The 57,671-nt window shown below is 47.9% G+C and carries 43 protein-coding genes (1 of these 43 only partly in view); 29 read left to right on the forward strand and 14 right to left on the reverse strand.

Features of this window, described 5'->3' with window-relative positions; all coding sequences use genetic code 11:
- Window positions 1–140 precede the first annotated feature (140 nt).
- A complete protein-coding gene (gene thrC, locus QUB04_RS09045; RefSeq protein ID WP_333283472.1) occupies window positions 141–1,439 on the reverse strand; it encodes a threonine synthase in 1,299 nt (432 codons plus the stop codon).
- Window positions 1,440–1,926: 487 nt separating this feature from the next.
- On the reverse strand, window positions 1,927–2,187 hold the full coding sequence (locus tag QUB04_RS09050) for a MoaD/ThiS family protein (RefSeq protein ID WP_333283474.1): 261 nt from the start codon (window positions 2,185–2,187) through the stop codon (window positions 1,927–1,929).
- A 494-nt stretch (window positions 2,188–2,681) separates the two neighbouring features.
- Between QUB04_RS09050 and QUB04_RS09055 the strand changes: the two genes are divergently transcribed.
- Complete coding sequence (locus QUB04_RS09055) at window positions 2,682–2,969, forward strand: hypothetical protein (protein WP_333138507.1); 288 nt, start codon at window positions 2,682–2,684, stop codon at window positions 2,967–2,969.
- Window positions 2,970–3,508: 539 nt separating this feature from the next.
- Here QUB04_RS09055 and QUB04_RS09060 read toward each other — a convergent pair.
- Both QUB04_RS09060 and QUB04_RS09065 read right to left on the reverse strand, forming a co-directional pair.
- The gene (locus QUB04_RS09060) at window positions 3,509–4,885 is read right to left on the reverse strand and encodes a cytochrome P450 (RefSeq protein WP_333283624.1); all 1,377 of its coding nucleotides are present in this window, start codon (window positions 4,883–4,885) and stop codon (window positions 3,509–3,511) included.
- Between the two features lie 138 nt (window positions 4,886–5,023).
- The gene (locus tag QUB04_RS09065) at window positions 5,024–5,629 is read right to left on the reverse strand and encodes a hypothetical protein (protein ID WP_333283476.1); all 606 of its coding nucleotides are present in this window, start codon (window positions 5,627–5,629) and stop codon (window positions 5,024–5,026) included.
- A gap of 665 nt (window positions 5,630–6,294) precedes the next feature.
- Between QUB04_RS09065 and QUB04_RS09070 the strand changes: the two genes are divergently transcribed.
- The 5 genes from QUB04_RS09070 to QUB04_RS09090 all read left to right on the forward strand — a co-directional run bounded on the left by QUB04_RS09070 (window position 6,295) and on the right by QUB04_RS09090 (window position 11,843).
- Complete coding sequence (locus tag QUB04_RS09070; protein WP_333283477.1) at window positions 6,295–6,861, forward strand: COP23 domain-containing protein; 567 nt, start codon at window positions 6,295–6,297, stop codon at window positions 6,859–6,861.
- Between the two features lie 53 nt (window positions 6,862–6,914).
- A complete protein-coding gene (locus QUB04_RS09075) occupies window positions 6,915–7,340 on the forward strand; it encodes a hypothetical protein (protein ID WP_333283479.1) in 426 nt (141 codons plus the stop codon).
- A 430-nt stretch (window positions 7,341–7,770) separates the two neighbouring features.
- Window positions 7,771–8,994, forward strand: coding sequence for a COP23 domain-containing protein (locus QUB04_RS09080; RefSeq protein WP_333283481.1), 1,224 nt, complete (start codon window positions 7,771–7,773; stop codon window positions 8,992–8,994).
- A 218-nt stretch (window positions 8,995–9,212) separates the two neighbouring features.
- Complete coding sequence (locus tag QUB04_RS09085; protein ID WP_333283483.1) at window positions 9,213–11,453, forward strand: phosphoketolase; 2,241 nt, start codon at window positions 9,213–9,215, stop codon at window positions 11,451–11,453.
- Between the two features lie 78 nt (window positions 11,454–11,531).
- Window positions 11,532–11,843, forward strand: coding sequence for a hypothetical protein (locus QUB04_RS09090; RefSeq protein ID WP_333283485.1), 312 nt, complete (start codon window positions 11,532–11,534; stop codon window positions 11,841–11,843).
- A 321-nt stretch (window positions 11,844–12,164) separates the two neighbouring features.
- Here QUB04_RS09090 and QUB04_RS09095 read toward each other — a convergent pair whose 3' ends face one another.
- On the reverse strand, window positions 12,165–12,983 hold the full coding sequence (locus QUB04_RS09095) for a class I SAM-dependent methyltransferase (RefSeq protein ID WP_333283487.1): 819 nt from the start codon (window positions 12,981–12,983) through the stop codon (window positions 12,165–12,167).
- 153 nt (window positions 12,984–13,136) lie between these two features.
- Between QUB04_RS09095 and QUB04_RS09100 the strand changes: the two genes are divergently transcribed.
- The 8 genes from QUB04_RS09100 to QUB04_RS09135 all read left to right on the forward strand — a co-directional run bounded on the left by QUB04_RS09100 (window position 13,137) and on the right by QUB04_RS09135 (window position 24,504).
- Window positions 13,137–13,274 carry a hypothetical protein gene (locus QUB04_RS09100; protein ID WP_333283489.1) on the forward strand — a complete coding sequence of 46 codons (138 nt, stop codon included), beginning with the start codon at window positions 13,137–13,139 and terminating at the stop codon, window positions 13,272–13,274.
- A gap of 71 nt (window positions 13,275–13,345) precedes the next feature.
- Window positions 13,346–14,017 carry a response regulator transcription factor gene (locus QUB04_RS09105; protein WP_333283492.1) on the forward strand — a complete coding sequence of 224 codons (672 nt, stop codon included), beginning with the start codon at window positions 13,346–13,348 and terminating at the stop codon, window positions 14,015–14,017.
- A 102-nt stretch (window positions 14,018–14,119) separates the two neighbouring features.
- Window positions 14,120–16,102 carry a CHASE2 domain-containing protein gene (locus tag QUB04_RS09110; RefSeq protein ID WP_333283494.1) on the forward strand — a complete coding sequence of 661 codons (1,983 nt, stop codon included), beginning with the start codon at window positions 14,120–14,122 and terminating at the stop codon, window positions 16,100–16,102.
- A gap of 373 nt (window positions 16,103–16,475) precedes the next feature.
- Window positions 16,476–17,222 carry a DUF928 domain-containing protein gene (locus QUB04_RS09115; protein WP_333283496.1) on the forward strand — a complete coding sequence of 249 codons (747 nt, stop codon included), beginning with the start codon at window positions 16,476–16,478 and terminating at the stop codon, window positions 17,220–17,222.
- Window positions 17,223–17,248: 26 nt separating this feature from the next.
- Window positions 17,249–20,161, forward strand: a complete 2,913-nt coding sequence (locus QUB04_RS09120; RefSeq protein ID WP_333283497.1) for a CHAT domain-containing tetratricopeptide repeat protein — start codon at window positions 17,249–17,251, stop codon at window positions 20,159–20,161.
- A gap of 429 nt (window positions 20,162–20,590) precedes the next feature.
- Window positions 20,591–21,382 (forward strand): hypothetical protein, encoded by a 792-nt coding sequence (locus QUB04_RS09125; protein WP_333283499.1) that lies wholly within the window; start codon window positions 20,591–20,593, stop codon window positions 21,380–21,382.
- 233 nt (window positions 21,383–21,615) lie between these two features.
- The gene (locus QUB04_RS09130; RefSeq protein WP_333283501.1) at window positions 21,616–22,401 is read left to right on the forward strand and encodes a calcium-binding protein; all 786 of its coding nucleotides are present in this window, start codon (window positions 21,616–21,618) and stop codon (window positions 22,399–22,401) included.
- 387 nt (window positions 22,402–22,788) lie between these two features.
- Window positions 22,789–24,504, forward strand: coding sequence for a S8 family serine peptidase (locus tag QUB04_RS09135; protein WP_333283503.1), 1,716 nt, complete (start codon window positions 22,789–22,791; stop codon window positions 24,502–24,504).
- Between the two features lie 168 nt (window positions 24,505–24,672).
- Here the strand turns inward: QUB04_RS09135 and QUB04_RS09140 are convergent, their stop codons facing one another.
- A complete protein-coding gene (locus QUB04_RS09140; protein WP_333283505.1) occupies window positions 24,673–24,810 on the reverse strand; it encodes a hypothetical protein in 138 nt (45 codons plus the stop codon).
- Window positions 24,811–24,822: 12 nt separating this feature from the next.
- On the opposite strand from QUB04_RS09140, the gene QUB04_RS09145 reads away from it, so the two are divergent.
- On the forward strand, window positions 24,823–28,362 hold the full coding sequence (locus QUB04_RS09145; protein WP_333283507.1) for a tetratricopeptide repeat protein: 3,540 nt from the start codon (window positions 24,823–24,825) through the stop codon (window positions 28,360–28,362).
- A 48-nt stretch (window positions 28,363–28,410) separates the two neighbouring features.
- Here the strand turns inward: QUB04_RS09145 and QUB04_RS09150 are convergent, their stop codons facing one another.
- On the reverse strand, window positions 28,411–30,369 hold the full coding sequence (locus tag QUB04_RS09150) for a cation:proton antiporter domain-containing protein (RefSeq protein WP_333283510.1): 1,959 nt from the start codon (window positions 30,367–30,369) through the stop codon (window positions 28,411–28,413).
- On the opposite strand from QUB04_RS09150, the gene QUB04_RS09155 reads away from it, so the two are divergent.
- On the forward strand, window positions 30,332–30,490 hold the full coding sequence (locus QUB04_RS09155) for a hypothetical protein (protein ID WP_333283630.1): 159 nt from the start codon (window positions 30,332–30,334) through the stop codon (window positions 30,488–30,490). The two genes, QUB04_RS09150 and QUB04_RS09155, sit on opposite strands and share 38 nt — an antisense overlap.
- A 424-nt stretch (window positions 30,491–30,914) precedes the next feature.
- Entirely contained in the window at window positions 30,915–31,172 is a 258-nt protein-coding gene (locus QUB04_RS09160) for a hypothetical protein (protein ID WP_333283512.1), read from the forward strand.
- A 129-nt stretch (window positions 31,173–31,301) separates the two neighbouring features.
- On the opposite strand, the gene QUB04_RS09165 is transcribed toward QUB04_RS09160, so the two are convergent.
- Complete coding sequence (locus QUB04_RS09165; RefSeq protein WP_333283514.1) at window positions 31,302–32,594, reverse strand: GH25 family lysozyme; 1,293 nt, start codon at window positions 32,592–32,594, stop codon at window positions 31,302–31,304.
- 114 nt (window positions 32,595–32,708) lie between these two features.
- Between QUB04_RS09165 and QUB04_RS09170 the strand changes: the two genes are divergently transcribed.
- From QUB04_RS09170 to QUB04_RS09180, 3 genes are all read left to right on the forward strand, one after another.
- The gene (locus QUB04_RS09170; protein WP_333283626.1) at window positions 32,709–33,203 is read left to right on the forward strand and encodes a DUF427 domain-containing protein; all 495 of its coding nucleotides are present in this window, start codon (window positions 32,709–32,711) and stop codon (window positions 33,201–33,203) included.
- Between the two features lie 561 nt (window positions 33,204–33,764).
- The gene (locus QUB04_RS09175) at window positions 33,765–34,883 is read left to right on the forward strand and encodes a diguanylate cyclase domain-containing protein (protein ID WP_333283517.1); all 1,119 of its coding nucleotides are present in this window, start codon (window positions 33,765–33,767) and stop codon (window positions 34,881–34,883) included.
- A gap of 29 nt (window positions 34,884–34,912) precedes the next feature.
- Window positions 34,913–35,836 (forward strand): hypothetical protein, encoded by a 924-nt coding sequence (locus tag QUB04_RS09180; RefSeq protein ID WP_333283519.1) that lies wholly within the window; start codon window positions 34,913–34,915, stop codon window positions 35,834–35,836.
- 63 nt (window positions 35,837–35,899) lie between these two features.
- Here the strand turns inward: QUB04_RS09180 and QUB04_RS09185 are convergent, their stop codons facing one another.
- Complete coding sequence (locus tag QUB04_RS09185; RefSeq protein WP_333283520.1) at window positions 35,900–36,916, reverse strand: methyltransferase domain-containing protein; 1,017 nt, start codon at window positions 36,914–36,916, stop codon at window positions 35,900–35,902.
- Between the two features lie 584 nt (window positions 36,917–37,500).
- Between QUB04_RS09185 and trxB the strand changes: the two genes are divergently transcribed.
- The 8 genes from trxB to rpoD all read left to right on the forward strand — a co-directional run bounded on the left by trxB (window position 37,501) and on the right by rpoD (window position 44,870).
- A complete protein-coding gene (gene trxB, locus QUB04_RS09190; RefSeq protein ID WP_333142342.1) occupies window positions 37,501–38,871 on the forward strand; it encodes a thioredoxin-disulfide reductase in 1,371 nt (456 codons plus the stop codon).
- Between the two features lie 264 nt (window positions 38,872–39,135).
- Window positions 39,136–40,020, forward strand: a complete 885-nt coding sequence (locus QUB04_RS09195) for an ABC transporter permease (protein ID WP_333054802.1) — start codon at window positions 39,136–39,138, stop codon at window positions 40,018–40,020.
- A 172-nt stretch (window positions 40,021–40,192) separates the two neighbouring features.
- Entirely contained in the window at window positions 40,193–41,398 is a 1,206-nt protein-coding gene (locus QUB04_RS09200; protein WP_333283521.1) for an AAA family ATPase, read from the forward strand.
- 33 nt (window positions 41,399–41,431) lie between these two features.
- Entirely contained in the window at window positions 41,432–42,055 is a 624-nt protein-coding gene (locus QUB04_RS09205) for a DUF4276 family protein (protein ID WP_333283523.1), read from the forward strand.
- Between the two features lie 342 nt (window positions 42,056–42,397).
- The gene (locus QUB04_RS09210; protein WP_333142346.1) at window positions 42,398–42,652 is read left to right on the forward strand and encodes a hypothetical protein; all 255 of its coding nucleotides are present in this window, start codon (window positions 42,398–42,400) and stop codon (window positions 42,650–42,652) included.
- Between the two features lie 201 nt (window positions 42,653–42,853).
- Window positions 42,854–43,018, forward strand: a complete 165-nt coding sequence (locus tag QUB04_RS09215; RefSeq protein WP_333054806.1) for a hypothetical protein — start codon at window positions 42,854–42,856, stop codon at window positions 43,016–43,018.
- Window positions 43,019–43,134: 116 nt separating this feature from the next.
- The gene (locus QUB04_RS09220; protein WP_333142348.1) at window positions 43,135–43,428 is read left to right on the forward strand and encodes a hypothetical protein; all 294 of its coding nucleotides are present in this window, start codon (window positions 43,135–43,137) and stop codon (window positions 43,426–43,428) included.
- 275 nt (window positions 43,429–43,703) lie between these two features.
- A complete protein-coding gene (gene rpoD / locus QUB04_RS09225) occupies window positions 43,704–44,870 on the forward strand; it encodes an RNA polymerase sigma factor RpoD (RefSeq protein ID WP_333142349.1) in 1,167 nt (388 codons plus the stop codon).
- 210 nt (window positions 44,871–45,080) lie between these two features.
- Here rpoD and QUB04_RS09230 read toward each other — a convergent pair whose 3' ends face one another.
- From QUB04_RS09230 to QUB04_RS09240, 3 genes are all read right to left on the reverse strand, one after another.
- Window positions 45,081–45,233 (reverse strand): chlorophyll A-B binding protein, encoded by a 153-nt coding sequence (locus QUB04_RS09230; RefSeq protein ID WP_190735352.1) that lies wholly within the window; start codon window positions 45,231–45,233, stop codon window positions 45,081–45,083.
- Between the two features lie 125 nt (window positions 45,234–45,358).
- Complete coding sequence (locus tag QUB04_RS09235; RefSeq protein ID WP_333142350.1) at window positions 45,359–46,846, reverse strand: ATP-binding cassette domain-containing protein; 1,488 nt, start codon at window positions 46,844–46,846, stop codon at window positions 45,359–45,361.
- Between the two features lie 187 nt (window positions 46,847–47,033).
- The gene (locus QUB04_RS09240) at window positions 47,034–49,586 is read right to left on the reverse strand and encodes a DNA topoisomerase (ATP-hydrolyzing) (RefSeq protein WP_333283525.1); all 2,553 of its coding nucleotides are present in this window, start codon (window positions 49,584–49,586) and stop codon (window positions 47,034–47,036) included.
- Window positions 49,587–51,487: 1,901 nt separating this feature from the next.
- On the opposite strand from QUB04_RS09240, the gene QUB04_RS09245 reads away from it, so the two are divergent.
- The gene (locus QUB04_RS09245) at window positions 51,488–51,883 is read left to right on the forward strand and encodes a response regulator (protein WP_006632892.1); all 396 of its coding nucleotides are present in this window, start codon (window positions 51,488–51,490) and stop codon (window positions 51,881–51,883) included.
- 314 nt (window positions 51,884–52,197) lie between these two features.
- Here the strand turns inward: QUB04_RS09245 and QUB04_RS09250 are convergent, their stop codons facing one another.
- Both QUB04_RS09250 and QUB04_RS09255 read right to left on the reverse strand, forming a co-directional pair.
- Window positions 52,198–56,328, reverse strand: a complete 4,131-nt coding sequence (locus QUB04_RS09250) for a DNA-directed RNA polymerase subunit beta'' (protein WP_333283527.1) — start codon at window positions 56,326–56,328, stop codon at window positions 52,198–52,200.
- 252 nt (window positions 56,329–56,580) lie between these two features.
- Window positions 56,581–57,671, reverse strand: the 3' portion of a protein-coding gene (locus QUB04_RS09255) for a DNA-directed RNA polymerase subunit gamma (RefSeq protein ID WP_333142354.1). Its footprint extends 784 nt past the window's final position; 1,091 of the gene's 1,875 nt are visible here — the last part of the coding sequence; its start codon lies beyond the right edge, outside the window — the gene reads right to left on this strand; the stop codon is at window positions 56,581–56,583.

Here is a 57,671-nt window from a genome sequence, read left to right on the forward strand (position 1 = left end):
AGTCCTTAGTCAGTAGTCAGCAGCTTAATAACTAATAACTAATGACTAATGACTGATGACTATTAATCAGTAGTCCTCAGTCAGTAGTCAACAGCTTAATAACTAATAACTAATGACTAATGACTGATGACTAATGACTATTAAACCGAAACTTGTTGCCATTCCAAGCGTTCCAGGGTGCGGGCGCGTTCTAGGGCGCGCTCGAACGCTTCTAGTTTCGGTTCGAGGGTGATGGGTTCGCCGATGTAGCCTTGAACTGCTTCTTGCGTTTTCAAACCGTTGCCGGTGATGTAAGCGACGGTGGTTTCATCGGGATTGATTTTACCTGCTTCTACGAGTTTCTTCAAGACTGCGATGGTCGTGCCGCCTGCGGTTTCTGTGAATATGCCTTCAGTTTCTGCTAGCAGTTTCATGCCTTCGATGATTTCGGTGTCGCTGACGGATTCAATGTTGCCGTTGGTTTTGCGAGCGATTTCCAAGGCGTACATACCGTCGGCTGGATTGCCGATCGCGATCGACTTAGCAATTGTATTCGGTTTCACCGGTTTCACGAAATCACGGTTTTCGCGGAAGGCTTGGGCGATGGGGGAACAGCCGTCAGCTTGGGCACCGCTGAATCGGACTTTCTTTTCATCAACTAAACCGACTTCGATGAATTCTTGAAAACCTTTGTAAATTTTTGTGAACAAAGAGCCGGAGGCGAGGGGAGCGACGATGTGATCGGGCAATTGCCAGCCTAGCTGTTCGGCAACTTCGTAGCCGAGGGTTTTTGAGCCTTCGGAATAGTAGGGACGCAAGTTGATATTGACAAATCCCCAGCCATGTGTATTGGCGACTTCGCAACAGAGGCGGTTAACTTGATCGTAGTTGCCGTGAACTGCCATGACAGTTGGATTGTAAATCAGAGTGCCTAGGACTTTGCCTGCTTCTAAGTCGGAGGGGATGAAGACTACGCAGTCGAGTCCGGCGTGGGCGGCGATCGCAGCGGTGGAGTTAGCTAAATTGCCGGTGCTGGCACAGGATACCGTTGTGAAACCCAATTCTCTGGCTCTGCTGAGGGCGACTGACACCACTCTGTCTTTAAAGCTGAGAGTGGGCATATTGACGGCATCGTTTTTAATATAAAGATTTTTTAGACCGAGGCGGCGCGCCAAGCGGTGGGATTTTAATAGAGGAGTCATCCCAGTGCCGACATCGATGACGTTATCTGTAGCGACTGGTAAAAATGCGCGGTAGCGCCAGATCGAGTTGGGGCCGGCTGCGATGGTTTGGCGAGTGACGCTGCGGCGGATGGCGTCGTAGTCGTACTTGACTTCAAGCGGGCCAAAACAGCAATCGCAGACGTGCTTGGCTTGGAGTTCGTACTCTTCGCCGCATTCTTTACATTTGAGGGCTGTGAAGGTTGCTGCTGTGGATTGGGTTCTGGTCGCCTGGGTCATAGCTCAACTCTCTAGTTTTGCGATGTTTGTTAATTCTTTTCGCAGAATACCACGCTCAAATTAGTGCGTCAACCATACCCGATTTTTTTAGTCGGGATTGATTTTTCAATTAAAAAGTGGTGTATTTAACTTTGATATTTGGGGGGGCGGGACGCCCACACCACAAGGATTTGAGTTGTTTTCACGATCGGGCTCTTAATCCAGATTGTCAGGCCCGCACGCCAGCCCGATCGAGCTCAAGGATGATTTGCCGAAGAAATTGTTACAAAACTTAATAAATCTTTTTTGGGCTAAGAATTGGGCAGTCGTGCGATCGAACACAACTACAAAACCTCGAATTTTTGATTAACTGAGATATTGCACCCTTCTCAAGAACAGGCAAGATGCCTGTTCCACAAGAGATGAATTTTCTTGTGGAACAGGCATCTTGCCTGTTCATAAAAAGCTTATTGAGAATGGTGCAACATTTCAGATTAACCAACTTAGCCTACCCGCCGCTGACGGGGGGGATGAGTACAACTTCGTCGCCGTCTTGGAGGATGGTGTCGGGGGAGACGAATTCCAGGTTGAGGCCGAAGCGGGTGCGATCGCGCCATTGTTCTAATTGAGGATGTTGGGCGATCGAGCTTTCGAGCACTTGAGACACTGGGGTTTCGGGAGGAAGTTCTAATGTAAGTTCCGAAACGCCGTAGGCTTCACCGAAGGCGGCGAACAGTTTAACTGTGACGGTAATTGAAGAGTCAGACACGGTAGTTTAGTGCGATCGACGGTTGGGCAATTATCAACTACACCATACAATTAATTAGGAATTAGGCGCGCCGAGGCTTAGAATTGAAAGCGGCAACCTCTAGTTAAGTTTTACCCCATCGGGTAAAGATGATAGTTGATTGCAGCAAAAACTCTTAACAGGATTGTATGCCGATCGCTCTCACCAACCAGGCGTTAGAAGCAGTTGGCCTCCACTTAGATGCAGCTAGCTAAGGTCTAGTTGGCTGCTGTTGAGGCTAATGCGAGAATAATTTTTGAGGATGCGGTATAGATACTTGACGGTAATTGTGGGAGAGTACAAAAAGATCCCACTAAATTTAGCAGGCAACAACGCAGACAAGGCCTTGTCAACCCGCTTTCCCTGACAAAAAATCAGGTTATCAAGTGAGGCTTGGGATGGTCAAACCTTTGCCCTGCTTAGCAAGCTAGCCGTTCTATCTAAGAAGAATACTGAAGTTAACGCGATAGAGATATATGGCAAATAACGAGTTTAAAGTGCTTCAAATTATTGAAGCTAAAGGCTGGTATGCCTTTGGGAGTACGAAGCAAAACCAGCACGTTGAGAGATGGGTAAGACCTGTCGTGTGTTGGGTTTTAATAGAAGATAAAAAAAAGCGACGGGTTGTGACAGCTACCGCTAGCTATCAGATCCAGATTGACGACAAAGAAGTCGAGTTTTTTGCCCACGAAAGCGAAATTCAGGATCTGGATAGTCTCCCGAAGTCTGTCTCGGTATCGGAATTTCTGAAAACAGAAGATTGAGAGAAGGGCAAAAGGAGCTGATTTAACAAGTTATTAATTATTCCTTAGTGATTCCTTAAACTTGCTGTCGGATTCTATGGGAATTAGAGGCAGAAGCTCTAGATTGCGGAGAGGGGCAGAGGGGAACAGGGGGAGAATTTATATTTTTGCCTTCCCTTCTGCATCTTGTACCCAATGCCGGAAGTAGCCCAAAAAATAAAGAGGCCGGAAGATTGCAGGCAATGCCAACGCGCTTCCGACCTTGCTGAATAACAGGGTATGCATATGTTTTTACAGTATGGCAGGGAGGCTTTTGAGATATCAAGAGGACTATTGCAATCACCCACTTTTGCTTTCAGGCTGTGTTTGCGAGGTTCATACTATTTTAGACTGAGAATTTGAAAATTGAGAGGGGGGAGGCTTACAGGTCAAGGATTCTAGCTATTTATCTGTAGCGGGGGCTACAAAAAATGGTGGCATTGGCGGACGATCGCACATTCTCGCTAAATTGTTTGCACTCAAAGCTGAAAGTTCGATCGCCCGCTGCAACTGCTGCGACTTTAAACCCCACTAACAACAGGTTCACGCTTCTGCTGCGACATCCGCCGCCCCAGCAGGGCCATCCGCACGCCGCCGGCAGGCCCTATAGTCACCCCTCGGCGTTTGGCCTGTACGGGCTTTTTCTCGGCCAATACTAGGTCGAAATCCCGCAAAATGGTTGCCAGCACCAGTTTCATCTCCAACTGCGCCAGCGCCAAGCCGATACAGCGCCGGCTGCCGCCTCCAAAGGGCAAATACTCGTAAGGCGAGAATTGCCTCTCCAAAAACCGTTCCGGTTTAAATTGCAGCGGTTCTGGATACAAATCCTCCCGTCTGTGGGTCAAATAAATCGAGGCGATGACAACCGTGCCCGGTTCGAGTTGATATCCCATCAGTTCCACGGGCGTGAGAACTTCTCGCGAAAACGTCAGCATTGCCACGGGGTAAATTCGCAGCGTCTCCTGACAAACAGCACTCAGGTAAGGTAAGCGGAAAATCTCCATCGGGTCGGGATTTTCCCCCAAACTGTCCAATTCTTGCAGCAACTTCTGGCGCACCGAGGGCAAACTGTGAATCCAGTAAAACGCCCAAGCTAGGGCCGTTGCTGTGGTTTCGTGGCCTGCCAGCAGCAGCGTCATCAACTCGTCGCGCAATTCTTCCTTCGTCATTGGTTGCCCGTTTTCGTCGCGCGCGGCCATCATTAAGCTGAGAATGTCGGTGCGGCTGGCGTCTGGTTGCTGTCTGCGTTCTTCAATTTCCGCGTCGATGAGTGCGTCAACTTTCCGCTGCCGCTGTTTCATGCGTCCCCAAGGACTCCAAGAGCCCCAATCTTGCTGCATCCAGCCGAAAAACAGTATGCTCGATCGCAGGGGAGAGTTGGTCATATCGACGACTGAGGCAAGTAGTGGTCTGAGTGCTTGTAACCGCGGCCCGTCATCCATGCCGAAGACAGCTTGCAATATTACCCGCATGGTGACTTCCTGCATCGCGCTGCGGGCCACAAAAGGTCGATCGACCGACCACTTGCTGGCAACATCTTGAGCTATATCGCAAATTAGTTGACCGTAATTCCGCATCCGTTCCCCGTGAAAGGGTGGCATCAATAATTGGCGCTGGCGTTTGTGCCTTTCTCCTGAGAGGAGAAACATGGATTGTTCTCCCAGCAGGGGTTTGAGGAGGCTGTTCAGGCGGCCTGGAGCGTGAAACGCGCTGCTATTGAGCATCTCTTGGACAGCTTGGGGGTGGTGGATCATCACCAATGGTTTCCCGTTGTTCACTTGAACTGTGAAAATGTCGCCGTATTGTTTGGCACATTTATCCATGAATGTCAGGGGATCGCCAATCCATTGAATTAGCTGCACGAAGCGGGGGCTTTTGGGGCCGTCAGGTAGTGTCATAGGAATTACCGGGGTTTTGGTCACAGGACTTAGCAGCATCAAAAAACCTCAAAGGGTTTGAAGGTTTATTTAATCCCTCCCAACCCTTGTTTTTAAGGGGATAATTGCGTAAGTCTCATCTCCAATAATTTTAATAGCTTATTCTTTAACCGTGTTCAAAATGTCCTCTCCAAGCTCTGTAAAACGCACATTTTTGACTTGCCAAGGAGCATAATTGGTTAAAGTTTGGCGCAGGCCGCCGAACAAAGCTAACATCTGACAACTCGACAGATTTTGCAATTTCTGCCGCGAATTTCCCGATGCTCGCAGATCCACGGTAGCTATTCCGAGGTCGCGATCGATCTTGAGGCGATAACCAGCCAAACCAAGACTATCGAAAATCTGCTGCTTTAACACTTCATTAACCGCCGATGACATTAACTGGTTCTCTGGACCTGTAACTGTTTCCGGCTTCAAAGTTTGACACAAATTATCTACCTTATAAACCGTAACGGTGGCAGTATTTTCTGAGAGGGCAGCACTGCCTAAAACTGAGGCAACCGAGTTAGAAGGCTGCGTTAATTGACTCGATCGAGCCTCAATTTGATTTCCCGTTAGCTGTAGGTGTTGGAACTGAGGGGCGCTTGCTGAGAGTTGCCTTTGGTTTTCGGTTGAGGTAGCTGCATCGGAGCTAGAACAACTGCTACCGCCCATCAAAATTAACCAAACGCCTAAATATCCTAACTGTTTGCAGATACGGTTCATAGTTTTTAATACTCTACTAAACGTCAGTGTATGGAGGGTAAATTTTGGTGGTAGAAAGCACTTAGACCCTGATTACACTCACTTAGAAGTATTTCCCGCAGTACGGAGATGAAAACAAGTTAAGAGTTCTTGTTAATACCGGGATTTTAGTGTTAGATCAGGTAAGAGGGGTGTAACCCTGCACTATCCCTGTCTCAGCAGAGCAAGCTCGCGACCCAGCTCGTAAGTGATATCAAATACCTTGTCAGTGGTGTGATGTACCGTTGCAACTCGATCCCTTCCAAGGTCTGAGGTGAAAAACCTCTTTCCGGTTGGTAAAAGCCTGAGTTTGATTAGTAGTAATGAGGACAGAATTCCGACTGGCGCGCGCATTTTAAGCTCGGCTTCGGAGCGCTTTTTTAACAGCGCCGAAATCGCGGTTAGAGGGAACGTGCAAGTCGCGAACAATATCAAAACTTACGCATCAAGAGCAAAAAAACCGGGTTTTTCAACCAGGCATAAGGGCTGCAACGAAGTGTTTTCGTAAAAAAAACTGGTTTCTGGTCAAGTCGCGAATCACATAATTCCCAAGTCAGCGGAGTTGTAACGAACAGGCGTGTCAAGGGTGTTATCGCAGCATTCGGTGATTTTTGTGCCGAATCTCATAAAAACACAGTGAAAAAATCATGAAACAGCAATTATTGACAAAAGTTTTGGTGGCAACAGCTTGCGCCCTCAGCGGCCTGACGGTTGCTTCTCAACCGAGTTACGGTGGGGGCTCACGGGGGGAAAGTGGATTTTGGTGCAGTACCTCGACCGGCGCACCGGTGACGGTGTACAAAAACCCTAAAGGTGCCGTAGAGCCTTGGATTGAGTGGACTTCCGATTATTTCTCCGGTTCTGGCTACGATCCGGCAACTCGGTGTCAATTAGTGAGTCAACGCCTCGAAACCTATCGCCGCCAACGAATGCTTAAGTACATTACGGCGGGCCAGATGAACGGCCAGAACGTCATCTGCACGGCGAATCAAGTCAATGGGCTGTGTCAAAATTTGATTTATACCCTCAGACCCGGCCAAGACCCGATCGGCTCTTTGTATAATTTGTTGGCTTGGCGCCAAGGATATGTTGGGATGCCGTCTTTTGATGAAACCAGTAAAATTCCTTACATTGATGTCAGGGAAAAGCTAGGGGAAAACACGGATGAGGAGGCGCAACAGCCTTCTTTTTCCCCGCCGTCGGGACAGCCTTAAAGATTGGCAAATTTTCCATCCGATCGCCAATTCCAAGGATTGAGGTGGAAAATTTGGCGCGTCAAACAGCGCTACAAATCCCGACGAGAATATCTCCTGGTTCTGGGACGATCGTCCGCCAGCCGGGCCAAACCTATACGGTGCTGACTAACTTGCACGTTGTGGCGATCGGACTTGTCACCGACGACGGCCTCCTCCACCCACTGCTAGGAGTTCTGAGGTGGCTGGCCAATACCGATCGGGCGATCGTTCTGTTTCGCAGCGCGATCGAGTATAAAATAGCACCATTCAGCCTTGAACCCGGAGCGGTGTCCGAGGCAATGCTGGTAGTCGGCTTTCCTGCGGGTGCTGAGGTTGGGAGTTTCGCTGACCACAAATTTCTTGATGGTACCCGCCACGTGATTTATCCGTGGAGTCAATCCAAAATCGAAAATCGAAAATCCTCAAGGCCCCGCATTTATCCGTGGGGTCGCCTCTAAAATCTCAAATCTAAAATCTAAAATCGATTGACGCGGGCTTCGTTTAGGTGCTGCTACCCAAATCTTTGCCTCAAGGTTATAGCTTGGGCTATACAAATGAGGTTAAAATCGGTAGGAGTCGCGACCCGATTTTTAATGCCAAAGGTTTCTTGGTTGGGATTAACTGTAGGGGCAAGTATCGAGTCCAAATTTTGGCGTCTATGCTTTTGAAGAGGGAAGTGAACCAACAGCGGAAGTATTGGAAAAAATGGTTAAATTTAGTTGGGGAATTCCGATTAGTACAGCAGTTCTCAATCTTGGTGAGGTATGCCCACGGAGGCCTATGCTCTATGCCCTATGCCCTATGCCCTATGCCCGCGAGAGCACCTCATGTTACTGAGAAAGGCTATATATATTTGCAGTTCGCCTCGTTTCATCTAGGGAGTTATCGATGAATGTGTGGAGTTTGCGGTGTGACGCGCTGACAATCATCTTGACAGGTGCATTAACAGTGACGGCGGTTGTCAGCCAACAATATGCTGCCTGTGCCAAAACAGCCGAAGAAATTGCCCAGCTAGCGACATTGACAACTGTGGAAGTCAACAACACGCTGGGTTTTTTTGCTAGTGGATCGGGAGTAATTATTGCCAAACAGGGTAATATTTACACTGTTCTGACAGCTAATCATGTGGTGGCAAGCCTCGCTCAAAAATACAGCATTCGCACTCATTTGGAAAAGGATTATGCTGCGATTAGAATACAGCGCCTACCTAAAAATGACACGGATATAGACTTGGCTTTGATACAGTTTCAGAGCCGAGAACAGTATCCAGTAGCACCACTGGGCGAGTCAGAACGTGCTGTTGTTGGTTCTGCTATTTACGTTTCGGGCTATCCGCTGCCAATTTCGGGAGTTGAACGAAAACTTGAGTTTACGACTGGTATCATCTCTTCTCGCTTGGGCAGCGCCTCATCAGGGTATCGTCTGCGCTACCAAGCTGTAACCAGGCGCGGGATGAGCGGCGGGCCTGTATTTGATGCTGATGGCAGGGTAATAGGAATTCACGGCCAGGGGGATACTGTTGGCACAATTAGGAGTCAGTGGAACGGTCAGATTGAAGAGATAAAAACGGGATTGAACGCGGCAATCCCGATCGATGCTTTTAGGGAGTTGCTATCACAAAATAAGCGTAACGGCTTGGATATTCTCAGCAATCTTTCTATCAGCAGCGCCTCTGGTCAAAACCAACCGCATCTGGGTTATGGAGGATTTGTGTGCGATACCTCCACGGGCGAGCCGGTGACTGTGTATCAAAATCCACAAGGGTTCAGGGAACCTTGGATTCGCTGGAATTCTAATTTCTTTTCGAGTTCTGGCTACGATCCTCTAACTCGCTGCCAACAAGTGACTCAGCGCCTTGAGAATTATAACAGAAATAAACAGCTAAATTATGTGACTGTGGGTATTGTAAATAACCAGAAAGCGATTTGCACGACTAGCCGCGTTAATGGGCCTTGCGAAGGTTTGATCTACACGCTGCGCCACGATCAAGATCCGACTCCTGCACTTAGCAGTTTTTTTGTTTGGCTGCGGAATCAAAAGGCTGTGCCTTCTCTTTCTGAAAGCGGTACTGTGCTGTATATCGATGTCCGGGAACGGCTGGAACAATTTTAGATGGGCGATTTAAGATTTTAGAGGGATTAGTAATGGGTAAACACAGAACCCCGGCTTTTTTTTATAAGTCTGGGTTCTCAGACCACTACTTATTAGCTAAAAAAGTGAGATATTTTACTTATTTATCACTGACATAATAGAACTCATGATTTTTTGGAACACGGAAGCTATAAAATTACTCTTACATTAATCCAATTCAAATTTTTCAGGTATCAAGCATGACAGCAACTACCCCGCAGGCAAAGTCAACAACGCCCGCTTTTTGCGAAGGCATTCAATATTTTTCTGAAACAGTCCCTGGTTTTGATACTTATGGGAAAACACCTGCGATCGCCGAGGGGAGCAAGTCGATCGCCGATCCTGCCGATCCCGTCGCCGTCTTTCAAACGATGCTGGGAGCAGACGCCCTGCGGTACCTGACACTGCAAGTCACCGCCAGCAAGGCATCGGGACATCCGGGGGGTTTTGCTAGCCAAGCTGAGGCTTATGCCGCTTTGGTGATGCTCGGACACAAGAACATTGTCACCGAAGTCGGCCATCACGCCCCCGGCTTTTACAGCGCCATGTTTCTCGATCGATCTTTAGAGGATATGGGAATTTTCAACGTGCAGCAAGTGCGCGATAAATTCCGAGAAAAAGACGGTTTATTAGGACATCTTTCCGGTTTCATTCCCGGCCTTTTAGCACCGGCCGGCCCCCTCGGACAAGGGCAGCATTTCGCAATGGCTGGAGCACTTTTGCACCCCGACAAACTGTTTGCTTTCACAATGGGCGACGGCGGCATGGGCGAACCTTATCCGATGAGCAGCATGGCGCATTTCCACACTGCTTATCCCAAAGCTACTAACTTTTTGCCTGTGTTGGTTTGGAACGGATATTCTCAGGAACATCACAGCATGGTTTCGACTAAAACTAATGCTGAAATGATTGCTTATTGGCAAGGCAACGGTTTTGAAGAAGTTATCTTAGTTGATGCTAAGGAATTTGACGATAAAAATCAACCGGAAGATTATGTTGACAGCACTGCTTTTTCGCTCGAACAGCGCCTGGCATTTACCAAAGCTGTTTTACAAGGAGTTGACAAAGCGGCAAAATCTGCTCTCGGCGGCAAATTAACTGCGTTTATTATCAAACAGTTAAAAGGTGCCGGCGTCCACGCGCGCGGAGCAAAATCTCACAACCTTTATCCGAAAGATACGCTGGATGCTCCGCACATTATCAGTGCTTTAAAAGAGCGCGCTTTAACTGCTGCTGCTTGGGAGTTGGTGCGGACAAATTGCGAGCGTGCGGGCGGCGGACCGGCGGCGAAAACAGTTGTTACTGAGTTTACATTGCCGCTGGCAGATTTAGGCGAATTGCCTTTAGAAGAATTTGCAGTTGGGGGAGAACCGAAGATTTCGACAACAGCAATGGGGGTTTTGGTAGGGAAAGTCGGCGAGTGCGATCGTACTTTTGTTGTGACTAATGCTGACGGCAACGAAGCATCGGCAATTGCCAATATCAACCAAGCTCTTAAGATTATTCACCCGACGACAGATGACCTGTACAATCAATCGCCCAACGGTCAAGTTTACGAACCTTTGAGCGAAGATGCTTGCGCGGGTTTAGCCGTAGGTTTATCGCTATTTGGAGCGCGGAGTTTGTGGTGTTCCTACGAATCTTTTGCCATCAACGGTTTACCAATTTGGCAAACTGTAACCCAAGCAATGGCAGAATTGCGCCGTCCAACTCCGGCAACTGTCACCTTATTTACAGCGGGTGCATTGGAACAAGGCCGCAACGGTTGGACGCACCAGCGGCCGGAAATTGAGGCTTATTTTGCGGCGATGATGCGGAACGGAAATGTGTTTCCTTTGTTTCCACCGGATGCTAACAGCATTCAAGCTTGTTATGAGTGGGCTTTGAGTGCTAAAAATAAGGGAGTTGTGATTACTGCAAGCAAGTCGCCACTGCCAATTCGCACTACTTTGGAACAGACTCGCCAAGGTTTGCAAGACGGTGCAATAGTGCTGCACGAAGTCGATTCTCCCCAAGCTCCCCACAATCAAGGGGGGAGCAAGAAAGTTGTGTTTGCAGTTGTCGGCGACATGACTTTAATGCCAGTATTTGAAGCGGCGGCATTTTTGGAAACAGAAGGGATTGGAGTGCGGATTGTTTCTGTTGTGAATCCCCGGCGTTTGTATCGTGCTAGCGATGTTGCTTGGGATACTTGTTCGGAAGCTGACGGCGGCTTTTTGAGCGATGAGAAATTTGCCGAATTGTTTGGCGGAGATGCCTTGATTGGCGTGACAGGCGGTGCTTCTGGGATGTTGGAACCTGTGATGCTACGGAGCAATTGCAAGCGGGATACTTTCGCTTGGAAGCGGGGGGAAACTACTGCTAGTGCTGGTCAGTTGATGGCGTTTAATGGGTTGACTGCTGAGGCGTTGACTAAAAGGGCGATCGAGCTAGTTCATTAAGCTAGAATGTGAGTGAATGCCCCTGCCTGGTTTTGACTAGGTAGGGGCTAGTAATATTCAAATAGGATGGTGATACCTATGACGGCAAAAATTTTAGAAGAAATAGGTACGCTTGCAGAACAGCGATTGATTCTCCCTGGTTACTATAGTTGGGAGCAATTTGAGGCGATGGAATCTTTGATGGCCGACTCTCCGGGTTTGCGGATAACTTATCTTGATGGGTGGATCGAGTTTATGACACTGGGCGAAGAACATGAAAGCTTTAAAAAAGCGAGCGCTAATATGAAAATTTATAACTTTGATATTAAATCTGTTAGGATCGGAATTATTCTTATCTCTCTTTTCTTCATCTGCGTGAATCTGCGTCAATCCATTGTCATCGGCGGTTAGAAATTTCTATTTTTTTCACCGCAGATGAGGGCATATAAACACAGATTAACGCAGATGAATTAGATAGAGTCCGGTTGCACCGTCCGTGATTGTTGACGGTTGACTGGATTTTACCCCCGACGATACTAGCCGATTTGATATGATACGATTCTAGAGCTATAGGTGCAGCTTTAACCTAATAGCGAGGGCAGAATTTATGGTGTGAAGTTTTTAGTGTTTTACTGGTAGATAAGTTTGCTTTGTTAGCTGGGAATTTAGCGAGAGTGCTAGAGTTTTTGCTGCGGCAGAACATCAATGTTTTGTGAAAAATTGGTCTTAAATTTATGGATTTTTTTCCCCGCAAGCCATCAACCAAAAACTCATCATTAATCGATCGCCCGCAGCTACAAACTCATCCCGCGAAACCAGATAGCTTTCTATTTCCGACTCTGAAATCAACCCCTGTTTGACCATCTGCAAAATGGGGCCGGAGTCAAGCAAAGGTTGAAACGCCTCAATTCCCATGATATCGCTGTGGCTGACAACCGCTTCTAAATCAACGCTAACAAACCCAGCTTCTTTGAGAATGCGGCACAGATTGCGCCCGACGCATAAATTGCCGCCCCGCGATGCTATCACCTGCTTGAATTTCTCCCTGACAATCTCGACTGACCAAGGTGGATTTGTCAGCCAAAACAGATCCGCATCGCTATCGATAATCACCAGTTTGCCGCCGGGTTTCAAGATGCGGAATATTTCTCTAGCTGCTGCGACGGGATCTGGGAGGTGAACGAACAGCAAACGGGCGATCGCAAAATCGAAAGTGTTAGCCGGCAAACCCGTATCCGCAACCGATGCTTGGATGCGCTCTACTCGATCCCCCCCTTTGTCCTGCAAATATGCTACTGCTTTTTCGTGCAGTACCGGGTCAATTTCTACCGCTGTTATCGAACTGTTTGGCAGCAATTCTAACAGTTTTTCGGTAAAAAATCCCGGCCCGCTACCCGCTTCCAAAACTTTCATCCCGTCGGCTAAACCGAACCACTTTAAAGTGCGCGCTTCCTTTTCCCAACTGAGGAGAACTTGAGCTTTTAACCGCTGAATTTCTCCCTCCAATTCCAGATTGAACGTACTGGCTTGATACGAACCTTCGGCTGGCATGAAATTCTCCTTATTCTTACTAGGATACCAGGATTATAATAGAAATATAATCAAATCTCAGATTGAGTTATCTGTGCGTAATATCGTTTCCGGTGGCATGGGAATGATTTAACCACAGAGGACGCAGAGAACGCAGAGTTCGAGAAGAGAGAGATGAATAATTCCGATGAAGTGCGGATTTTGCAAGACAATCATCAGAACTGCGCTTTAGCGCAATTCTCGTTGCCGACCTCCACAACCACAGTTGGCGGACAGATGCAGGACGGAAACCCGGTAATTCCTCTATTGTAAGAAGATGACGGATTACCTAAACTAAAGACGCTGATTTTCCGGCATCCCTTACTATTTTTATTTTATGCACTATGCCCAAAACTCTAGCTCAACCGGAGAAACGAACATTTTTACTTGTGGATGACCATGCGATGGTGTTAGGTGGCACGCTTAACATTCTGAAGCAAGAATATCCAGAGGCAGACATTCTGACGGCTCCGACGGCTCAGGCAGCCCTTGAGCAAATAGCGCAGACTACCCCGGATTTGGTGATTGTGGATCTGGTGATGCCAGAGACGACCGGCGAAATAGCGCAAGCGAATTCAGGGCTTCAACTCCTCAAAACGTTGATGGAGCAGTATCCGACTCTGAATATTGTGGTGCAGAGTGCCCATGTTCGGACTTTAGTTTGGCTGAAACCGTCGATCGACAATCACATGGGCGGCTTCACAGTTGTCGATAAGAGCCAGCCGATGAAAGACTTGCTGGCAATGGTTGATTGGGCGCTGCACGAGCGGATTTATACACCCAGAGAGATCCGCAATGGGCTGCAACTCAAACCCGCCTGGATGCAAGTGTTGCAATTTGCTTTTCACGAGAGCTTACAGGATACTGCGATCGCCAAACGGATGAATGTTTCTGAACGCACTGTGCAGTATTACTGGACTAAGATTCGAGATGTGCTAGAGGTGTATCCTGATGATGATAAGAATCTGCGGATTCAAACGGAAGTGCGAGCTAGGGAAGAAGGATTGATTGATTAGTGATATCAAGTCTGGTTAATTACTTATAAATCCTGTAGGGGCATCGGGCATCGGGCATCGGGCATCGGGCATCGGGCATCGACCAAACAGTCGTACAAAAGTATGATAACTATTCAACCGGACATTATTATGAAGCCCGATCGATGGCAAGCAGTGAAAGCGGGCGTCACGACTTGGGGACGAGGAGCGCTTCCAGGGATGATGGTGATTGTCGCTGTGACGATCGCTCGATTGACGGGTGCGCTTCAGTTTTTGGAGTTGGTGACGTTCGATCGATTTCTGCGGCTGCGTCCCCCTGAGCCAATCGATGAAAGGATTGTAATTGTCGGCATCACTGAGGAGGATATTCAACGCGCTAGAACTTATCCGATTCCCGATCGCGATCTTGCCGATTTGCTTAAACGCTTGCAGGCCTATCAACCGACTGCGATCGGGCTGGATATTGTCCGCGATATTCCGGTTGAGCCGGGTAATGCTGAACTAACATCGGTGTTTCGCAGCAGCAAGAATACGATCGGAGTGGAGATTGCCCTGCCCGATCGCAGTGGCTTTACCGTCGCACCTCCGCCCGCGCTGCCATCGGAACAGGTTGGCTTTGCAGATGCCGTTCTCGATGCTGATGGCTACCAGCGCCGCAGTTTATTGGGCGCTCACAATTCCCAGCAGGAATACCGTTTTTCGTTCGCGATCCGGCTGGCAGAACGCTATTTAGCAGCCCGAGGAATTGAGTTTGGTAATGGAATTCGCGACCCAGACGCCAAGCGCTTTGGCAGCATAGAATTGACCAGAGTGCAGTCAAACTCTGGCGGATATGTGGGGGCGGATGCTGGCGGCAACCAAATTTTGCTGAATGTTCGCAGCGGGACAATGCCGTTTCGCGTGCTTTCTCTCTCGCAAATCAAATCGGGACAGGTCAACCCGGATTGGATTCGAGGCAAAATTGTGGTGATTGGGATGATGTCTTTTAGCGCGAAGGATCAGGCAAGTTCAGGTGCGATCGCAGGCCTCAATCCTGGACAGATTTACGGAGTGGAAATGCAGGCACACGCCACCAGTCAGATCGTTAGTGCGGTGCTCGATGGGCGATCGTTGCTTCGGGTTTGGGCACACGTATGGGAATATCTCTGGATTGTGGCATGGGGACTTTTGGGGATAAGTCTGGGACGGTTTTTGCGATCGCCCTGGAAAATTTTGTTCGGGCTCTTAGTCGCCAGTGTCAGCTCGATCGGGATATGTTACGGGCTAATTATTATGGGGTGGTGGGTGCCGATCGTACCTGTGTTGTTGGTGTTGGTGTTGAATGGGGCTGGCTTGATGGCAGCGTTATGTTATCGCCACGAACAGGAACTACGACTGCGGTTGGAGGAACGTCAGTTTGCGATCGAGCAGACTTTTAATGCAATTCATAGTGGGCCGTTACAAACATTGGTGGGGATTTTGAGAAGCGCTCAGGAAGAAGCAACACCGCCGCCATTTCTACCGGAGTTGCAACGCCTGAGTCAAGAATTACGGGCAGTTTACGGCTCAGTGCAACGAGAAGCGATCGCAGATGAACCGCATCTCCGCATGGGAAGTGCGATCGAATTGGCCCTGCAGGCTCCATTGCATGAATTGCTCTACAAAGTCTATTCCAACACGCTCGAACAAGAACTGCCTCACCTCAAAACGATCAAATTCAAAATTGTGCAGTTCGATCCCTTGAACACCTCGCATCTGCGGTTGGAACACAAGCGAGCACTCTGCCGCTTTCTGGAAGAAGCGCTCTGCAATGTGGGGAAACACGCGATCGAAGCCACTCGCTTGACCGTAATTTGCACTCAAGAAGGCGATCGGCAGGTGATTCGGGTGGCGGATAATGGTAGGGGGAAACCGTCTCAGTCAGAAACGCTTAGCTTGGCTGAAATGGATCGAGACAGGGAAATAACCGAAGATCCAAACCCTAAACTTCAACCTTCAGGATTAGGAACCCAGCTTGCAAAGAACTTAGCCAAACAGTTAGGCGGAGCATTTCGGCGCTATCCGAATCAACCGAAGGGGACAGTGTGCGAGTTAACCTGGTCAGCAAAACGGCGGTGGTTCTGGTGATCGGTGTGGCTCACGCTTGTTATATCAACCGTCAAGATGGTTAGGGTTCGATCCCCCCTAGCCAAGGGCGGGCACGGGGGCACCGCCCCTACTAAGGGTGGGACAAGAACTTGGTCAAAGTCAACCCCTACTCCCCTTATTAAGGGGGATTTAGAGGGGGATCGAGGCTCAGCTACCAGCGAGAGATACATAGGGTTTCAGGCTTAAGTTGTCACCAATAGTCCAGGACTATTCCCAATGCCCCATGCCCCATGCCCCATGCCCCATGCCCGATTCCCAATATCTTTGCACCTTCCCGCAAACGAGGCTTGCGGGCAGTCCTCTATTGTGTTTGTGTATTGTTGATTACTGTAGAAATAGTTAGGGGATTGCGATGATGACTCACGAGTGGAAGCGTCGAACCGTTTACTCTGCGGGCATTGCGAGTTTAATGCTGAGTGTTTCGTTCTGGATCGCTCCTGTAGCGCTGGCAAAATACACTCCTCCTCAAAACCCTTCTAAACCGAAAGAAACGGGGACAAATACCACTCGCAGCGGCGGTTGTGAAGGTAATTCATCGGCGAGATTGACTGCCTTAGTGCCGTTTAGCCATGTGGGAGAGACGATTTCTGGGCATCCGACCTTTACCTGGTTTGTACCCGATAGCCCTCCTCGTCCGCTGCAATTGAGGCTGTTTACTCGCACGGGACAACTGCTCTACAGAACCGAGATGCAGAGTCAGCCAGGAATAATGTCGGTTGCTTTGCCCTCAAATCTGCCCCAACTGTCGATCGGGCAATCCTATCAGTGGCAAGTGGTGTTGGTGTGCGATCCGGATGATCCTTCGAGCAATGTGGTGGCGGCGGCAGAAATCCAAGTCGTTGGGCCTGCGCCGTCGTTGCAGACTCAACTTGCAGCGGCGCAAACTCCCCAACAGCGGATCGACCTGTATGCGGAGTCTGGGCTGTGGTATGACGCGCTCGCCGAAGCGCGCAAAGCCTCTGAGACTTCTCAAAATCAAGCGGCTGTGCTGGAATTGCTAGATGCTCTCGCTAGTTCGGAAGCCGAACCTTTGAAAGATTGGAGCGATCGATTGCGGCAAATTAGGGCGATCGAACAACAGCGCCAAGGACAGCGCTAACCTTCGCAATCCAAAGACTAAATCCTATGAAATCTTTCTCGCTAAAACTGCTTAAATCCAGCGATCGTAAAGTGCGATCGGGCTTCCTGTTTCCCCTAGCTTTTTGCGTTTTGTCTGTTGCTTTTTATATTCCCGTGCACTCACCACTTCCGGTTAGTGCTCAAACTACTGATGCTCGTGAAGTAGAGGGCGATCGGCTGTTTCAGCAGGGGATTCAACAAATTCAGACTAGCCAATTAAGAGCAGCGCTGAATTCCTGGCAACAGGCACTGCAAATTTATCGCGCCATCAAAAACCGCCTTAAGGAAGGTATAGCACTGGGAAATTTGGGAGCCGCTTACGGATCTCTGGGCAACTCGGCCAAATCTATTGAGTATACACAGCAATATTTAGCCATCGCCCGCGAACTTAAAGACCGCCAAGGGGAAGGTAAGGCACTGGGCAATTTGGGAGTCGCTTACCGAAATCTGGGCGACTATGCGAAAGCCATTGAGTATTCACAGCAATATTTAGCCATCGCCCGCGAAATTAGAGACCGCCAAGGGGAATGGAATGCACTGGGCAATTTGGGAGCCGTTTACGGCTCTCTAGGCGACTATGCCAAATCGATTCAGTATATACAGCAAAGTGCATTCATCGCCTACAGAATTAAAGACCGCGACGTGGAAGGTAAGACACTGGGCACTTTGGGAGCTACTTACCGCTCTGTGGGCGAGAATGCCAAAGTCATTGAGTATTCACAGAGTTTAGCCATCGCCCGCGAAATTAAAGACCGCGACGGGGAAGGTAGAGCACTGAGGAATTTGGGAGCCACTTACCTAAATCTGGGCGACAATGCCAAAGCGATTGAGTATTTACAGCAGAGTTTAGTGATCGCCCGCGAAGGTACGGTACTCGGGAATTTGGGAATGGCTTACCGCTTGCTAGGCAACTATGCTAAAGCGATTGAGTATTCACAGCAGAGTTTAGCTATCGCCCGCGAACTTAAGGACCGCGACGAGGAAGCTGCAGCACTGTCGAATTTGGGAATCGCTTACGAGTTTCTGGGCGACAATGCCAAAGCCATTGAGTATGCACAGCAAAGTTTAGCCATCGCCCGCGAAATTAAAAACCGCCAAAATGAAGGTGCTGCACTGGGGAATTTGGGAATCGCTTACCGCGTGCTAGGCAACTATGCTAAAGCCATTGAGTATGCACAACAGAGTTTAGCCATCTTCCGCGAAATTAAAAATCGCCAAAGTGAAGGTGCAGCACTGATTAGTTTGGGAAATGCTTACCTGTCTGGGGGCAACTATGCTCAAACCATTGAGTATTTACACCAATATTTAGCCATCGCCAGCGAAATTAAAGACCGAAAAGGGGAAGGGACTGCACTGGGGAATTTGGGAATCGCTTACAACTATCTGGGCAACTACGCCAAAGCTATTGATTATGCACAGCAGAGTTTAGCCATCTTCCGCGAAATTAAGGATCGCCAACAGGAGGGTCAGGCGCTCAACAACCTCGGAGCAGCGTTCTTAAAGGCTGGCAACCCCACAGAAGCTGAAAAAATGCTCGTGAATGGGATTCAAGTTTGGGAATCGATGCGTCAAATGCTCGGCTCCAACGACGCGAATAAAGTATCCATCTTTGAAAGACAAGCTAATACCTATCGGACTTTACAACAAGTTCGGGTGGCTCAGAATAACCCGAATGGCGCGTTAGAAATTGCCGAACGGGGACGTGCTCGTGCCTTTGTCGATCTACTCACACTACGCTTATCATCAGGTTCTACCAATCCGGTTATAAACACTTCTCCCAACCAGGATCAAATCCGTCAAATCGCCAAAGCACAGAACGCCACTTTGGTGCAGTATTCCATCATCTACGAGGGCTTCCAGATTCAGGGCAAACAAGAAACGCGAGAATCCGCGCTCTACATCTGGGTGATTCAACCCACGGGTGAAATTACCTTCCGCGAGGTAGACCTTAAACCCCTCTGGCAAAAACACAACGCCTCTCTAGACAACTTAATCGTTGGCAATCAAGAATTCCTCGCCGTCCGCAGTCGCAGCAGTTTTGGCTCCACCCAACCCCAACCCAACTTACCGACACTGCATCAACTGCTGATTGACCCAATTGCCAGCCTGCTACCAAAAGATCCCAATGCCCGCGTCATTTTCATTCCTCAACGATCGCTTTTCCAGGTGCCCTTCCCCGCCCTGCAAGATGCCAGCGGCACTTACTTAATCGAAAAACACACGATTCTCACCGCCCCCTCGATTCAAGTATTGGATTTAACCCGACAGCAACGACAGAAGTTAGCACAGAAGCCAGCTAACAGCGGCAGGGCTCTAGTATTGGGCAATCCCACCATGCCGAGTGTGTCTCTCTCTCTGGGAGAGCCCAAACAGCAATTGTCTCCTCTACCAGGGGCTGAAGCTGAAGCTAGAGCGATCGCCCCTCTGCTCAATACTCAAGCCATCACAGGCCCACAAGGGACAAAAGCTGCGATCGTCCAAAAAATGCCCCAGGCATCAATTATTCACCTCGCAACGCATGGATTGCTGGATGATGTGCGCGGATTGGGAAGTGCGATCGCCCTGACTCCCTCTGGTAGCGATGACGGCTTATTGACCGCAGAAGAGATTTTCGACATGAAACTGCAAGCAAGCTTAGTAGTTTTGAGTGCCTGCAACACTGGAGAAGGCAGAATTACCGGGGATGGAGTAATTGGCTTGTCGCGCGCTTTGATTTCGGCAGGAGTGCCGAGTGTGATTGTTTCTTTATGGGCAGTGCCCGATGCGCCGACATCGGAATTGATGCAGTCGTTTTATCAAAATTTGCAAAATAATCCCGACAAAGCGCAGGCATTGCGGCAAGCAATGTTAACTACGATGAAAACTCATCCCCAGCCGCGAAATTGGGCGGCATTTACTCTGATTGGGGAGGCAGAGTAATCGGAGCGCCTAGCCCTGTCAAGGTGGTGAAAAAGAGTCTCAAACACTACACCTCACCTCACACCTCACACCTCACACCTCACACCTCACACCTCACACCTTGACAGGGCTGGCACTCCGCATCCTACATATTACGTGCATAAGTCCCGATCCGTTGCACTTTCCCGCAATCACCATTGCACCCATCTCTTCATGATATCTGCGGGTAGAACGAATGAATTTTCCATCTGGTTTGCCTAAGATTTAGAGCGAGAAGAACTCGAATTATAAATCAGCAACACCCAGAACTTATCAAATTAGTTATCTGCTTGCTAAAAGTTGCTGTTCATTGCATATCTTTGTGAGGCAAAACTAATGAGACCACAAAAATCAATCCTAATAAGCAAAGCAAAATTAGTTTCTAAAGTCATTGGAATTTCACTGTTAAGCGTGCCAATACTGTCTAATATTACCAATGCACAATCCCAATTGCCGGCCCTTCAAACCGGATTGCAATTTCAAGAATCTGAAGAATTCAATGTCGGTGCGATTACTACTTTATTAGTTACCACAACTTACTCAGTAAACTCAGGCAAGTGTATTGGTCAGTTGTACGTCCCTAATTCGGCGAGTCGCAGTCGTACCCACGAACAGCAAGTCTTCGGGAAAGCAGCCTTCATTTCACACACTACGCTACCCGCTCCAGGTTTGCGCGTTATTATCCGAAATGTCACCTCTGGTATTGACAAAAACCCTTATCCTTATACCGATCGCGAATATGATAAATCTCGCATTTCCGAAGGGTTTAAAGTGTATTTTGATAGCGAACACAAGAGTAGTCATTTAGCTGTAAAACCTGGCAATAATGACTTCTCATATGAAATAAAACGCGGTAATACCATCATTGAATCTGGTACTTTTACCGCCAGAATTGACCGCCGAACTCAAAGCATAACACGCAACGATAATCTCAGTGGGAACATTATTGGCTCCATTGATAATGATATGTGTCAAAAGGAGCCTCCTGACAAGCTGAATGACTTCCCAATGCAGCCTCCTTACAGGTGGAATGACTTCCCAATGCAGCCTCCTTACAGGTGGAATGGCTTCCCAATGCAGCCCCCTCACAGGTTGAATGACTTCCCAATGCAGCCCCCTCACAGGTTGAATGACTTCCCAATGCAGCCCCCTCACAGGTTGAATGACTTCCCAATGCAGCGCCCTTACAACAAAGCAAAGTAAACAGAAAGCGGAAATATCAGCGTCTTTAGACGTGAGATGTAAGCCACACAAGGACGATCGATTTGCCACAGGCAATCGATCGTCCTTGTTCCGTCTACTCTACATATTCACCTACTTTGCACTTTCCCGCAATCTATTTTGCACCTCATACTTCATCAACTCTGTGGGTAGAACGAATGATTTTTCCATCTGGGTTGCTTAAGATTTAAGTCAAGTGTTAAGAGGATTTTTTTATGGCTTTACAACCCGATCCGTCACAACTTCGACAATTAATTGGCGACAATACATCCGAATTTGTTACTTTGTCGATCGCAGATGCAACTAATTTTCCTTTGGGAGCTTGGATGCTCGGAGGTGACGATGTAGTCACCGGCTCAACAGCTAATGATTTGATATTTGGCAATGAAGGGGAAGATCTTATTAGCGGGGAGTTGGGCAACGATTCTTTATTCGGAGGAAAAAGTAAAGACTTCCTGTCTGGAGATCAGGGAAATGACTCTCTCAGCGGCGGTCAAGATGCAGATTTTGTGATGGGTGGTGCGGGAAACGATATTCTCTTGGGCGGTAGAGGCAATGATTTGTTAATCAGCGGTAGCGGAAATGACACTCTGGTGGGAGGTTTGGGTCAGGATTTTTTAGCAGGTTTGGATGATAATTATTCAATCAAAATCGGGGGCAGCAACTTGTACGTCATCCAAGCAGAACCCGGAGTTACAGATGTCAATAATGCGGATTTCATTCTAGGTTTCAGAGTGGGCGTCGATCAAATTGGATTGGCAGGCGGTTTGAATGCTAGCGATGTAGACTTGCAATACGTGACAAACATCACAGTTTTATTGGATTTTGATGCACCAGAAATTTTTAACCTATTGACCCCGCCCGGTACATTAGATACTCAACCGATACAGAGTCAAGGCACTCTAATTAAAGTGAGGAATTCCGGCGAGATAGTAGGCTTTGTGGAAGATGTAAGAGTGGCTGATATTCAAGGTAGTATTATCTCAGCTCAGGGATTTTAATCACTTTTCACAGCTTCGTAAAGAAGAAGAAATTCCTCATAAATGGCTCCTGAAAACTTCAGGTTTTGTCTGCGTAGGGAAACGGCACTGCCGTCTCCTTTTCGGATACTAATAATTCCGATGCAATCGGAAACGATCTTTATTCTTTAGTCGGCGCAGGCCGACTTTGTTTGTGTAGACGCGGTTTCAACCGCCGAGTTATCTTCTCAATCTCAAAACAGATGGAAGTGAACCATCTACTCTCCATCTTCACATACTTTGCACTTTCCCGCAATCTATTTTGCACCTCATACTTAATCAACTCTGTGGATAGAACGAATGCTTTTTCCATTTGGGCTGGTTAAGATTTAACTAACGAATGAATCGAAATATGTGGGTTCTTAAATTATGTTAGACATCACAACCACTCCTAGCGATCGCCTTTATTTCAATCAACAGCCAAACGATCTCGCCCAATCAACAGTTCCGGTTAACAACGACTTGCTCAACCGAGCGATCGCTCCACTGAATGCTTCTGGTTACAGTCCTGAATCTAGCTTGACTAATCTCACAGCATCCAGCATCGACCAACAGACACAGATCGCAGATTTTATTGTAGCTAATGCAGGCGAGGGCCTCAGTGTCTCTGCGGGCGATCGAGTTATTGGCGATGTCGCCGATTCTCAACTCAAACCGCAGTCAGAATCGGCAAATGTAAACACAGATCCACTAACAGGAACGATATCTGCTTCTGAGTTGAATTTTTCCGATTCAGATAACTCTCTTTTGACAGCTCGTAATGTTGTTGGTGTTGAGAATGGTAGCATCAACTTAACTGATTTCGTGGGCATAGACGCTTCCAACGATTTTTACCGATTCGATATCAACACTAAGAGCAATTTTAACCTGCGTCTCGACGGTTTGAGAGCGGATGCTGACGTAAAGCTAATTCAAGATAGAAACGGCAACGGTGTAGTTGATTTTGGGGAAACTATTGATTACTCTCTTGAGATTGGCACCAGCCCGGATGTCATTAATGTACCCAATCTGGCTCCCGGAACATACTATGTCCAAGTCTCTAGCTTCTTAGGCAACTCTACTAATTACAACCTGAATCTTGCTGCCACCTCTATTCCTGAACTAAATATTGCCACACCTAGCGGCCATTTTAATAGTAATTACGGCTACGGTGTAGTGAATGCAAATGCAGCAGTTTCCAGCAGCTTAAACCGCTCAACTCCTTTCCCTGCTCTTCCCGATTCTGGCGGGAATAATTTGGCGCTAGATGTCATAAATACACCGGAAGTTTGGGAGCAGAACATTACAGGAAATGGGATTGTTGTAGCTGTCATCGATAGTGGTGTTGACTACACCCATCCCGACTTGGATAGTAATATTTGGCAGAACGCTGGTGAAATTGCGGAAAATGGCATTGATGACGATCGCAACGGATATATTGATGATATTCGGGGCTGGGATTTTGTGGTTAACGACAACAACCCAATGGATCTGGATAATGGTCACGGGACTCACGTAGCAGGTTTGATCGCCGCGGAACGAAATGATTTTGGCATCACAGGAGTTGCCTACAATGCCAAGATTATGCCTGTCAGAGTGATAGACACCTTTGGTGACGCCTATAGGAATAATATTGCTGCTGGAATCCGCTATGCTGCTGATAATGGAGCAAATGTAATTAACCTCAGCTTGGGAAATGAGTTTGTCCCTTCCAACGTAGTAAATAACGCAATTGAGTATGCAAATAACAAAGGCTCTGTTGTGGTTATGGCAGCCGGAAATTTGGGTGTTGACCAACCAGCTCATCCAGCTCGTAATGCCGATCGCTTGGGAATTGCCGTGGGCAGTATTGATATAAACGGCAGGATGCCTGACACCTCAAACCGTGCGGGTTCCACACCTTTGGATTACGTAGTTGCTCCGGGAGTAGACATCTATTCTACAACTCCCTATAGAACCTATGACACCCTAACTGGCACATCTATGGCAGCGCCACAGGTAGCGGGTGTAGCGGCTTTAGTTTTGAATGCCAATCCGACTTTAACTCCAGCTCAAGTTGAGCACATTTTGACGACAACAGCTAATCGAAATGGGTTAACAGCATAGCATTGCAAATCTCCACTTAAGTCCTGCGGACATTAATCGAGCATTAGAGCAGACGGCTCTGGATATAGACGATCTAAACACCCCAGGTTTTCATTTTGGACTTGACTATGCCAGTGGATAATGGTTTGATTCAAACCGATCGGGCGATCGCTAAAATAGTCGTCTAATTCAGATTAGAGTTCCCATCCCTGCGGCGAGATTGGGGAGGCAGAGTAAACTTCTATGAAGGTCGATCGCCTGTGGCAGATTGAGGCGATCGCACGACGACAGCAGAAAGAGCGATCGGGCTAATTCTCTAAATTCCAACTCTAGAATCCTATGCTGTATTCCCCATTTAAGCGACTCAAATCAACCCACTCTAGGCTCACTAATGTTTTCCTAGGTTCCATTTCCCTGTTTCTGCTTGCCACTATTCCCCTATTAACTACTCCTGACTCTCTCTTCCCAGCGATCGCTCAAACTACCGATGCTCGTCAAGCAGAGGCCGATCGGCTCTTGCGGCAGGGGCTTCAACAGTTTCAGATCGGCCAATTCCCAGCAGCGCTGAATTCTTGGCAACAGGCACTGCAAATTTATCGCGCCCTCAAAAACCGCCAAGGGGAAGGGAATGCACTGGGCATTTTGGCAGGTGTTTATCACTCTCTGGGCAACTATACCAAAGCTATTGAGTATTCACAGCAGAGTTTAGCCATCGCCCGCGAAATTAAAGACCGCCGAGGGGAAGGTGGGGCACTGGGCACTTTGGCAGGTGTTTATCACTCTCTGGGCAACTCGGCCAAAGCCATTGAGTATTCACAGCAACATTTAGCCATCGCCCGCGAAAGCAAAGACCGCCAAAGTGAAGGTTTGGCACTGGGCAATTTGGGAAGTGTTTACCACTCTCTGGGCAACTCGGTCAAAGCGATTGAGTATGCACAGCAGAAGTTAGCCATCGCCCGCGAAATTAAAGACCGTCTTGGGGAAGGTGTAGCACTGCGTATTTTGGGAGATGCTTACCACTCTCGGAGCAACTATGCCAAAGCGATTGAGTATGCACAGCAGAAGTTAGCCATTGCCCGCGAAATTAAAGACCGTCTTGGGGAAGGTGTAGCACTGCGTATTTTGGGAGATGCTTACGACTCTCTTGGTAACTATGCCCAAGCCATTGAGTATTCACAGCAGAGTTTAGCCATCGCCCGCGAAAGAAAAGACCGTCAGAGCGAGGGTAGGGCACTGGGCAATTTGGGAGTCGCTTACCACTCTCTGGGCAACTCGGCCAAAGCCATTGAGTATTCACAGCAACATTTAGCCATCGCCCGCGAAATAAAAGACCGCCAGAGCGAGGGTAGGGCACTGGGCAATTTGGGAAACTCCTACATCTCTCTGGGCAACTCGGCCAAAGGCATTGAGTATACACAGCAGACTTTAGTCATCGCACGCGAAAGAAAAGACCGCAAGACAGAGGGTAGGGCACTGGGCAATTTGGGAGTCGCTTACCAGTCTCTGGGCAACTCGGCAAAAGCCATTGAGTATGCACAGCAATATTTAGCCATCGCCCGCGAAATTAAAGACCGCTACGGAGAAGGCAAGGCACTGAGCATTTTGAGAGATGCTTACCAGTCTCTGGGCAACTCGGCCAAAGCCATTGAGTATACACAGCAATATTTAGCCATCGCCCGCGAAATTAAAGACCGCCTTGGGGAAGGGAATGCACGGGCGAATTTGGGAAACGGTTATCAGTCTCTGGGCAACCATACTAAAGTCATTGAGTATTTACATCAATATTTAGTCATCACCCGCTCCATTAAAGACCGCAAAGAGGAAGATTCAACACTGAGGAGTTTGGGAGTCGCTTACTACTCTCTGGGCAACTATGCTCAAGCCATTGAGTATACAGAGCAGAGTTTAGCGATTGCCCGCGAAATTAAAAACCGCGAAGGGGAAGGGAATGCCCTGGTGAATTTGGGAAACGCTTATCGGTATCTGGGCAACTATGCCAAAGTCATTGAGTATACAGAGCAGAGTTTAGCCATCGCCCGCGAAGTTAAAAACCGCCTTGGGGAAGGTGCGGCGCTGGGGAATTTGGGAATCGTTTACCGCTTGTTAGGCAACGATGCTAAAGCTCTTGAGTATGCACAGCAGAGTTTAACCATCTTCCGCGAAATTAAGGACCGCAAACAGGAAGGTGCGGCACTGGCGAATTTGGGAAGTGTTTACCAGTCTCTGGGCAACTATACCAAAACCATTGAGTACACACAGCAGAGTTTAGCCATCTTCCGCGAAATTAAAGACCGCCTTGGGGAAGGGAATGCACTGGGGAATTTGGGAGGTGCTTACCTGTCTCTGGGCAACTATGCTAAAGCCATTGAGTATGCACAGCAGAGTTTAAGCATCTTCCGCGAAATTAACAACCGCCAAGATGAAGGTGTGGCACTCAACAAGCTCGCAGAAGCGTTCTTAAAAGCTGGCAACCCAACAGAATCTGAAAAAATGCTCGTCAATGCCATTCAAGTTTGGGAATCGATGCGTCAAATGCTCGGCTCCAACGACGCGCATAAAGTATCCATCTTTGAAAGACAAGCTCGCACCTATCGGACTTTACAACGAGTCCGGGTGGCTCAAAATAACCCGAATGGAGCTTTAGAAATTGCGGAACGGGGACGTGCTCGTGCCTTTGTCGATCTCCTGACAGAGCGCTTATCAACTGGTGATGCCAGTTCGGTCATCGCCCCTGCTCCCACCCAGGATCAAATCCAACAAATCGCCAAAGCACAGAATGCCACTTTGGTGCAGTATTCCATCATCTACGAGGACTTTCAGATTGAGGGCAAAGAAGTAGGGCGAGAATCCGCACTCTACATCTGGGTAATTCAACCGACGGGCGAAATCACGTTCCGCGAAGTTGACCTCAAACCCCTTTGGCAAAAACACAACGCCTCTCTAGCCAGCTTAATTATTGGCAATCAAGAATTCCTGGCTGTTCGCAGTCGCAGCAGTCTTGGCTCTACCCAACCCCAACCCCACTTACCGACACTGCATCAACTGCTGATCGAGCCCATTGCCAGCCTCCTACCCAAAGACCCCAATGCCCGCGTCATTTTCATTCCTCAACGATCGCTTTTCCAGGTGCCTTTTCCCGCCCTCCAAGATGCCAACGGTACTTACTTAATCGAAAAACACACGATTCTCACCGCCCCTTCGATTCAAGTGTTGGATTTGACTCGACAACAACGGCAGAAGCTAGCACAGAAGCAATCCCACAGTGGCCCGGCTCTAGTCTTGGGCAATCCCACCATGCCTAGTGTGTCTTCCTATCCGGGAGCTCCCAAACAGCGATTGTCTCCTCTACCTGGGGCTGAAGCTGAAGCTAGAGCGATCGCCCCTCTGCTCAAAACCCAAGCCATCACGGGCGCACAAGGGACAAAATCTGCGATCGTCCAAAAAATGCCCCAAGCATCGATTATTCACCTGGCAACGCATGGATTGCTGGATGATGTGCGTGGATTGGGAAGTGCGATCGCGATGGCTCCTTCTGGTAGCGATGACGGCTTATTGACCGCAGAAGAGATTTTCGACATGAAACTGCAAGCAAGCTTAGTCGTTTTGAGTGCCTGCAACACTGGAGAAGGCAGAATTACCGGGGATGGAGTAATTGGCTTGTCGCGCGCTTTGATTTCGGCAGGAGTGCCGAGTGTAATTGTTTCTTTATGGGCGGTTCCTGATGCGCCGACATCGGAATTGATGCAGTCGTTTTATCAAAATTTGCAAAATAATCCCGACAAAGCACAGGCACTTCGGCAGGCAATGTTAGCCACGATGAAAACTCATCCCCAGCCGCGAAATTGGGCGGCATTTACTCTGATTGGGGAGGCAGAGTAAGGACGATGGCGACAAGCAGATTACAGAGTACGATCGGGATACTAACCCTTACCGCGAAACTGGCGGCTGCAAAACTTTAGCATCTTTTGCTATTTCCGTTTCCTCCAAAACATCCTCTAAAACCGGAGAAGGAATCGGCACTTCTTCAACTACCTGATGCTTTTCCAAAGTCAAACGAGACTGCGACGAACCCGACAATCTTTTCAACAATTTCGGTGTCGGATCGTACAGCAAATAAATAATTCGATCGCCTGCTTGCCAAATCTGAGTCGCCGACACTACTTGCAAGTACCCTTGCCTTTCCAGCAGCAGCGGCGCCAACTCCCCGGCTTTAACCAAAGCTTGCAAGTGAGCAATCTGAAACTGCAATCCCTCTGTTTTTAACTCAGTTTCCCCCAATTTCACTTCGCCGTCGCTTAAATATTCGTTCCAATCCTTCAGCGACAAATCCGAGACAAAAGCTTGATTGATTTTAGTCGGATTTGCAGGCGTATTTGCTTGCGGATCTTTGGGGAATATTGCCAAAACCCTCGGCGGTGCAAACTCTTCGGCTGCTCGCTGAGCTAACACTAAGTTTACCTCGCCGTTGTTAGTCATTGCCAGAAAAGTTCCCATCGATTCCAGTCCGGCTTCTTCTAACACGCTGTGATCCAGAGCACTGCTTAAAAACACCCGCAAACCCTCTCGTTCTGCTTGTTCGCAAGCTTCTGGGTTCGTGTCAATAATTGCCACAGATTCTCCGCGTTCTTGAAACAAGCGAGCAATTAATCTGCTCAAAGGATTTGACCCGACAATTGCAGCACCGGTTGCGGATTTTGAGGTGATGCCCAACAGTTGAGCCATCCGTCCGGCCGTTAGTCCCTGGACGAAAACTGTCATAATAATTGTTAGGAAAACTAAGGCTTTAATCGAGTCGCCGCCGTTGATTCCCCGCTGGGTGAGCAAAATTGCAAATAAAGATGCGATCGACGCTGAGACAATTCCCCTGGGCGCTACCCAACAAACAAATAATTTCTGCCGCCAATTCAGTCCGCTATTCCAAGTACACAGCCAAACGTTGATCGGCCGCACTACCCACATTAAAGCTAAAACTGTAAACAAACTTCCCCAACCGAGCGCGACCACACTAGCGAGGGATAAATCGGCCGCCAGCAGCACGAACAGCATGGAAATAGCCAGGACTGTGAGTTGACCTTTAAACCTCCTCAGCAGCCTTTCTTCCGGCACAGCAGCGGCTCTGAGGACGATGCCGGAGAGGACTGTTGCCATCAGTCCCGATTCGCTGCGGATTTCTTCTGCTAAGCCGAAAAATCCCCACAAACCGGCTAAAACTACTAAGTTTTTGAGGTCTTCGGAGAGAAATTGCGATCGCTTGAGAATGAATCCCAGCAGCCAACCTCCCGCAACTCCGATGACTGCGCCAACGAAGAGTCGGACGATTAAATCTCGGAACACAACCAGCAAATCAGCATTGCCGTTCAAAATAATATTCAGCACCAATACTGCCAGAATTGCCCCGACAGGATCGATTAAAACGCCTTCTGCTTCTAGCAAGGCGGCAACTTTTTTGTCAACGGATACTTGTTTGAGCAAAGGGCCGATTACTGTCGGGCCTGTGACGACTACTAGAGAAGCATACAGAAATGCGATCGGCCAGGGAAATTCCCCCAACCAGTGTGCGGCCATTCCGCCGCCTATTAGCGTAATTAAAGTGCCTACCGTAACTAAATTGCGGATGCTGCCGGAAACTTTGCCTAAGTCTCGCAATTCCAAATTCAAGCCGCCTTCAAACAGAATTAAGGCTACGCAAAGGGATACCATAACTTCCAAACCGCTGCCCAGCAGATTGGGATGCAGCACTCCCAAGCAGTCTGGGCCGGCTAAAATGCCAAACAACAGCAAAAAGACGATCGCCGGAACTTTCAGATAAGCGGCGATAACTTGAGCGCTGATGCCACAGAGGACGGTCATGACCATCAACTGGGTGATGTTAAAGGGGATTTCCATAGATATTATTGTTACAGGCTGCCCGCTTAGTTTTAAATGTTCGATCGCGGGTAATTGGAGTGCAGGCGCTATTTTCGGCGCAGCTTACCAACTCGGCACGGCCCTGGATTTTTCCCAATAAGATTAAAAAACGTTGATAGTCGCTATAACTTTATCAGATAATTCTCTTGCCGTCAAAGATGGCAGCTAGCTGTAGCTAAGCGAGAGATTGTCTGTTATGTTCGAGATTTCGATGGGATGCGGGCACAGAGGGAGAGGATTTGACGAGTTTTGAGGTGGAGCCCATCTTAAATCTCAAATAGCAAGATTTGGCTGCTTTTCAATTACAGAGCCTTTCAACCCCAGATTCATCTGTGGAGTCAATCTCCAATCAAAAAGCTCACATCTCAAATCGATCGCCCTCAGACTCATCTTTAGAGGGAGCATCTCATATCAATTGCGGTTGCACCGGAATTATTGTTGACTGTTGACTGTTGACTGTTGACTGTTGACTGTTGACTGTTGACTGTCAGTCGAAAAACTGAATGATAGTTGAGTATTGACTGTTGATTCGATTTTACAATTCCGATGCGAGCGGAGTTGATATCACTTTTTCAGCCAAGCTAGAAATTGGAGGCAGAAGGAAAGAGGAAGAAGAAGGGAGCATCTCAATGAAAGCAGCAAAGCTCGAAATTGGAATTAGGAGTCAGGAGTCAGGAGTCAGGAGGAAAGAAGAAGAAGGAAGAAGGAAGGAGGAAGAAGGAAGGAGCCATAATAAGTGTTTTTACAAATATGAGATGCTCCCAATAAGGAAGGAGCCATAATAAGTGTTTTTACAAATATGAGATGCTCCCTCTTTAGAGTATATTTCCCATCTAAAATCAATCTCAAATCGCAAGATTCCTCTGTAGAGTCAATCTCAAATCTATAATCTCAAATCTATAATCTCAAATCTATAATCGATTGGCATTCTGCCACCTGCGAAGAAACTCCGATAGAATTGCCGGCGAAACTCGCCCTTCCAGCCAATCTAAAGCCTGGTTTTGCTGGGGTGCGGCCCGATAAAATTTGCACGCATCTATCAGCCGAATCGGAGAATTAGTGACAATAGATTGAGAGCGCCATTTTTGTGCAAACTCGGTAATAATAGCCGGAGAAAGTTGTTTTTGCAGCCAATCTAAAGCTTGGTCTTGTTCTGCTAAACCGCGATAAAATTTGCCGACATCTATCAATCGCAAATTAGTGTCTTGAGGTAAGGTAGTTGCCCGCCATTTTTGAGCAAATTCCCCTAAAACAGATGTAGAAACTTGACTTTGCAGCCAAATTAAGGCAGTATCTTGGCTAGCCTTAGCTTGATAAGACGAGAATACCTGAGTCAGCCGCACGCCTGATATGGGAGCGGGTGTCGGAGCGGGTGTCGGAGCGGGTGTCGGCCGCGGAGCCGGTGTCGGCGCTGGAGTGGGGACAACTACTTTGGGAGATTTTCGCATCAAAGCGGCCCAGGTTTTGAGGCTGGCAATGCCGTCTGGATTGAGACCTTGAGATTTCTGAAACGAGATGAGCGCCGCTGTGGTGTTGGCTCCAAATTTACCGTCCATCGCGCCTTGATAGAAACCTTTAATTCTTAATTCCCTCTGGATGTCTGCAACTTTATAACTTACGGCGCCTTCTCGGACGCTTTCATAAATATTGGTGTCTACATTGCCCGATACGCCGGAGACGCTGCCGCTGTCGCTGTACTGCCAAAAAGTCCAAGTTTTCCAGCCGCCGGGAACCCAAGGTTCCTCAGCAGTGGTATAGTGAGCAATCCACAGCGGGTAATCGGCAAACCGTTTTGTCCCCAAGTTGTCCCAGAAACCGGGGTAGGTGTAAATAATCGGTCGCATCAAGGTGGCTTTTTCGACTGCTTCTAGCCAAATTGCGGCTCGATCGCACAATTGATCCACACTCAAACCGCCTGTAGTTTCGATATCCAAGACTGCGGGCAAATCCCCCGCTTCGAGTTTTACAGTTTTCAAGAACAAATCTATTTGTCCTTGAATGCTGCTTGCAGGTCGAAAAAAGTGGTAAGCACCGCGTTGAATCCCCGCCGCTTTCATGGCCGCCCAATTGCGGGCGAAAGTTTGGGCAACGAACGTTGCACCCTCGGTCGATTTGACAAAACTGAAGGTAATACCATCCCTGGCAACTGCTTGCCAATTGACATTGGGCTGGTAGTCGGAAACATCTATACCGCGAATACTCATATTGTGAAGAGTTGAAAAAAGCTGGTTTGCTCTGAAGCAGCGACTCGATTAAGGGTAAATTAAATTGTAATGCTAAGTCGCTAAGTGTTTTTTTTTGGAGGGGAGATGGTGCACATGAACTTCGATCGAATAGAGCCTGGCCCTGGTCAAGAGTCTGTTTGGGATTACCCACGTCCCCCTCGGCTTGAGGAATCGACCAAACACGTACAGATAATTTTTAATGGAGTGACGATCGCCGACACGCGCCGTCCTCAGCGGGTATTGGAGACGAGTCACCCTCCTGCCTACTATATCTGCCCCGATGACATCAAAATGGAATATTTGCACAAAACTTTACGAGGCTCTTGGTGCGAGTGGAAGGGACAAGCCGGTTATTACACTGTGACGGTAGAGTCGAAAGAAGTAGTAAATGCTGCTTGGTTTTATCCCAATCCTAATCAGGTTTTTGCAGCTATTAAAGATTATGTGGCTTTTTATCCAAGCAAAATGGATGCCTGTTATGTAGACGGGGAATTAGTGCAATCTCAACCAGGGGATTTTTACGGCGGCTGGATTACCCAAGATATTGTCGGCCCGTTTAAGGGAGGGCCAGGAACTTGGGGGTGGTGAGGGAGTTTTGAGTTTTGAGCTTTAAGTTGAGGACAGGGGCAGACACCGCGTTTTTTTACGCAAAACCTCGTTACAGCCTCGACCTCGGTTTCAAAACCAGGTTTCTTGAGTTTGTGTGCACCGTCAATCGATTTTAGATTTTAGATTTTAGATTTTAGATTGAAGCATTGACCCCAGGGATAAATTCGGGGGGCAAGTTTCATCGGATACAGGTTTTTTATTTCTCCGTCCTGAGTCTGCGAAGGAATGAGTACGGGGGCTTGTATCCTGGATGCTTTCGGTCAATGAGTTGAGGAATGGCGCCGAAATCGGTTTTTTTACGCTGTAACAAGTCCCTAGTCAAAAATGGAGGAAAAGATCTAGAATAATTCAATAAATCTGTAATTTACGGAGCATGAATCACTGCAATGCAGCTACGGCAAAAACTCACGCTGCCGCTTCTTCCATTCTGAAAAAATAGTGTAGTAAATAATACAACCAATGGTAACAAATAAATAATTATATAATTTAATAGCTGATACTAGCTTGGTTGCTGGTTTATTGTTTATTCGGATCTGCGCTGTGTCTGTTGAATTTATTGAGCCGTCTAACTCGCCAGAAAACTCACCCCAAAATTTATCTTTAGAGTCTACCCTTAAGGATCTGGCTCTATTCAATTTTCAGGTTGACTCCTCATATCTAGCCAAAGAAGTAGCTCGGTTGTTTCAATCTCACCCGCTGCTTCCGGGAGTTATCTTGACCGTAAATGGGGAATTTTTAGGGATGATATCGCGTCGGCGATTTATGGAACGCATGAGCCGCCCTTACGGAGTAGATATATTTGCTTGCAGACCGATTATAGCCTTCTATCAAATAGCTCAAACCGATATTTTAATTTTACCAGGAGTAGCCTTAATTGTCATGGCAGCTCAGCGCTCCGTGCAGCGACCGCCGGAACTGCTTTACGAGCCGATTGTTGTGCAGTTAGAACCTCAAGTTTACCGACTTTTAGACGTGCATCAACTCTGGGTAGCTTTATCCCAAATTCACCAACAAGCTACTTGGTCTATGAGCGAACTTTATTACAATTTATCGATCACGCAATCCGAGTTAGAAGCAGCTAATTCTCAATTAAAAGCAGCTAATTCCGAATTGTATCGCCTTGCCAACTTAGATGGCTTAACTCAGATTGCCAACCGCCACTGTTTTAACGAATACTTAGAGAAAAAATGGCAAGAATTGGGAGAAGCAGCAGCGGAACTATCTTTGATTTTATGCGATGTTGACTTTTTTAAGACATACAACGATACTTACGGACATCAGGCGGGAGATGCTTGTTTGCAGCAGGTAGCCGAAACTATTGTTGAGGCTGTACATTACTCAGCAGGCGAAGTTTCGGAGGAGACTCTGGTAGCTCGTTACGGAGGTGAAGAATTTGCGGTAGTTTTACCCCGCACTTCGTCTGAAATAGCTGTTTGGATTGCAGAGCGAATTCGAGTTTGCGTCAAAGAACTAGAAATCGAACACCTTAATTCAGCGGTGTGTTCTTTCGTAACGCTGAGTTTGGGGGTAGCGAGCACCTTTCCTCAGCCCGAAACTTCCCAGGAAAACCTGATTGCAGCGGCAGACCGTTCGCTTTATCAAGCTAAAGACTTAGGGCGCGATCGAGTGATTTTAGATGCTATAAAATTAGATAAGTAGAAGAGGTTTAGTTGAGGAACTTTTGGCTTATGGAATTGCAGGAATGGCAAAATTTGAGCGAAGAACAAAAAAATCGCTACTCACAGGAATTAGCAGCACATCTGCCACAGTCAGTAATTTTTAAAGGTTTGCGATTTTACCCTGATGGCGGCCCCGAACTCTCTATTGCCATTTTTGAGTATGGAGGAGCTTTATTTTCTCTGATGCCAGGAGGCGAAGTTCAAGTCGGATACGAAGCCAGCAACTTTCACCCGACAGACGAGCAAATTGAATCATTTCAAAATAGTTCTGAGGAGTATGAGATCGATCGAGACATCTACTCTTACGTACAAAGCGTCACTACACCTCCTCGAAAGGTGACAATTTCCCCGATGCTTGTAGAAATTCAACCAACAAAGATTGGTTTTGAGCCGATCGGTTCCGATGAACTTAAAATTCAGAATTTATTAAAAGACTTTCCACAAAGTTCGAGCGTTAATCGTGGCAATAGATACGGATTCGAGGGCGGTAAGGATGGTGCGGTTGCGGCTTGGCAAATTATTAGCAAGACGCAGGAAGAAATCACGACTGAATTGGCAGCCCAAGGGCTGCGTTTGCTAACTTTCGATGAATGGGAGTATGCCTGCGCTGCAGGAAACACAACTCTATTTCGCTGGGGAGACTTCTGCCCAAGCGATTTCTACCCAACTGACAATCGAGCCGACTGGACACTCCATTTGCAGCCCAACCTTTTCGGACTTCACATTGCCCAAAATCCTTACGATTGTGAGATAATTAGCGAAAAATATCGATTCAGAGGTGGAGATGGTGGATGCTTCATTTGTGGTGGAGTTGGCTTTTTTCTCGGTTGGTTAACTTTAGCAACTGCTTACTGGGAACCCGAATTACTTGAGTATTGCGATGAAGACATTAGCGGCAATATCATGCGTCGCGTAATTCCATTACCATACTGAAAAAACCAACTCGCTCTTCGCAGTCGATCGCGCTTCACCTAAAATTTTCCCAGCAACTTCTTTCTACAAAGACTCGCACCAAGCACGCTCCGCCGTCCAGTGTCTGTCTGAAGATTCATAAATCCTCAACCCATCCAACCCGGCATTTTGGATCATCTCCTCAACTTCCTCCAGGGTAAATGCTGCTTGCAACGAATCGCTGAATAACTGTTTCTGATGCGCGTTGCAATCTCCCGCATACAGATTGACTAAATTATCCCTGATTTCCGCTTTTTCCGGCCGCAGCAAATCCCGCAAAAAAATTGCTCCCTGCGGCTTCAACACCCGCTTGACTTCCTGCAAAAACGGCAGCGGATCGGGCAAATGGTGGATAATGCTGTTAGAAATCACCATGTCAAAATAATTGTCAGGGTAAGGCATGGCTTTAGCATCGATTAATTCGAGACTTATTTGCGATCGCACGCCCGCCTTTTCCACATTTTGGGCCCCAACTTTCAGCATATTTGCCGACAAATCAATGCAAGTCAATTTCCATGCTGGCCGGAGTTGACAAAGGGCGATCGGAATTCTCGCCGTACCCGTCCCCGCATCCAAAACGTTTCCAAAAACCGGCCCCAACGCCGCAGCACTCTGAGCAAAAGCAGCATTAACCTCAGTAAAATCCATCGAATCGTATTCGATCGCCTCTTCCAAGGAATCCATCACTTCCGGTTCCAAAACTCGCTGCATAAAATTTATCTCGTTCTCTGGAATTTCCATATAGGGATTCAGTTTCGCCTGCAAAAGCTCGACTAATTCCGGTTCCATATATTCGTAATTGTCCGGGATTTGCAGGCAAATAACTTTCTTGCCTTCGAGACTTTCGGGAAATTTGCTGCGAAGTCGATCGCCATGCTTCTTCTCCATCACAAATATCAAATCCGCCCAACCCAGCAAACCCTCAGTTACTCTAATTCTTGCACCTTTTTCCGTTCCCGCCGATCGCACGCTGTAGCCACTAACCTTCTCGCATATTTTCTCGGCAGTCAAACTCCTCCACTTATTCCGGCTGCATACAAACAATATCTTGATTTTATCCATTCACACACAAATACAAAATTCTATGTTAATTGTGGCACGGGCGTCCCGCCTGTGCTTCCAAAGCGGTTAAAAATTTCCTTCTAATTTTCCCCCGATCGCACCTTGCATACCACAAATACTGTATTTTGTCAAATCCGGCAAAATCTCCGTTACAATTCTTAAACCATAAAATGCGGATTTTGCATAAATAATTGTACTTATTACATTTGCGAATTCGTTAATTTTACGATTTTAAAAGCTTTCAGCGTCAAAAACTTAAATTAGTCATAATGCCCCTGGATTGTGAAAATCGTACCACAAGCCTCAAAACAAGTAAATAGGTAAAATAATTGAGAATGAAGTCAATAATTTTGGTCGTCTTTAGATTTTCTTAAGATTTCAGCCCTTAAAATAGATCGAACATTTAAAACTAAATCGACTTTTAGATTGTTTTTGCTTATTAAAGTAGCTGGAATTGCCCCGAAGACCGATCGACCCTCAACAATAGATACAGATGCTCGATCGCCCAATGGCATCAAACCAAACTCGATCGAACTCTGCTAGAATTAGTAAAACGAAGTCGTTATGAGTTTAATTAAATAGCTATGACCAACGAAACCGTAGAAAACCTAGTAATTATCGGCTCAGGCCCAGCAGGCTACACAGCAGCAATCTACGCCGGGAGGGCAAACCTGAAACCCGTAGTCTTTGAAGGCTACCAAATGGGAGGCGTCCCCGGCGGTCAACTGATGACCACCACAGAAGTCGAAAACTTCCCCGGCTTTCCCGAAGGCATCACCGGGCCGCAACTGATGGATCGGATGAAAGCTCAAGCAGCGCGCTGGGGTGCCGAATTATACACAGAAGATGTAATTTCGGTGGATTTGACCAAGCGTCCGTTTACAGTGCGATCGGAAGACAGAGAAATCAAAACCCACACGATAGTAATCGCTACAGGCGCGACGGCGAAAAGGCTGGGGCTGCCTAGCGAACACGTATTTTGGAGTCACGGCATTTCTGCGTGTGCGATTTGCGACGGCGCTACCCCAATTTTTAAAGGAGTAGACTTAGCTGTAATCGGCGCGGGCGACACAGCAGCGGAAGAATCTATTTATTTGACAAAATACGGCTCTCACGTACATATGTTGGTGCGGCGCGATCAAATGCGCGCGAGCAAAGCCATGCAAGACCGAGTGCTGAGCAATCCCAAAATTACCGTGCACTGGAACACCGAAGCACTGGATATTTTGGGCGAAGCCGGTGGCAAAATGGACGGGGTGAGACTTAGAAATATCGTGACAGGCGCCCAGAGCGATTTGCTGGTGAAAGGATTGTTTTATGCGATCGGTCACACTCCCAACACTCAACTGTTCCAAGGTCAGCTAGAACTCGACGAAGTAGGCTATATCGTTACCAAACACGGTTCGGTAGAAACCAGCGTCGAGGGAGTTTACGCCGTCGGCGACGTGCAAGACCACGAGTTTCGCCAAGCAATCACCGCAGCAGGCAGTGGCTGCATGGGGGCGATGCTGGCAGAACGTTGGCTGTCAGTTAACGGTTTAATGCAGGAATTCCATCAAACTGAGGAATCCGAGCAACCCACAGCAGCGCCGGAAGCTCCAAAAGTACGCAAAACCAGCGAGAACTTTGATATCAACGACACGCGCCACGAAGGAGGTTATGCTTTGCGGAAGTTGTTCCACGATAGCGATCGACTGATTGTGGTCAAATATGCCTCTCCGAGTTGTGGGCCTTGCCACAGCCTCAAGCCGATTTTGAGCAAAGTAGTAGATGAGTTCGAGGGCAAAATCCACTACGTGGAAATTGACATCGAAGAAGATCCAGAAATTGCTGAAAATGCTGGCGTGATTGGTACGCCGACGATTCAGTATTTCAAAGACAAAGATTTGGTAGCTGAGCTCAAGGGAGTTAAGCCGAAAAGCCAGTACCGCGAGTTAATTGCCAGCAATTTGTAGAATTCGATCGATTTTAGATTTGAGGTTTGCCAAGAGAGATTTAACCTAAACTCGACTTGCGTCCCGCCTGCCAAAAACCCGGTTTCTCCCCTGCGCGCCAGTCCCGTACAGGGGAGAAACCGGGTCTTTTTTAGCCGCATCTCCCGAAAAAACCCGGTTTGTCGCGAGTGTTTGGCGGATAAGGGAAAGAATTTTTGATTGTTCCCGGTTTTTTAGCCTGAGTGCTACTAAAATCGAAAAGTCTTATATAGGTCGATCGTCATTATGGCTCAAAGCCGCCTCCGACTCCCGCGATTTCTCAACAGTGCCTCACCGTCAAGCCTGTCAATGAAAATGATGTGGGCAGGTTTGACAATAACTGCCGTGTTTATATTGGTAGCAACCTTGTCTCCAGCTATGCAAGCTTGGGGATGGCTACAAAATCCTACCGAGGCTTTGAGTAACCCCATCCACGAACCGCCGTCGGCGAATTATTGGTTTGGTACTAGCCGCAGCGGCTACGATGTGTTTTCCCGCACGCTGTTTGCTTCTCGCGCGGCTTGGCAAGTGGTAATTTTAGCCACTGCTTTGAGTTTGTTTATCGGTGTGCCGCTGGGTTTGGTTAGCGGTTACTTGGGCGGTAAGCTCGATCGAGTGCTGTTATTTTTAATGGATACAATTTATACTTTGCCGGGGCTGCTACTTTCTTTGACGCTAGCGTTTGTAGTGGGAAAAGGAGTTTTGAATGCTGCGATCGCCCTGAGCATTTCCTACATCCCTCAATACTACCGCGTCGTCAGGAATCACACCGTCAGCGTCAAAACCGAATTATTTGTCGAAGCTGCGCGAGCAATGGGTGCTGACACTTGGACAGTGCTTTCGCGCTACCTGTTTCTGAATGTGATTCAGAGCGTACCTGTGCTGTTTGCCCTCAACGCTGCCGATGCAATTTTAACATTAGGAGGTTTGGGATTTCTCGGATTAGGACTTCCCGAAGCAACTCCTGAATGGGGACACGACTTGCGTTTAGCTTTAGATGCGCTACCTACTGGCATTTGGTGGACAGCTTTGTTTCCCGGTTTAGCGATGACTTTAATGGTGGTGGGACTGTCTTTGGTGGGGGAAGGATTAAACGAGTTTGTTAACCCTCGCCTGCGGAATCAGCAGTAATCTGTCTCGCGGTTAAATTAAGTTCGCAGTCAGGACTTTAGTTTTTTCTTCTTCTCTTTTCTTCCTACCCTTCGGGAACGGCTTCGCCGAACGCGCACTTCGCGTCTTCGCGGTTCGTTAAAGGAGAAATTAGGATAAAAAAAACCGAGATTATAATTGAGGAGGTGAAATCATGAAATCTATTCCCCGTATAGAATATCTCAAAGTACAAAATTACCGTGCTTTGCACAATCTCCAACTCAAAAATCTCACCCCCTTAACTGTATTCTTAGGCCCCAACGGTAGCGGCAAGTCAACTATTTTCGATGTTTTCGCTTTCCTATCCGAATGTTTTACCGAAAGCCTCAGAAAAGCCTGGGATAGACGGGGCCGATTTCGAGAATTACGCACCAGAGACAGCGAAGGCTGCATTATCATTGAATTAAAATATCGAGAGACATCCGACTCGCCTTTAATTACCTATCATCTCGCTATAGATGAAGAAAATAATCGTCCCTTCATTGCTGAAGAATGGTTGCATTGGCGACGCGGACAATCGGGAAAAGGAAAACCCTTTCGTTTTTTAGACTTCAAAAAAGGGGAAGGACAAGTCATTAGTGGCGAAAGTCCTGATGAAGAAGGTGAAAGGATAACCGAAAAACTAGAATCATCTGAATTTTTAGCCGTAAATACATTAGGACAATTTGCCAAACATCCCCGCGTTAGTGCATTAAGACGTTTTATTACAGGCTGGTATTTATCATATTTAACCGCAGATAATACCCGCAGCCTTCCCGAAGCAGGTGCACAGGAAAGATTATCTCCCACTGGTGACAATTTACCCAATGTTATCCAATACCTAAAAGAGCAACATCCCCAACGGTTAAAAGAAATACTAAAAACCCTTTCTGTTCGTATTCCACGCCTCGAAAAAGTCGAAGCCTCAATTATGCAGGATGGCAGACTTTTGTTGGAAATTAAAGATGCTCCTTTTACTCATCCTATTCTGGCAAAATATGCCTCCGATGGTACGTTAAAACTCTTAGCTTATTTGACTGTTTTTTTCGATTCCAATCCCCCGCAATTAGTGGGAATAGAAGAACCAGAAAATCATTTGCATCCGCAATTATTACCTCAGCTTGCAGAAGAATGTCGTTCGGCTTCTGCGAATACTCAATTAATGGTGACAACGCATTCTCCCTTTTTTGTGGATAGTTTGAAGCCAGAGGAATTATGGGTATTATATCGAGATGAGAAAGGTTTTACTCAAGCAAAAAGAACCGCAGATATGCAGGGAGTCAAACAATTTATGGAACACGGTGCCTTACTGGGTTCGCTGTGGATGGAAGATTTCTTTGAGGTGGGAAATCCGCTGAAAAATGGGGGTACACCGCAATGATTTTACACTTAAAATAAATAGAAGGTGAGGATTTTGCATCTTGAGCTTTTAGTAGAAGAAGCATCCCTAGAATCAGCTTTGACCCAGCTTTTGCCGAAAATAGTGCCATCGACTGTTAGCTCTAAGATTCATGCTTTTCGAGGAAAACCAGATTTACTTGCTAACTTGCCTAATCGTTTGAAAGGTTATCAAGCATGGCTTCCGCCTGATTGGAAAATTGTTATTTTAATAGATGAAGATCGAGAAGATTGTCTCAAATTAAAACAACAACTAGAAATAATGGCAATATCATCGGGATTAATCACTAAATCTTCCTGTCAAAAAGATAAATCATTCCAAGTCTTAAATCGAATTGTAGTTGAAGAATTAGAAGCGTGGTTTTTCGGCGATGTTGAAGCAATTCGCCAAGCTTACCCTAAAGTCTCTCCCAATTTAGCTACTCAACAACCGTATCGCGACCCCGATGCTATTAAAGGGGGTACATGGGAGGCTTTGGAAAGAGTCCTGAAAAAAGCTGGATATCATCCGGGAGGACTAGAAAAATATAAAGCCTCTAGCGAAATTTCTCAATATATGAATCCTGAATTGAATCGCTCTAAAAGCTTCAAAGTCTTTTATCAAGGTTTATTAGAAACCATCAATAGTAAGCAAGTATAATCAACTTTATAGACAATTTTCGCTCTCGTCATTGCTGAGCTAGGAGCCAGGAATGATTTAGAGATCAAACCTAGATCAGCGCTTTCTGATGACACGCTGTAAATAATAACAAAATTTTGAGCATCGCACCAGCGTCCTACCCCTCCACATCTTTAAGCGCATCCTGCTGTTTAGGCCTTCTATAACCATAGCAAGCACATCGCTAACTGGGTAAATTTTTCTTCCCGGGCGGAGTTATTATCTGCAGGTAGTTGCAGCAACGTCCGCTGGGGATTTTTTTGCGTCTGCTTGAAATTATCAAGACAATTCGGGAATGCTACCTAAAATTAATTAAAGGGCTTTATGGAATCTTTACGCTGTCACGATATATTTAAAGGAATCGTGAAGTTATACTTCCGGGAGATGTCTAATTGTATGGTTTGTGAGAACGTGCGATCGCGTAAGTGCGAACCGAAAGCCAAAAATTTTAGAGAAGTCCGCAGCCCAGAGTTGCGCGGCGGCTTAACTCTCAGTAGAATTTATCCGGGTGGTTTTTGCCACGGACGCGACAAACTCGTGTCGAACTGCTTAAATAAGAATGTGACGTTAAGAACTTAATGTGATTTAACGTGAAAATTAAACCCAATTTCTGAGATTTGAGCTAACTTAACAATTAAAGCCCCTGTTGCACTACTCAACCCGCAACGCTTCATTTGGGGTCAGAGTCGGTCTCTAATCCAGAGTTGCCGGCTTAAAACTAAAGCTACGAGCTTTATTCAATCGCAGATTGCGTATGATTCAATTCAGGGAAACAGGGTAATGATGGGTGTATCTACACGGATGGTATTGGTTCCAATTTGGGCAACTCAAAAATTGTCTGCTAACTGTCTGGCCAACTACGCCGCAGCCGTTCACCCAGATATACGCAGAAAACAGCGCCGTTCGATCGTGCCAAAGTTTTTGCGGGCCGTTCTCAGGATTTAGCAGAGCCGGACATGAGTTAGTATTGTCAAGCTAAGCTGACAGAGTTTTCCTAGTTCTTGACCAACAATGGAAAACAACTTCCATTTTTTGTGAGAAAGGCTACAATCGGAAAGGTCTTGGCAAGATCCGATTCTCCCCGTTTGGTGCTTCAACCCTCTGCTGTTGCATTTGAGGCAGCAGACCAGCATCCAAGGTGGCGAAAATTTGCCGTGCAACTGTCATGTCTGACAACCAGAGTGAAAGCAAGGCGCATCAAAAGTTCGACACCTCGAATACAAAAGTTAGAGGGTTCCGTGCCGAAAACTTGTACGGGTAAAAGCTCGAAGTACCGAGTAAAAAAGCCAGTATTTTTGGAAGTGCGATCGATCGCACTTCATGGTTTGCTTCTGGACGCCAGGTATCGCAGATGATGTGATAACTCGCTCCGAAAGAAAAAGCCTCAAGCTCAATTCAAGGTCGCGATGTTAAAATCTGCGATCGATTGAATGCCCTGGCTGCTTCAGACCAGAACTCGAACTGTGACTCATAAAACAGGTGCAGTTTCGGTAACAGATTCAGGTAGCCGACCGAAAATCCCACTATTTTTTCCTGCGGGAATGTCAATACTGGCTAACTTGTCTAAACTACAAACAGACACTATTCCACTGTTATTTATTCTTTAATTCAGGAGCATGAGGAAGACGGCATGATCCAGGCTAACACCGTACTCGCAACCACAATTACACCGGAAATGGAAACACTCGAGTTGCTTCGGGGCGCCGAAAGCGTTCTACCTGAGAGCGAGTTGGAACTCTTTATCGACGAAGAAGACGATCGAGAAGAATTCTTAGACTCTCAATCTGAGGAAGACCCTAAATCTGGCAAAGGCGCCAAAGCCCGCCGTCGGGCACAGGCAAAGAAAAAGCATTATACTGAAGACTCTATTCGTCTTTACCTGCAAGAAATCGGTCGGATTCGATTGCTGCGAGCTGACGAAGAGATTGAACTAGCGCGCAAGATTGCAGATTTGCTGGAATTAGAGCGAGTTCGAGAACAACTGCTCGAAGAGTATAACCGCGAACCCAAAGACAGCGAATGGGCTAATGCTGTAGATATGGCACTTCCTGCATTCCGTCACCGACTCCACGTCGGCCGTCGGGCCAAGGAGAAAATGGTGCAATCAAACCTGCGTTTGGTGGTGTCGATCGCCAAAAAATACATGAATCGCGGTTTGTCTTTCCAAGATTTGATTCAGGAAGGCTCTTTGGGTCTGATCCGGGCCGCTGAAAAATTCGATCATGAAAAAGGCTACAAGTTTTCTACCTACGCAACTTGGTGGATACGTCAGGCCATCACCCGAGCAATTGCCGACCAATCCCGCACTATCCGCCTGCCGGTTCACCTTTACGAAACCATTTCGCGGATCAAGAAAACTACCAAACTCCTGTCTCAGGAAATGGGCCGCAAGCCTACGGAAGAAGAAATCGCCACTAAGATGGAGATGACGATCGAGAAGTTGCGGTTCATTGCTAAGTCCGCACAGTTGCCCATCTCTCTAGAAACTCCGATCGGCAAAGAGGAAGACTCGCGTCTGGGAGACTTTATTGAATCTGACGGGGAAACGCCAGAAGATCAAGTCTCGAAAAACTTGCTCAGGGAAGATTTGGAAAGCGTTTTGGATACTCTCAGCCCCCGCGAACGGGATGTACTGCGACTGCGTTACGGCTTAGATGACGGACGGATGAAGACCTTGGAGGAAATTGGTCAAATCTTTAACGTCACCCGCGAGCGGATTCGCCAAATCGAGGCTAAAGCCCTGCGGAAGTTGCGCCATCCCAACCGGAACAGCATCTTAAAAGAATATATCCGCTAGAGTAATTTGCTAGCATCACCCGAAAGAGTGATTATCACTCTTTTGGGGGGGGAACCCCCCGACCCGGTTTGAGCTATAGCTGTTAAATTTTGTGCTGCTAACTGCAGGGAGCAATTGGCTATTTGTGGCCCAAATCGCGCTGTCAAAATTTTGGGAGTCCGTAACGGAACTCCCAAGCTTTGCATTGGCACAAAAATCTTAACTAGAAAATTACATCACGCCCCAAAAGTGAAGCAGACCTTGACCGGAAACCAATTCGATGATGACAGCGGCAGAAAAGCCAATCATAGCGAAACGACCGTTCCAATTTTCGGCTCCTTCGCTGAAGCCCCAGTTCCAAGCGTTGCGTTTTTGTTCTTGCATAGTGCGAACTCCTTTCGTTAACTTGTGTAAGGCTTATGTAAATAAATATAACATTCCTTGAAAAAAATGCAAGCTTGTGATTAGTGATATCGGTCACAACGGTCGATCGACCTTGATGATTTTGCCTAACGAGGAAAAATAGCCAACTCGGTATCAGGGTCGAACAAGTGAATCTTGTCATGGGCGATGGCCAACCAAAGCTCCTCGCCAACTCGGATCGATCGCTCCGGAGGAACCCGCACTTGCATCCGCACGGCCGGAGCATCCGTCAAACAAACTCCCAAATAAGTTTCGTGTCCCAAAGCCTCTACAATTTCCACTTGTACCGAAATATTTTTGGTAGCCGGAGGGTTAATGCTCAGATGTTCCGGCCGAATGCCCAAAATTAGCCCTCGCCCGTCATATTGTTGTAGACTTTTTGCCCAAATATCGGGTAAAGTAAAGCGAAATTGCGGGTGAGAAATCAACAAGGGGGCACTAAATTCCACCAACAAGAAATTCATCGGCGGAGAACCAATAAACTCAGCAACAAACAGATTAGCCGGCTTATTGTAAAGCTCTAGAGGTTGAGCTACTTGCTGAATCTGGCCGACCTTCATAATAGCAATCCGATCGCCCATAGTCATCGCCTCAGTTTGGTCGTGAGTTACATAAATAGTTGTAGTTCCCAACTGTCGCTGCAACTGCACAATTTGCGATCTCGTTTGGGCCCTCAATTTCGCATCCAGATTCGATAACGGTTCGTCCATCAAAAAAACTTCAGGATTTCTAGCCATCGCCCTACCCAAAGCTACCCGCTGCTTTTGCCCTCCCGAAAGTTGTTTCGGCAAGCGATTTAAAAGAGATTCTATTTGCAATAATTCAGCTACCTCCCGCACTCTTTTTCCTACAGCCTTTTCCCGTTCCGACAAGTAGCGCAAACCCGGAGGCAACTTGCGAGTCGCTCCTACCAAAAAATCCTCCCATAAAGCATATATTCGCTCGTTGTTTAAAGTATTAGAAGCTAAATAATTAATAAGCTCTTTTACCTGATTCCTGATTTTTTCTGCCTTCTCCCTGCTTCCTTTTTCTTTTTCTGTCTCTTCTCCCTTCTCTCTGCTCCCTTCTAGCTGCTTCCTTCTAGCTGCTCCCTTTTCCCTTGTTCCTTGTTCCTTCTTCCTTCTATCAGTTACATCCGTTACATCCGTTACAGAATCCGTTGCCGAACTTCCTTCTTCCTTCTCCCTTTCCGAGCGGCGCAATCCAAAGGCGAGATTATCGTAAACTGTTAAGTGAGGATAGAGAGCATAATTTTGAAATACCATAGCGATATCTCGGTCTTTAGGAGGCAAATCGTTAAGGAGCCGATCGCCAACCCAAATATTGCCGGCAGTCAAAACTTCCAAACCGGCGATCGATCGCAGCAAAGTGCTTTTTCCGCAGCCAGAAGGCCCCACCAGCACCATGAATTCCCCGTCTTCGACCGTTAGGTTAATGCGCCGCAAAACGCTGTTAGACGAAGGGCGATCGGCTATAGGCGAGACACTTTCTGCGACGGTGTTTGCTTCTTTTTCCTGTTCTCCTTGGCGGAGCGGAAAACTTTTGTAGATATTTTCTAATACAACTTGCGCCATTAAACAATTTTAGATTTTAGATTTTAGATTTTAGATTGGGGAATTGGAGGCAGAGCCTCCGGGTATGTATTCCCAGGCAGAGCCTGGGAACAAGGCTGAATGGGGAATAGAATTGGACGTAGACGCTCGAAGGCAACAAGGCCAAGTCTCAATCGAGGCACAGCGAATAATGACCAATGACTAATGACTATTGACTGCTGATAACTTTGATAATTTTTTCACCTGGATTGAGGTCAAAAACTCGATCGCCCGCAGCATCTTTCCCCCAAAAAGCTATAGCATCAATAGTCGATCGCAGCAGGCGGCCAGAATTAGTAAAAAGTTTGACATCCGTACCCGGAACAGCCTGCAGCAAGCCAACTAAAGCATCTTTAGGCTCTGAGAAACGAAAAGCTTGAGTGCCAATTTCGCCCCGGTTAGTAAGTCTGACAGAACCTGCAGGCATTCGTTTTGCCCAACCCAACTCGGAAAATAGCACCAGACTGTCGTTCGCGTCGAGAGTGATGCAACCCACCAACTCTTCCTGCTTCCGCAACCTGGTTACTTGAGAACCCTGGGCCGCGCGGCCCATTGGCGGCAGTTGTTCATCATCAATCTCAAACCGAAGGACTCGGCCTCCTGAAGTTGCGATCGCCACTTGCTCGCCGACTTTAGCCAGACTCGCACAGCGCAGCCGATCGTCCTCCTTGAGTTTAACAACTGTAACGCCACGATTAGTCAAATCAGCAAATTCCTGCATCGGCAAGCGCTTAATTTTCCCTTGCTGAGTCAGAGTTACTAAATCTGCCGCTTCCGAATTTTCCGGCAAAATAAAGTGTGCAACTGTGATTTCCGACAAAGCGCGACCGGCACTTTCTTTAGTAGCACTTGGCGACAACAAACTAACGATCGGCGTTCCCCGGTCTTTGGCGCTACTACTAGGAATATCGGCCACTTTCAGCGGGTAAGCTTTGCCGTTAGGAGTTAAGATGACCAAAGTGCGATCGGTTTTCGTCAGATTTGCCGTCACAATAAAATCTTCATTTTTTTCTAAAGCTGAAACCGATTTTTCGCGACTTTTCGAGCGTGGTTTTTCCCCAGGCGGCAAGCGTCGCACGTACTGCTTGTGCGAAAATTCAACTATAGTTTCCTCTGCCTCTAGAACGGGCAATAAGTTAGGCTGAATTGTTGCCGGCGACAACTGCTTCACCGCAGAATTTTTCTTGCCAGAAAATTGTGATTCGGCGTTTGCTGCGCGTGCAGTTCCATTGGCCAATTTAGTGCGGCGGGGGTCAGCGTACTTGCGTTTGAGCGATCGAAATTCCTTCTTTAAAGCCTTCAAAAGTTCACGCCTGTCGCTCAACAACCGCTGCAATTCTTGAATATTAGCCATCAACTCATCAAACTCAGACTGCAAATTTTGCCTTTCCAAACCAGTCAGCCTACGCATAGGCATCGCCAAAATCGCATCAGCTTGACTTTCGCTCAAATTGAGGCGAACTTGTAAAGTTTGCTTAGCAGTAGAGCCGTCAGGAGAATTTCTGAGAATGTCGATCGCTGTATCGAGATTTGTCAAAGCCAACATTAAGCCTTGGACAATGTGACATCGGCGTTCTGCAGCTTGCAACTCGTAATTGTAGCGGCGGGTAAGAGTCACTTCCCGGAAATCCAGAAATTCTTGCAACAATTGTCTCAGCGTCAACTGTCGCGGTTGACCGTTGACAATTGCCAGCAAAATCGCGCCAAAATTTGTTTGTAGGTCAGTTTGTTGATAAAGACGAGCGAGAACCGCTTCTGGGGTAAATTCCCGCTTGAGTTCAATCACCACTCGAATGCCTTCGCGATCGCTCTCGTCACGCAAATCAGAAATACCGTCGAGGCGGCCAGCATTGACCAACTCCGCCACCTTTTCAATCCAAGCCGCCTTATTTACCTGAAACGGAAACTCCGTCACCACGATCGCCGTTTTAGTACGCACCTTGCGATTACCAGGCACTTCTTCCACCCCGGCCACACCCCTGACCGCAATGCTGCCTCGACCCTTAGTGTAGGCGTCAACAATGCCCTCTGTAGCGACGATTTCCCCTCCGGTTGGAAAATCCGGGCCTGGAATCAGTTCTATCAACTTCTCGTCGGATAGTTCCGGGTTTTCAATCAAAGCAATTAAACCGTCTACCACCTCCCCCAAATTGTGCGGCGGGATATTAGTTGCCATCCCCACAGCAATGCCCGTACAGCCGTTGAGTAACAGAAACGGCAACTGAGCAGGCAGCGCCGTCGGTTCCTGCTGGGAACTGTCAAAGTTAGCAGTAAAATCAACAGTTGCATCGCCGACTTGGGTTAGCATAGCTTCGTGGGCGATCGGTGCTAGCCTCGTTTCCGTATAGCGCATAGCAGCCGCCGGATCATTGTCCACCGAACCGAAATTGCCGTGACCCGCCAGTAAAGGATAGCGGCTCGAAAACTCCTGAACCATGCGTACCAGAGCGTCGTAAACCGATTGGTCGCCGTGGGGGTGATATTTTCCCAAAACATCTCCAACAACCCGGGCGCACTTACGGTAAGGTCGGTCTGGCGTCAGACCGAGTTCGTGCATCGCATATAAAATTCGACGGTGAACAGGTTTTAAACCGTCGCGGACATCAGGCAAAGCTCGCCCGACGATCACACTCATGGCATATTCGAGGTACGATTGCTGCATCTCGGCGTGCAGAGGCGTAGAAATTACTTGCCCGGAAAGTAGGTTGAGTTGTTTAGCCATGAGTCTTTGTGTCCGTTAATTCCTGAGTGAAAACAGCCTCTGTCAATAATGCCGAGGTTCCCTGTCTCGATTTAAAAGCCTTTGCAGCAGGCGAACCGAAAGTTCGACCCAACCGCCCAGTTGAAGAATAAAAATAAACTTAACTTGTGAAAGCAGAATCAGAGTCCCGAAGACGGGCAACACTTGCCTCTTACTCTCCACTCTTACCCTAACCTCTATGTTGCCTTCATTTGCGCCTACCTGTCTATTTACCTTCTGCCGTGAGAAGGTTGATTCACAGGAGAACACGGAATGCCAGAAACTCAGAACGTAGTGAGGCTGTAGCTCTTCCTAGGAAAGCATCACGAGGGACTTGAGTCCCCGTCAATCCATGATAGAATTTAATTGCAATTAGGAATAACCATCTACACGAAGAAATATTCTCTTCAGGAGAAACCCCAGATTGATCTCGTCTCGGTACAGCCGTAGCGTGGATCAAGCAGCAATGGTAGACGATCGAGCTTACCGTATTTTGGCAAGCGTGATGGACTCCGAAAGTATTACAAAAGAAAAGTAAGCGGAATTGGAATACCTCTGGTACTGGTACTTGTTCTGATCGTGTAGAGGCGACTGGACTGTCAGTAACCCCGGTCTAAAGACACGGGGCTTGCAAGAGAAATCTGGCAAGCCGTACTGACCAGACTAAGGCTTAATTGCCTACGTTTTGAGAGTCACGACACCCTGTGGATGCGTAGCTAGTCCCCTGCTCTGTCCGAAGCAATTAAACAGTTCTAAGGTAACAGGAACAGTGTTGCAGGTCTAACAAGCTCTCGAAACATTGTCGAAGCTAACATTACCCCATTCATGGGAGGCACAACCCGTGCAAAATACTATGCGTACAGGATTGGAAGATTGGAAGCGGTAATTGTCCCGTTGAAAGTGCAATACAAAAGTACACTCCCGTTAACCAATCCCAAGGCGGTAGTAAATCAAAAATATAAAGCCGTGCTAGAAGCACGGGGTGTCTACCCATTTTTTCTGATGAGGGAAGTCCAATTTTTGGGCTTATTCAACCATAGAGCGTGGCCCGGACTCGCTGAGAGTGTCAAAAATGCCGATATTGATGAATTGCATCAGTCAAAAGCTCTCCTGGCGATATCTCCTAGTCTGACATCCCCTTGATGAACGCAAGCGTCGATATTTTCAGCCGTTTTGAGGGGTTAAAACTGAGTATTAGGAATCTCCAACAATCCCCGCTATATTCGCTACTTCAAAGGCTGTGGCGACGGGAGTATGTGAATAAACATGGCTTGATTCTAATGAGAAGGAAGGAAAATAATTATCACACATTCCCGAATCTAATACCAGTTCAAAAAATAATGCAACTGTAGGCCCGTGTTCCAAACGGATATCCAGTCAATCAGTTCCCATCTAAAATCTAAAATCTAAAATCTAAAATCTAAAATCTAAAATCTAAAATGGTAGAAGCCGAAGGCTTGACCGAAACAGAGGGTACTATAAGTCCAGGACGCACGGGTAGTCAGAAACCGGGTTTTTTCATAGCAAGAGTTCGTTATAGCCCGCCGAAACGATCAAAAACCCGGTTTCGAGGCGTCGTCCATCCGTCCTGGATTGTACTAGAAACCTGCTACCTGAGAATCTTGAGACTCTCACCAGTTCCAGGTCTAGTTATAAAAAAGAACTAAACTGTCTGTGTGTAGTAGTCTAAATGATGGTACTGGATGCTTCTAAGCATCTGTAAACCCTCTCACAGCTAGTGGCTCAAGGATATACATACGGGTTTTGCAGGGTTCCCGGCTGATGGCGCTAAAAACTCTGCATTTTTGACGGGGATGTAGTCCCCGTGCCGTGTTCCTCTTTGGACTAAAGTCACAAAGTTTCTATACTTCCCATATTTATTTATGAAAACCGTTCTGATTGTAGAGGACGATTTGGTTAATGCTCGGGTTTTTTCCAAAATTCTGACTAAGCGGGGGGGCTTAGCCGTAAAGCACACGGAAAATGTTGAAGAGGTGATGCAGATTGCTGCCAACGGCGAAGCTGATTTGATTTTAATGGATGTGTCTCTTTCGCGCAGCGTGTACCAGGGCAAATCTGTTGACGGCATTAAGATTACTCAACTGCTCAAAGCTGACCCGCAAACGGCCTCGCTGCCGATTATTTTGGTGACTGCTCACGCGATGGCCGGTGATAAAGAAACATTTCTGGATCAAAGCGGTGCCGACGGTTACATCTCTAAACCTGTGGTAGACCATCAAGAGTTTGTTAATCAAATCAAGGCTTTGCTGCCTGATTGAGTGAACCATATATGTAGAAGGAATAAGAAGGAAGAAGGAAAAAGGAACAAGGAAGAAAGAATTGTTTGTTGGAACCAACAAACAATTAAAACTCTCTTATTTACAAAGTTTGCTTAAACTCTGAATCTTCCTTCTTCCTTCTTCCTTTCGATGTCCGATCGCACAATGCTATGAGTTCGGACTTGTAATTTGTGAGGACAAATTTGAGATTTTTATGACGAGTGAAATAGGAGTGTGCGGCGACCGTGGAACGAAATTATTCGATCGCCCCGCGCAACGCTGTTCACTCACTTCATGCAGCCTCAAAACTACGATTAGTCCTCATCCTCATCGAAGTCAAAACCAATATCATCCTCATCATCAACATCAGGTCCCAAAGCATCATCCTCAGTCTCAGCGACAAACTCATCCTCATCAACCTCAACCTCCTCAAAATCCTCATCAGGCTCAAGATCGGCCCCGCGGCCAATCTCATAGCCGCTCTCGATCGTATAAGCGCGACGCGCAGTTCGATCGTCAAGTACAACATCCTCCTGCAAATCGTGGATGTCATCATCAAACACAGCACCATCAAAACCCGCATCCTGAACCCCAGCATCCTCATAGGCATTGAACCCAGTACCCGCAGGAATCAGGCGGCCGATGATGACATTTTCCTTCAGGCCCCGCAGCCAGTCAGACTTACCTTCGATCGCAGCCTCAGTCAACACCCGCGTAGTCTCCTGGAAGGAAGCAGCGGAGATGAAGCTATCAGTATTCAGCGAGGCCTTAGTAATCCCCAGCAACACGGGAGTATAGTCCGCCGGCGCTCCACCAGTAATTGACATGGCTTCGTTCACCTGCTCTACCTGCCGCAACTCCACTAACTCGCCAGGGAGCATGGTAGTATCGCCGCCATCTTCCATCCTGACTTTGTTGGTCATCTGCCGGACAATCACCTCGATGTGCTTGTCAGAAATATCCACGCCCTGAGACTGATAAACCGACTGCACCTCGTTCACCAAAAACGTCTGCACCTGTTGGAAACTCTCCAAAGCCGCCTCAAAGGTAGACTGCCGCTCCTTAAGTACGTGGAAGAACACCTCCAGAATTTCGTGAGGATTCGCAGGCCCATCGGTCAAAGCTTCGGCGACGCCTACGCGCTGTCCGTCGGAAACGATCGGGTTTTGACCGGGCAACAAAGGATACTCCTCAATCCGGCCATCATCCTCAATCACCGCCAGTTCCACAACATCGTCATCTGTAACTACGCGAGCTGTGCCGGGCCGCTTGGCTAAAATACAGGCTTCCTTGGGCTTCCGTCCTTCCAGAAGTTCCTCAATCCGAGGCAAACCCTGAATGATATCTCCAGTCTTTGCCCGCTCAAACACGAGAATCACTAGGTTGTCGCCCCGCTGCACTAGGTCGCCGTCGTCTACGTGCAGGACTGCACCGGCCGAAACCCGGTAAGGGCGAGCTACCCTGAGCACAAGTTTGGCGGGTTCTGTCTCGGATGCGGGTACAACTTTCACAACTTGGCCCGACTCTTCGAGAATAACTCCGGGAGCTATTTCCGTACCAGCCACCAGCAGTTGACCGGGACTGACATCGGGGGTGCCGGCCACAGAAATGGAAATAGAATCGGCATCTCGCATCACCAAGAGTCGGCGCACTGGTTCGCCCTGGCCCTCGCGGATGCCTCGAACGATACCGGCTTCTTTGCAGAGAATCTCGGTGCGGGCGACTACGGCTCCGGGGGCGATCGACTGTCCATCTTCGACCAACAGCCGCGTGTGAGTGCTGCCTTGGGTGGGGTCAGCGGAGACATCCCGCCGAATCACCAGCGATTCCAAAATTACTAGCTGCAAGCGGAAAGTCTTGGAGGTTCGATCGCCCCCATCAGCCAGAGGCATCGCCAACTCCTGCGACGCACTAACATCTTCAGGCGAACCCCAAGCCGGCCCAGAACCATCCGCCCCAAAAGCCGCAGCATCCTCCTCATCCGGCAACAGCTCGATATCCGCCGCCAGTTGCGGAGCTCCCGAACCAATTTCCAAAATAAGCTGAGTCCGCAGCAGTTCCAATCCCTCCACAGACTTGACGCGCTCCCCATCCTTATAAGGAAGCCGCTGCACCGCTTTCAAAGAAATCGACTCATTCAGGGCTGTCTGAGAAGGCACGGGAGGCTTATCCGGCACCGGAAACTCCACCACAGGCCGCAGCAACAAAGCCGGCCCTTCGGGAGTTTCGATATACTCCGCATAGCCCAACTCCTCGGCAACCAAGCCTGGGAAAATCTCCTGACCCGCGTTGACAATTTGACCTTCCCCCAAAGTTAGCGGCGGGCGGTCAACCACATGGAGCGTCCCCGGCTTAATCACAATTTCCCGCAGAATGTCATTTTTCTGAGTGATTTCCACTGCCCCGCTGGTTTGGCAGAAAATATCCTTAACGACTTCTGTACCGGCCTCAACGTACTGGCCGTCTTCCACCAGCAGCAGAGAGATATCTTTGTTGACTTCGTGGCACTCTTCTGGTATCCACAGCAGGGTGCCGCCCTTGACGACTTCGTAGCCAAGTTTAGCTTTGCCGCGCTTGTGGACTTCGACTCCGCCGTATTTGACAATCCCCCCTGTAGCTGTGCGGTAGCTGTCGTCGAGCAGTTCGGCGACGACTTCCCCGTTAATCACCTTGCTCCCAGGAGCCGTCTTGAGGGAAAACCGCTGTTTGGAAGCTGTTTCGATCGTGTAGTGGTCGCGGCCGCCTGCACTTTCGGCTCGCACGACTGCTTGGTCGAGCAGGACTTGGGCGGTGATTATTTCGATTTCTCTGGGGTCAGCGATGCGGACTACGCCGCCGTGTTCGGAGATGAGTTTGGTTTCGGCAATCACGCTTTCGGCCGGAATGCGATCGCCATTTTTCACTGCTGGTTCCGCGCCGGGGGGCAAGTTGTAGACTTCTCCCGATAGAATCCAAATCAGCCCGCCTTTGCTGGCTGTGCGGGTTGTGTTCCCTTGGCGGTCGGTTTTTTCTTCTGGCACCAAATCAGCAAATTTGGCTTCTCCGGCTAAGTCGGAAGCCACGTCTGTAGTCACTTTTTCCGTAGTTTTGCGGGCTGCGCGACCGACGATCGGCACTTCTGCCAAAACTTGACCGGGAATGGCGCGCTGTCCGTCTTTCACCATCAGAGTAGAACCCTGAACGATCGCCAATTCGATTTTCAGTTTTTGATTCTTAGCCCCGGATTTCCCTTCTTCAAATCCGTCGCCCTCAAATACAAGTTTGCCGTTGTTTTCTGCCACCAGTGCTTCTTCGCCGTGTCTGGTGCGGAACGAGCGAGTACGCAAGTTCTTGAATTTCACTACGCCAGGGAAGGGGGCGCGTTCTTGTTTCGCGACTTCTCCGGTGAATACGCCGCCGGTGTGGAAGGTACGCATGGTGAGCTGGGTTCCGGGTTCGCCGATCGACTGAGCTGCAATAATGCCGATCGCTTCTCCCATGTCCACCATTTTCAAGTGGGCGAGACTCCAGCCATAGCAGTGCTGGCATACGGATCGGGTAGATTCGCAAGTCAGGGGCGATCGTAAATACACCTCCCCCACCCCAGAATTACCAATTTCCGTCGCCAACTCCTCAGTAATTGGCTGATTTCGGACAGCTTTTTCCTCGCCGTAAGACACGATTTCCCCGGTTTTGGGGTGCACCACATCCCTGGCGAACACCCGCCCCAGCAGCCTGTCCTTCAGCGGTATGAGCACTGTTGCTCCGTCCGTCATGGGCCGTACTCGAATTCCCCGCTGGGTGCCGCAGTCCACTTCCCGGACTATTACGTCTTGGGATACATCGACTAAGCGACGTGTAAGATAGCCTGAGTCTGCCGTCCGCAACGCTGTATCTACCAAGCCTTTGCGCGCGCCGTAGGAGGAGATGATGTATTCGGTGACGGTGAGTCCTTCGCGGAAGTTGGTTTTAATTGGCAAGTCGATGATTTCGCCTTGGGGGTCTGCCATCAATCCGCGCATTCCGACTAGCTGCCGGACTTGGGAGATGTTTCCCCGTGCTCCGGAGAAGGCCATCATGTAGACGGAGTTTAGGGGGTCTGTGGCTCGGAAGTTTTTGACTACTTCGTCTTTGAGGTCTTCTGATGTGCTGTTCCAGGTATCAATTACTTTTTGGAAGCGTTCGACTTCGGTGATTTCGCCTCTGGTGTATTTTTGCTCGGTGATGCGGATTTCTTCTTCGGCTGCATCTAGGAGCGATCGTTTTGATGGCGGCACCTGCAAATCATCCACGCTAATCGAAACCCCTGCTCGTGTCGCAAACCGGAAACCCAGGTCTTTGAGTTTATCGGCCATTTGCGCTGTACGGGCCGTTCCGTAGTGCATGAAAGACCAAGAGATTAATTTTTTGAGCTGACCTTTGTCAACAACTCGATTGCGAAAAACAATTTCCTTATTTTCTGTCATTTTTCTGAGTAGTAGTAGTAATTGGTAATTGGTTTGGAGGCAGGAGGCAGGAGGCAGGAGGCAGAGGGCAGTAGTACACAGGTTGGACACTCCTTGAACAAACCCCGCAACATTTCACTCTCACTCTCCTTAACTCAACTGTATTTATTAGTAATTAGTAAGCAGCAATGGGTAACTTTTCTAACTTCAATCACCATTATTTATTAGCGATTACTTATCAGTTATTAGCCACTACCCATTACCCATTACCTCCTAATTATTAATCACCGACTCAATAGTTTGGTGATAGATAATCCGGCCCGGAGTAGTGCGAATGAATTGATTGATCACCTTGCCCTCTCCGTCTTCCCGAACCCGGCGGAACTTGTATTCTTTCGTCACTATACCGTCGGTAGAGCGTTCGACCTTCAGCGGTTCTCCCTCCGGTTCAGTGTTTTCGATAGCGCCTTGAAACCTCACCCACACATAAGAATGCAAATCAACAACTCCTTGCTCGTAAGCTACAACTGCGTCGGTGAGGTTGGAGAAATAGTGACCGGCTCCTTTTTGAGCATCAGGATTTTCGGCTGTCAAGTAATAGCAACCGAGCACCATATCTTGAGAAGGAGTAACGATCGGTCTCCCAGTAGCCGGCGACATAATGTTGTTAGAAGCCAGCATCAGCAACCGCGCTTCCGCCTGAGATTCCAGAGACAAAGGCACGTGCACCGCCATTTGGTCGCCGTCAAAGTCAGCGTTAAAAGCGGGACAGACTAGCGGGTGAAGTTGAATTGCCCTGCCATCCACCAAAATCGGCTCAAAGGCTTGAATCCCCAAACGGTGCAGCGTCGGCGCCCGGTTCAGCATCACCGGGTGTCCTTCAATCACCTCCTGAAGCACGTCCCAAACACTGGGATCGTTGCGCTGAATCAGTTTTTTGGCAGCTTTGATGTTGTTGACTAATCCTTGGCGGATCAGGCGGTGGATGACGAAAGGCTGGAAAAGTTCGATCGCCATCTCCCTCGGTAAACCGCACTGATGAATTTTCAGTTTCGGCCCCACCACAATCACCGAACGCCCGGAGTAGTCAACCCGTTTCCCCAGCAAGTTTTGCCGGAAGCGACCTTGTTTCCCTTCAATGATGTCCGACAGCGACTTCAGCGGGCGGTTGTTTGCCCCCACCACTGTCCGGCCCCGGCGACCGTTGTCAATCAGCGCATCCACAGCTTCTTGCAGCATCCGCTTTTCGTTGCGGATGATAATCTCCGGCGCCAGAATTTCTTGGAGTCTAGCCAAGCGGTTATTGCGGTTGATGACTCTTCGGTAAAGGTCGTTGAGGTCGCTCGTTGCAAAACGCCCGCCGT

This window comes from Microcoleus sp. D2_18a_B4, assembly GCF_036702475.1.
GTDB lineage: Bacteria > Cyanobacteriota > Cyanobacteriia > Cyanobacteriales > Microcoleaceae > Microcoleus.

Bases quoted from the DNA above. Each gene is read 5' to 3' on its own strand.
- thrC (WP_333283472.1), bottom strand. From the start codon at position 1,439: ATGACCCAGGCGACCAGAACCCAATCCACAGCAGCAACCTTCACAGCC.
- QUB04_RS09055 (WP_333138507.1), top strand. From the start codon at position 2,682: ATGGCAAATAACGAGTTTAAAGTGCTTCAAATTATTGAAGCTAAAGGC.
- QUB04_RS09060 (WP_333283624.1), bottom strand. From the start codon at position 4,885: ATGACACTACCTGACGGCCCCAAAAGCCCCCGCTTCGTGCAGCTAATT.
- QUB04_RS09065 (WP_333283476.1), bottom strand. From the start codon at position 5,629: ATGAACCGTATCTGCAAACAGTTAGGATATTTAGGCGTTTGGTTAATT.
- QUB04_RS09070 (WP_333283477.1), top strand. From the start codon at position 6,295: ATGAAACAGCAATTATTGACAAAAGTTTTGGTGGCAACAGCTTGCGCC.
- QUB04_RS09080 (WP_333283481.1), top strand. From the start codon at position 7,771: ATGAATGTGTGGAGTTTGCGGTGTGACGCGCTGACAATCATCTTGACA.
- QUB04_RS09085 (WP_333283483.1), top strand. From the start codon at position 9,213: ATGACAGCAACTACCCCGCAGGCAAAGTCAACAACGCCCGCTTTTTGC.
- QUB04_RS09090 (WP_333283485.1), top strand. From the start codon at position 11,532: ATGACGGCAAAAATTTTAGAAGAAATAGGTACGCTTGCAGAACAGCGA.
- QUB04_RS09095 (WP_333283487.1), bottom strand. From the start codon at position 12,983: ATGCCAGCCGAAGGTTCGTATCAAGCCAGTACGTTCAATCTGGAATTG.
- QUB04_RS09100 (WP_333283489.1), top strand. From the start codon at position 13,137: ATGAATAATTCCGATGAAGTGCGGATTTTGCAAGACAATCATCAGAAC.
- QUB04_RS09105 (WP_333283492.1), top strand. From the start codon at position 13,346: ATGCCCAAAACTCTAGCTCAACCGGAGAAACGAACATTTTTACTTGTG.
- QUB04_RS09110 (WP_333283494.1), top strand. From the start codon at position 14,120: ATGATAACTATTCAACCGGACATTATTATGAAGCCCGATCGATGGCAA.
- QUB04_RS09115 (WP_333283496.1), top strand. From the start codon at position 16,476: ATGATGACTCACGAGTGGAAGCGTCGAACCGTTTACTCTGCGGGCATT.
- QUB04_RS09120 (WP_333283497.1), top strand. From the start codon at position 17,249: ATGAAATCTTTCTCGCTAAAACTGCTTAAATCCAGCGATCGTAAAGTG.
- QUB04_RS09130 (WP_333283501.1), top strand. From the start codon at position 21,616: ATGGCTTTACAACCCGATCCGTCACAACTTCGACAATTAATTGGCGAC.
- QUB04_RS09135 (WP_333283503.1), top strand. From the start codon at position 22,789: ATGTTAGACATCACAACCACTCCTAGCGATCGCCTTTATTTCAATCAA.
- QUB04_RS09145 (WP_333283507.1), top strand. From the start codon at position 24,823: ATGCTGTATTCCCCATTTAAGCGACTCAAATCAACCCACTCTAGGCTC.
- QUB04_RS09155 (WP_333283630.1), top strand. From the start codon at position 30,332: ATGACCATCAACTGGGTGATGTTAAAGGGGATTTCCATAGATATTATT.
- QUB04_RS09150 (WP_333283510.1), bottom strand. From the start codon at position 30,369: ATGGAAATCCCCTTTAACATCACCCAGTTGATGGTCATGACCGTCCTC.
- QUB04_RS09165 (WP_333283514.1), bottom strand. From the start codon at position 32,594: ATGAGTATTCGCGGTATAGATGTTTCCGACTACCAGCCCAATGTCAAT.
- QUB04_RS09170 (WP_333283626.1), top strand. From the start codon at position 32,709: ATGAACTTCGATCGAATAGAGCCTGGCCCTGGTCAAGAGTCTGTTTGG.
- QUB04_RS09180 (WP_333283519.1), top strand. From the start codon at position 34,913: ATGGAATTGCAGGAATGGCAAAATTTGAGCGAAGAACAAAAAAATCGC.
- QUB04_RS09185 (WP_333283520.1), bottom strand. From the start codon at position 36,916: ATGGATAAAATCAAGATATTGTTTGTATGCAGCCGGAATAAGTGGAGG.
- trxB (WP_333142342.1), top strand. From the start codon at position 37,501: ATGACCAACGAAACCGTAGAAAACCTAGTAATTATCGGCTCAGGCCCA.
- QUB04_RS09195 (WP_333054802.1), top strand. From the start codon at position 39,136: ATGGCTCAAAGCCGCCTCCGACTCCCGCGATTTCTCAACAGTGCCTCA.
- QUB04_RS09200 (WP_333283521.1), top strand. From the start codon at position 40,193: ATGAAATCTATTCCCCGTATAGAATATCTCAAAGTACAAAATTACCGT.
- QUB04_RS09210 (WP_333142346.1), top strand. From the start codon at position 42,398: ATGGAATCTTTACGCTGTCACGATATATTTAAAGGAATCGTGAAGTTA.
- QUB04_RS09215 (WP_333054806.1), top strand. From the start codon at position 42,854: ATGATGGGTGTATCTACACGGATGGTATTGGTTCCAATTTGGGCAACT.
- rpoD (WP_333142349.1), top strand. From the start codon at position 43,704: ATGATCCAGGCTAACACCGTACTCGCAACCACAATTACACCGGAAATG.
- QUB04_RS09230 (WP_190735352.1), bottom strand. From the start codon at position 45,233: ATGCAAGAACAAAAACGCAACGCTTGGAACTGGGGCTTCAGCGAAGGA.
- QUB04_RS09235 (WP_333142350.1), bottom strand. From the start codon at position 46,846: ATGGCGCAAGTTGTATTAGAAAATATCTACAAAAGTTTTCCGCTCCGC.
- QUB04_RS09240 (WP_333283525.1), bottom strand. From the start codon at position 49,586: ATGGCTAAACAACTCAACCTACTTTCCGGGCAAGTAATTTCTACGCCT.
- QUB04_RS09245 (WP_006632892.1), top strand. From the start codon at position 51,488: ATGAAAACCGTTCTGATTGTAGAGGACGATTTGGTTAATGCTCGGGTT.
- QUB04_RS09250 (WP_333283527.1), bottom strand. From the start codon at position 56,328: ATGACAGAAAATAAGGAAATTGTTTTTCGCAATCGAGTTGTTGACAAA.